Origin of the sequence: Paenibacillus phytorum (assembly GCF_013141715.1) — a bacterium.
In the GTDB taxonomy this organism is placed as follows: Bacteria; Bacillota; Bacilli; order Paenibacillales; family NBRC-103111; genus Paenibacillus_E; species Paenibacillus_E phytorum.
In genome coordinates this window covers 1-57,671 of the sequence record NZ_WHOA01000116.1, presented here as the reverse complement: position 1 = coordinate 57,671, position 57,671 = coordinate 1, and the positions used below count along the sequence as shown (strand labels likewise).

The 57,671-nt window shown below is 46.3% G+C and carries 55 protein-coding genes, 2 pseudogenes and 1 riboswitch; of the genes and pseudogenes, 28 read left to right on the top strand and 29 right to left on the bottom strand.

Annotation, left to right across the window (positions count from 1 at the left end; all coding sequences use genetic code 11):
* Positions 1-25 precede the first annotated feature (25 nt).
* A riboswitch (purine riboswitch) is annotated at positions 26-122 on the top strand.
* 61 nt (positions 123-183) lie between these two features.
* Positions 184-1,539, top strand: coding sequence for an 8-oxoguanine deaminase (locus GC098_RS17540; protein ID WP_171644414.1), 1,356 nt, complete (start codon positions 184-186; stop codon positions 1,537-1,539).
* 63 nt (positions 1,540-1,602) lie between these two features.
* Here GC098_RS17540 and GC098_RS17535 read toward each other — a convergent pair whose 3' ends face one another.
* The 3 genes from GC098_RS17535 to GC098_RS17525 form a co-directional block, all read right to left on the bottom strand.
* Positions 1,603-3,198, bottom strand: coding sequence for a copper amine oxidase N-terminal domain-containing protein (locus tag GC098_RS17535; RefSeq protein WP_171644413.1), 1,596 nt, complete (start codon positions 3,196-3,198; stop codon positions 1,603-1,605).
* A 177-nt stretch (positions 3,199-3,375) separates the two neighbouring features.
* Positions 3,376-3,753 carry a hypothetical protein gene (locus tag GC098_RS17530; protein ID WP_171644412.1) on the bottom strand — a complete coding sequence of 126 codons (378 nt, stop codon included), beginning with the start codon at positions 3,751-3,753 and terminating at the stop codon, positions 3,376-3,378.
* Positions 3,754-3,871: 118 nt separating this feature from the next.
* Positions 3,872-5,437 carry a copper amine oxidase N-terminal domain-containing protein gene (locus tag GC098_RS17525; protein ID WP_171644411.1) on the bottom strand — a complete coding sequence of 522 codons (1,566 nt, stop codon included), beginning with the start codon at positions 5,435-5,437 and terminating at the stop codon, positions 3,872-3,874.
* A 199-nt stretch (positions 5,438-5,636) separates the two neighbouring features.
* Between GC098_RS17525 and GC098_RS17520 the strand changes: the two genes are divergently transcribed.
* From GC098_RS17520 to GC098_RS17505, 4 genes and pseudogenes are all read left to right on the top strand, one after another.
* Positions 5,637-6,155, top strand: coding sequence for an NfeD family protein (locus GC098_RS17520; RefSeq protein WP_171644410.1), 519 nt, complete (start codon positions 5,637-5,639; stop codon positions 6,153-6,155).
* A gap of 37 nt (positions 6,156-6,192) precedes the next feature.
* The gene (locus GC098_RS17515; protein WP_171644409.1) at positions 6,193-7,638 is read left to right on the top strand and encodes a flotillin family protein; all 1,446 of its coding nucleotides are present in this window, start codon (positions 6,193-6,195) and stop codon (positions 7,636-7,638) included.
* A 156-nt stretch (positions 7,639-7,794) separates the two neighbouring features.
* Positions 7,795-8,268, top strand: a pseudogene (locus GC098_RS17510) (HD-GYP domain-containing protein); the annotation flags it as partial.
* A 534-nt stretch (positions 8,269-8,802) separates the two neighbouring features.
* Positions 8,803-9,330: a YfiT family bacillithiol transferase gene (locus GC098_RS17505; protein WP_171644407.1), complete on the top strand. Its 528-nt coding sequence runs from the start codon at positions 8,803-8,805 to the stop codon at positions 9,328-9,330.
* A gap of 28 nt (positions 9,331-9,358) precedes the next feature.
* On the opposite strand, the gene GC098_RS17500 is transcribed toward GC098_RS17505, so the two are convergent.
* Complete coding sequence (locus GC098_RS17500) at positions 9,359-10,672, bottom strand: hypothetical protein (RefSeq protein ID WP_171644406.1); 1,314 nt, start codon at positions 10,670-10,672, stop codon at positions 9,359-9,361.
* On the bottom strand, positions 10,659-11,225 hold the full coding sequence (locus tag GC098_RS17495; RefSeq protein ID WP_171644405.1) for an RNA polymerase sigma factor: 567 nt from the start codon (positions 11,223-11,225) through the stop codon (positions 10,659-10,661). Before GC098_RS17495 ends, GC098_RS17500 begins: the two co-directional genes overlap by 14 nt.
* A gap of 243 nt (positions 11,226-11,468) precedes the next feature.
* Between GC098_RS17495 and GC098_RS17490 the strand changes: the two genes are divergently transcribed.
* The 5 genes from GC098_RS17490 to msrC all read left to right on the top strand — a co-directional run bounded on the left by GC098_RS17490 (position 11,469) and on the right by msrC (position 16,830).
* On the top strand, positions 11,469-13,184 hold the full coding sequence (locus GC098_RS17490; protein ID WP_216625312.1) for a methyl-accepting chemotaxis protein: 1,716 nt from the start codon (positions 11,469-11,471) through the stop codon (positions 13,182-13,184).
* Positions 13,185-13,313: 129 nt separating this feature from the next.
* Entirely contained in the window at positions 13,314-13,763 is a 450-nt protein-coding gene (locus GC098_RS17485; RefSeq protein WP_171644403.1) for a hypothetical protein, read from the top strand.
* Positions 13,764-13,949: 186 nt separating this feature from the next.
* Positions 13,950-15,215 carry an S-layer homology domain-containing protein gene (locus GC098_RS17480; RefSeq protein ID WP_171644402.1) on the top strand — a complete coding sequence of 422 codons (1,266 nt, stop codon included), beginning with the start codon at positions 13,950-13,952 and terminating at the stop codon, positions 15,213-15,215.
* Between the two features lie 140 nt (positions 15,216-15,355).
* The gene (gene araD, locus GC098_RS17475; protein WP_312880179.1) at positions 15,356-16,048 is read left to right on the top strand and encodes an L-ribulose-5-phosphate 4-epimerase; all 693 of its coding nucleotides are present in this window, start codon (positions 15,356-15,358) and stop codon (positions 16,046-16,048) included.
* A gap of 290 nt (positions 16,049-16,338) precedes the next feature.
* Positions 16,339-16,830, top strand: a complete 492-nt coding sequence (gene msrC / locus GC098_RS17470; RefSeq protein ID WP_171644401.1) for a free L-methionine (R)-S-oxide reductase MsrC — start codon at positions 16,339-16,341, stop codon at positions 16,828-16,830.
* Here msrC and GC098_RS17465 read toward each other — a convergent pair.
* From GC098_RS17465 to GC098_RS17445, 5 genes are all read right to left on the bottom strand, one after another.
* The gene (locus GC098_RS17465) at positions 16,823-17,272 is read right to left on the bottom strand and encodes a PilZ domain-containing protein (protein WP_171644400.1); all 450 of its coding nucleotides are present in this window, start codon (positions 17,270-17,272) and stop codon (positions 16,823-16,825) included. The genes msrC and GC098_RS17465 overlap by 8 nt on opposite strands.
* Positions 17,273-17,365: 93 nt before the next feature.
* Positions 17,366-18,421, bottom strand: a complete 1,056-nt coding sequence (locus GC098_RS17460) for a polysaccharide deacetylase family protein (protein WP_246358671.1) — start codon at positions 18,419-18,421, stop codon at positions 17,366-17,368.
* Positions 18,422-18,671: 250 nt separating this feature from the next.
* Positions 18,672-18,944, bottom strand: coding sequence for a response regulator transcription factor (locus tag GC098_RS17455; RefSeq protein WP_171644399.1), 273 nt, complete (start codon positions 18,942-18,944; stop codon positions 18,672-18,674).
* A 108-nt stretch (positions 18,945-19,052) separates the two neighbouring features.
* The gene (locus tag GC098_RS17450) at positions 19,053-19,694 is read right to left on the bottom strand and encodes a thiamine diphosphokinase (protein WP_171644398.1); all 642 of its coding nucleotides are present in this window, start codon (positions 19,692-19,694) and stop codon (positions 19,053-19,055) included.
* A 92-nt stretch (positions 19,695-19,786) separates the two neighbouring features.
* The gene (locus GC098_RS17445; RefSeq protein ID WP_057303652.1) at positions 19,787-20,020 is read right to left on the bottom strand and encodes a hypothetical protein; all 234 of its coding nucleotides are present in this window, start codon (positions 20,018-20,020) and stop codon (positions 19,787-19,789) included.
* Positions 20,021-20,143: 123 nt separating this feature from the next.
* Between GC098_RS17445 and GC098_RS17440 the strand changes: the two genes are divergently transcribed.
* Positions 20,144-20,881 (top strand): DUF554 domain-containing protein, encoded by a 738-nt coding sequence (locus tag GC098_RS17440; protein WP_171644397.1) that lies wholly within the window; start codon positions 20,144-20,146, stop codon positions 20,879-20,881.
* On the opposite strand, the gene GC098_RS17435 is transcribed toward GC098_RS17440, so the two are convergent.
* Positions 20,878-21,579 carry a response regulator gene (locus GC098_RS17435; RefSeq protein ID WP_056833708.1) on the bottom strand — a complete coding sequence of 234 codons (702 nt, stop codon included), beginning with the start codon at positions 21,577-21,579 and terminating at the stop codon, positions 20,878-20,880. The genes GC098_RS17440 and GC098_RS17435 overlap by 4 nt on opposite strands.
* Positions 21,580-21,899: 320 nt before the next feature.
* Between GC098_RS17435 and GC098_RS17430 the strand changes: the two genes are divergently transcribed.
* Together GC098_RS17430 and GC098_RS17425 are read left to right on the top strand one after the other, a co-directional pair.
* Complete coding sequence (locus tag GC098_RS17430; RefSeq protein ID WP_171644396.1) at positions 21,900-22,811, top strand: sensor domain-containing diguanylate cyclase; 912 nt, start codon at positions 21,900-21,902, stop codon at positions 22,809-22,811.
* A 132-nt stretch (positions 22,812-22,943) separates the two neighbouring features.
* The gene (locus GC098_RS17425; RefSeq protein WP_171644395.1) at positions 22,944-24,584 is read left to right on the top strand and encodes an S-layer homology domain-containing protein; all 1,641 of its coding nucleotides are present in this window, start codon (positions 22,944-22,946) and stop codon (positions 24,582-24,584) included.
* Between the two features lie 529 nt (positions 24,585-25,113).
* On the opposite strand, the gene GC098_RS17420 is transcribed toward GC098_RS17425, so the two are convergent.
* The 5 genes from GC098_RS17420 to GC098_RS17400 all read right to left on the bottom strand — a co-directional run bounded on the left by GC098_RS17420 (position 25,114) and on the right by GC098_RS17400 (position 27,062).
* Entirely contained in the window at positions 25,114-25,566 is a 453-nt protein-coding gene (locus GC098_RS17420; RefSeq protein ID WP_171644394.1) for a spore germination protein GerPE, read from the bottom strand.
* A 3-nt stretch (positions 25,567-25,569) separates the two neighbouring features.
* Entirely contained in the window at positions 25,570-25,752 is a 183-nt protein-coding gene (locus GC098_RS17415) for a spore germination protein GerPD (protein WP_281367086.1), read from the bottom strand.
* 3 nt (positions 25,753-25,755) lie between these two features.
* On the bottom strand, positions 25,756-26,520 hold the full coding sequence (gene gerPC, locus GC098_RS17410; RefSeq protein ID WP_171644393.1) for a spore germination protein GerPC: 765 nt from the start codon (positions 26,518-26,520) through the stop codon (positions 25,756-25,758).
* A gap of 67 nt (positions 26,521-26,587) precedes the next feature.
* Positions 26,588-26,797 (bottom strand): spore germination protein GerPB, encoded by a 210-nt coding sequence (locus tag GC098_RS17405; RefSeq protein WP_171644392.1) that lies wholly within the window; start codon positions 26,795-26,797, stop codon positions 26,588-26,590.
* A gap of 40 nt (positions 26,798-26,837) precedes the next feature.
* Positions 26,838-27,062, bottom strand: a complete 225-nt coding sequence (locus GC098_RS17400) for a spore germination protein (RefSeq protein WP_171644391.1) — start codon at positions 27,060-27,062, stop codon at positions 26,838-26,840.
* Between the two features lie 130 nt (positions 27,063-27,192).
* On the opposite strand from GC098_RS17400, the gene GC098_RS17395 reads away from it, so the two are divergent.
* Positions 27,193-27,651 (top strand): Hsp20/alpha crystallin family protein, encoded by a 459-nt coding sequence (locus tag GC098_RS17395; RefSeq protein ID WP_171644390.1) that lies wholly within the window; start codon positions 27,193-27,195, stop codon positions 27,649-27,651.
* 96 nt (positions 27,652-27,747) lie between these two features.
* On the opposite strand, the gene GC098_RS17390 is transcribed toward GC098_RS17395, so the two are convergent.
* The 8 genes from GC098_RS17390 to GC098_RS17355 all read right to left on the bottom strand — a co-directional run bounded on the left by GC098_RS17390 (position 27,748) and on the right by GC098_RS17355 (position 35,722).
* Positions 27,748-28,266: a C40 family peptidase gene (locus GC098_RS17390; protein WP_171644389.1), complete on the bottom strand. Its 519-nt coding sequence runs from the start codon at positions 28,264-28,266 to the stop codon at positions 27,748-27,750.
* Between the two features lie 223 nt (positions 28,267-28,489).
* Positions 28,490-29,857: a sensor histidine kinase gene (locus tag GC098_RS17385; protein WP_171644388.1), complete on the bottom strand. Its 1,368-nt coding sequence runs from the start codon at positions 29,855-29,857 to the stop codon at positions 28,490-28,492.
* Positions 29,854-30,618, bottom strand: a complete 765-nt coding sequence (locus tag GC098_RS17380) for a response regulator transcription factor (protein WP_171644387.1) — start codon at positions 30,616-30,618, stop codon at positions 29,854-29,856. The genes GC098_RS17385 and GC098_RS17380 overlap by 4 nt, the downstream gene beginning before the upstream one ends.
* Positions 30,619-30,714: 96 nt before the next feature.
* Positions 30,715-31,617, bottom strand: a complete 903-nt coding sequence (locus tag GC098_RS17375; RefSeq protein WP_171644386.1) for a PIG-L deacetylase family protein — start codon at positions 31,615-31,617, stop codon at positions 30,715-30,717.
* 89 nt (positions 31,618-31,706) lie between these two features.
* On the bottom strand, positions 31,707-31,910 hold the full coding sequence (locus GC098_RS17370) for a hypothetical protein (RefSeq protein WP_171644385.1): 204 nt from the start codon (positions 31,908-31,910) through the stop codon (positions 31,707-31,709).
* Entirely contained in the window at positions 31,911-33,077 is a 1,167-nt protein-coding gene (locus GC098_RS17365) for a Ger(x)C family spore germination protein (RefSeq protein WP_171644384.1), read from the bottom strand.
* On the bottom strand, positions 33,074-34,600 hold the full coding sequence (locus GC098_RS17360) for a spore germination protein (protein ID WP_171644383.1): 1,527 nt from the start codon (positions 34,598-34,600) through the stop codon (positions 33,074-33,076). The genes GC098_RS17365 and GC098_RS17360 overlap by 4 nt, the downstream gene beginning before the upstream one ends.
* A 33-nt stretch (positions 34,601-34,633) precedes the next feature.
* A complete protein-coding gene (locus GC098_RS17355; protein ID WP_171644382.1) occupies positions 34,634-35,722 on the bottom strand; it encodes a GerAB/ArcD/ProY family transporter in 1,089 nt (362 codons plus the stop codon).
* Positions 35,723-35,903: 181 nt separating this feature from the next.
* On the opposite strand from GC098_RS17355, the gene GC098_RS17350 reads away from it, so the two are divergent.
* Entirely contained in the window at positions 35,904-36,227 is a 324-nt protein-coding gene (locus GC098_RS17350) for a hypothetical protein (RefSeq protein ID WP_171644381.1), read from the top strand.
* Positions 36,228-36,308: 81 nt separating this feature from the next.
* Here the strand turns inward: GC098_RS17350 and GC098_RS17345 are convergent, their stop codons facing one another.
* On the bottom strand, positions 36,309-37,274 hold the full coding sequence (locus tag GC098_RS17345; protein ID WP_171644380.1) for an aldolase catalytic domain-containing protein: 966 nt from the start codon (positions 37,272-37,274) through the stop codon (positions 36,309-36,311).
* Positions 37,275-37,483: 209 nt separating this feature from the next.
* On the opposite strand from GC098_RS17345, the pseudogene GC098_RS17340 reads away from it, so the two are divergent.
* From GC098_RS17340 to GC098_RS17320, 5 genes and pseudogenes are all read left to right on the top strand, one after another.
* Positions 37,484-38,977, top strand: a pseudogene (locus GC098_RS17340) (flavin monoamine oxidase family protein).
* Positions 38,978-39,024: 47 nt separating this feature from the next.
* On the top strand, positions 39,025-39,957 hold the full coding sequence (locus tag GC098_RS17335) for an inositol monophosphatase family protein (protein WP_171644379.1): 933 nt from the start codon (positions 39,025-39,027) through the stop codon (positions 39,955-39,957).
* Positions 39,958-40,022: 65 nt separating this feature from the next.
* Complete coding sequence (locus GC098_RS17330) at positions 40,023-40,439, top strand: hypothetical protein (protein ID WP_171644378.1); 417 nt, start codon at positions 40,023-40,025, stop codon at positions 40,437-40,439.
* A gap of 720 nt (positions 40,440-41,159) precedes the next feature.
* Positions 41,160-41,936 carry a hypothetical protein gene (locus tag GC098_RS17325; RefSeq protein WP_171644377.1) on the top strand — a complete coding sequence of 259 codons (777 nt, stop codon included), beginning with the start codon at positions 41,160-41,162 and terminating at the stop codon, positions 41,934-41,936.
* A 176-nt stretch (positions 41,937-42,112) separates the two neighbouring features.
* Positions 42,113-43,468 (top strand): dicarboxylate/amino acid:cation symporter, encoded by a 1,356-nt coding sequence (locus tag GC098_RS17320; RefSeq protein WP_171644376.1) that lies wholly within the window; start codon positions 42,113-42,115, stop codon positions 43,466-43,468.
* Between the two features lie 53 nt (positions 43,469-43,521).
* On the opposite strand, the gene GC098_RS17315 is transcribed toward GC098_RS17320, so the two are convergent.
* Positions 43,522-44,781, bottom strand: coding sequence for a BaiN/RdsA family NAD(P)/FAD-dependent oxidoreductase (locus GC098_RS17315; RefSeq protein ID WP_171644375.1), 1,260 nt, complete (start codon positions 44,779-44,781; stop codon positions 43,522-43,524).
* A 55-nt stretch (positions 44,782-44,836) separates the two neighbouring features.
* Positions 44,837-45,913, bottom strand: coding sequence for a permease (locus GC098_RS17310; RefSeq protein ID WP_171644374.1), 1,077 nt, complete (start codon positions 45,911-45,913; stop codon positions 44,837-44,839).
* A 126-nt stretch (positions 45,914-46,039) separates the two neighbouring features.
* Here GC098_RS17310 and mnmH point away from each other — a divergent pair, with 126 nt between their 5' ends.
* The gene (mnmH, locus tag GC098_RS17305) at positions 46,040-47,089 is read left to right on the top strand and encodes a tRNA 2-selenouridine(34) synthase MnmH (protein WP_171644373.1); all 1,050 of its coding nucleotides are present in this window, start codon (positions 46,040-46,042) and stop codon (positions 47,087-47,089) included.
* A 75-nt stretch (positions 47,090-47,164) separates the two neighbouring features.
* Here the strand turns inward: mnmH and GC098_RS40845 are convergent, their stop codons facing one another.
* Positions 47,165-47,293: a hypothetical protein gene (locus tag GC098_RS40845; protein ID WP_281367085.1), complete on the bottom strand. Its 129-nt coding sequence runs from the start codon at positions 47,291-47,293 to the stop codon at positions 47,165-47,167.
* A 234-nt stretch (positions 47,294-47,527) separates the two neighbouring features.
* Positions 47,528-48,424 (bottom strand): FAD:protein FMN transferase, encoded by an 897-nt coding sequence (locus GC098_RS17300; RefSeq protein ID WP_171644372.1) that lies wholly within the window; start codon positions 48,422-48,424, stop codon positions 47,528-47,530.
* 285 nt (positions 48,425-48,709) lie between these two features.
* Here GC098_RS17300 and GC098_RS17295 point away from each other — a divergent pair, with 285 nt between their 5' ends.
* The 7 genes from GC098_RS17295 (at position 48,710) to GC098_RS17265 (ending at position 57,476) form a co-directional block, all read left to right on the top strand.
* Entirely contained in the window at positions 48,710-50,881 is a 2,172-nt protein-coding gene (locus tag GC098_RS17295; RefSeq protein ID WP_171644371.1) for an ArnT family glycosyltransferase, read from the top strand.
* Positions 50,882-50,909: 28 nt separating this feature from the next.
* Complete coding sequence (locus tag GC098_RS17290; protein WP_171644370.1) at positions 50,910-51,878, top strand: glycosyltransferase family 2 protein; 969 nt, start codon at positions 50,910-50,912, stop codon at positions 51,876-51,878.
* Positions 51,875-52,279: a GtrA family protein gene (locus tag GC098_RS17285; RefSeq protein WP_171644369.1), complete on the top strand. Its 405-nt coding sequence runs from the start codon at positions 51,875-51,877 to the stop codon at positions 52,277-52,279. Before GC098_RS17290 ends, GC098_RS17285 begins: the two co-directional genes overlap by 4 nt.
* A gap of 1 nt (position 52,280) precedes the next feature.
* On the top strand, positions 52,281-53,183 hold the full coding sequence (gene galU / locus GC098_RS17280; protein ID WP_171644368.1) for a UTP--glucose-1-phosphate uridylyltransferase GalU: 903 nt from the start codon (positions 52,281-52,283) through the stop codon (positions 53,181-53,183).
* A gap of 164 nt (positions 53,184-53,347) precedes the next feature.
* Positions 53,348-54,031 (top strand): response regulator transcription factor, encoded by a 684-nt coding sequence (locus tag GC098_RS17275; RefSeq protein ID WP_171644367.1) that lies wholly within the window; start codon positions 53,348-53,350, stop codon positions 54,029-54,031.
* Positions 54,028-55,530 carry a sensor histidine kinase gene (locus GC098_RS17270; RefSeq protein ID WP_171644366.1) on the top strand — a complete coding sequence of 501 codons (1,503 nt, stop codon included), beginning with the start codon at positions 54,028-54,030 and terminating at the stop codon, positions 55,528-55,530. Before GC098_RS17275 ends, GC098_RS17270 begins: the two co-directional genes overlap by 4 nt.
* Positions 55,531-56,366: 836 nt before the next feature.
* A complete protein-coding gene (locus tag GC098_RS17265) occupies positions 56,367-57,476 on the top strand; it encodes a hypothetical protein (protein WP_171644365.1) in 1,110 nt (369 codons plus the stop codon).
* Positions 57,477-57,671 lie beyond the last annotated feature (195 nt).

Sequence of the window (57,671 nt, the reverse complement as noted above, 5' to 3'; positions counted from 1 at the left end):
TCTATACTGGGGCTAATTGTAAGCCGTAAGACACAACTTCATAGTTCGTATAACCTCGATAATTCGGTTCGGGGGCTCTACTGGGAACCTAAATCCTAACTACGAACACAATATATGCTCATATATTGTGTTTGTTGTTAGGATTTTTTTGGTTTCCTCATTTACGTTGAGGAGGAAGATGGGATGGGTTCATTGTTGATTCGTGGTGCAAAAGCAATTGTAACGGTGGATGCGGAGGATCGTGTGCTGGAACAGGCGAATATCCTGATTGAAGACAATCGGATAGTGAAGATGGGGAAGGACTTGTATGAGGCAGAACAGGTGATTGATGCGTCACAGATGTTCGTGTATCCCGGTCTCATTAACGTGCATCATCATTTATATCAAACGTTCACGCGCAATCTGCCGCAGGTGCAGAAGCTGGAGTTATTCGACTGGCTGCGTTATCTCTACGAAATTTGGAAAGGGATTACGCCAGACGCCGTGTACCATAGCTCGCTTACGGGGATTGCGGATCTGATGAAGAACGGTTGTACGACAGTTTTCGACCATCATTATGTGTTTCCACAGCAAAATAGTGCCCATTTTATAGATAAACAGTTCGAAGCCGCGGAGCGCCTTGGTATCCGTTTCGTTGCATCGAGAGGATCCATGACGCTAGGCAAGGATCAGGGAGGGCTGCCTCCCATGAGCGTTGTTCAGGATATAGATACGATTCTAGCCGATAGTGAGAGGCTAATTGATCTCTACCACGATGCCAGCGCAGGTTCAATGAGGCAGGTAGTGCTCGCTCCGTGTTCACCGTTCAGCGTATCCGCGGATATCATGCTTGAATCGGCGAAGCTCGCTAGATCCAAGGGCGTGCGGCTGCACACGCATCTAGCTGAGACGAAGAACGAGGAAGCCTACACGCTCGAGCGTTTCGGGATGAGGCCTTTGGCCTACATGGAAAGTCTCGGCTGGTTAGGCCACGATGTGTGGTATGCGCATGGTATACATTTTAACGATGATGAAATGAAGCTGCTTGCACATACCAAAACAGGAGTCGCGCATTGCCCGATTTCGAACATGAAGCTTTCGTCCGGCATAGCCAGGGTTCCCGAAATGCTTGCGATGGGGATTCCCGTTGGCTTAGCTGTTGATGGGAGCGCCTCAAACGATGGCTCGAATCTGTTAGAGGAACTGCGAGTTTCGTATCTCTTGCACAGACTTCAGTCTAGCAGTCAGGCACCGACCGGATATGATCTCTTGAAGGTAGCAACCAGAGGTGGAGCAGAAATATTAGGAAGAAGCGACATTGGTTCGCTGGAGATTGGCAAGGCAGCAGACTTGTTCATGGTGCGTGTAGATCAAATTGATGCTGTGGGGACTCTGACTGATCCAAAGTCGTGGCTAGGTACGGTAGGACTCAAACGTCCGGTTGATTATACAATTGTGAATGGAAAGGTTGTTGTCGAGAACGGCAGACTGGTCGGAACTGATGAGGAGAAATTAGCTAGAGATTGTCAGGATTCATTCGAAAGATTCATTCAGCAATGAGAAAAGCTCGCTCCACACCAGTCATATAGACCGAATGAGGGCGAGCTTTTGGCTTAGGATCAGCTATTCTCTGGTAATGGTTACACTACCTGTTTTATTATCGAAACCAACCTTACAGCCAAGCTGCTCGGCTATAAAACGAAGCGGTACGAAAGTGGAGCCATTCTTCAGGATGGGGGCGCTGTCCAATTGAACAGATGATCCGTTAACACTCGCTGTTTTACTGTTAAGTGTCAGAATAATCGTTTTGTCGTTAAGTTGGTCTTTCACTGTGATTTGATTTGAGGCTGCATTCCACTTCACTTCAGCTCCCAGTCTCTCCGAAATGAATCGAACGGGCACCATGGACACTTGATCCTCATTGATAAAAGGATGGGAGGAATCGAACTCGTAGTCGTCATCGTCCTGACTCATCAGCAAGTGAATGTCTTTTTTGGCTATTTTCAAATCTTCTCTCAGAAAGGAATAGAACTTAGAATCTTTGTTGAAATAGGTTAGGAAGGAATCGTTGTTGGCTGATACCTCGCTCAGGTTCAATACCCCGCCAGAGGTATCAATTACACTTGCTGTAACAGGCTTATTGATATTCCATATTTCACTGGTATAAGTAAATTTAAGTGCACTGACTCCAGCACTAACCTCTGTGAGGGGGAGTGTAAGCTCCGCATTTACTTTGCGAATCTGTTTATCGGTATCGATGAAGAAGTCTGTTTTAAGTATGGTTTTATCACTCAGTAATGCTTTCACTTGGGAGTCGGATACAGAAGAAAGTGTGTCCTGCATGTTTTTATCCCACTCGTTGAGAGCTTTCCGAAGAAATTGCTGAATGGTTGTGTAAACAAACTCAACAGCTAACGTCTTGTTATCAAGGTAAGCCATCATAAGGTCTGGCAATTCAGAATTTAACCCACTCTTAGAGGGGGAAGCTTTCATTTCTTCTTTAATAATAGGCACCAATGCATCATAGAGCTGACCAATCAATTCCTTCATTCCCTTTTCATCAGCAAGGATGTTCGTTAGGAATGCTTTCAGAAGGCCTACGAGCTCATTACCTTTAATCTCTATGTGGGCCTTTTGCATGGAAAGTGTTTCACTATTCACAGGCTCGGACACGGAAGATACGGCGAAATGTTCCGGATTCGGAGCATTGGTTAAGAAGAATTTGAGCAATGCAGGCCATAATTCTTCTGCTTTCTTGAGTAACTGCTGCTGCAAATTGGATGATAGTGCTGCAGATGAGCCAGCTAAGCCAGCTTGCGCCGTCATCGGATCAAAGAAAAGTGGTTTCTTAGCACCTTCGATATGTATAGTGAGTTTCGTCCCATTTACGTTGAGCTGGAAGGGGATAGACCCTTTGCTGTAGATAAGAGCACCATCTACAGAGATGTGCTGCTTATCTTGCATTTTAACGCTCTTCAGCTCTAAGTTCACATGATGCAAGACGTCAATCATCCGTTTCTCGTCAGCGGACAAGCCATCGGTGTTACCTGTGATGATGTCCATTTGAAGCGAGCCTTTGGATTCGGCGGATTGAATGCTGGCACTATTTTGAATAGCTTGCCCCAAATCTAGCCCTTGAACAGCCTGACACCCCGTTAACGCCAAAAGCATAATAACTAATGCAGTGGAAATCCACCAAGTAAATCTCTTTCTTTGCATCTACAAATCTACTCCTTAGATATAATAGCTAGTAAAAAATAGCAGTGATAGATTATACGCACAAAAAGAGGGAAAGATGCGCTTTGATTAGAAAATTTTTACAATGGCTTAATATACGCTAATAGAAAAACTCGCTTCTCAGAGGTCTTAATGACCTGATGAGAGCGAGCTTTTGTCTTAGGAAAGCAGTAAGATAACCAATAGTTCGAAGAGCACAAGCGTTATGATTTGGTTGTATTGAGCTGGCGTATAGATGGGTCTATGCTGGCCATGAGGATGCCCATGCGGATTCACTTGAAGGTATGCATGGTGTCCATCCACGTTAACCAAAACACCTTCATGCGTATGTCCTTCTAACGTTGTGACACGAATAGTACGACCGATATGAGGGTGGAGTGCACCTTGGATCGTATCTCTTTTCTGCCTTAACATGTGCTGCCAATTTGGATCTGCCTGGAAAAGAACATGAGGCCCGTGATGACCGGGATGAACAGGATGAACAGGATGAACAGGATGAACAGGATGAACAGGATGATGCGATGGATTCATATACATACGGTTTCGCTCCTTTTTCGTGCGGCTGCGCTTAGCAGCAGGCTTTTGCCTAGGTTCACTACTAGATTATTCAGCCGCCCAAAAAAGGTGTATCGCCAACTCGTGTCAATTCAACAGGTTAGTCGCGTTTAATCGTAACTACACGTGTATCGTCATTGAATGAAACTTTGCCTCCGAGCTGCTCCGCGATGAATCGAATCGGTACGAAAGTGGATCCGTTATGGAGCGTAGCCGCACTTTCCAACTCGATAGAAGCGCCGTTCACACTTGCGATCTTACTGTCTAGCTTCAGGACAATCGTCGCACCTGTTAACAAGTCCTTGATGGTTACTTGCTGAAGATTCCCGTTCCAGCCAACCTCAGCGCCAAGCTTTTCAGAAATAAATCTCACAGGCACCATCGTTTTGTTATCTGAATTAATAAAAGGCTGTGGGGTATCGGATTCAGCCCCGGAAGCACCATCATTCAACTTCAGATTGACTTCTTTTTTCGTTACTTTCAAATCATCCTTGAGCAGCTTGTAAATGAGAGACTGCTTATCAAGGTTATTCAATAAGCTGTAGATGGATGAAGCGTCCATGCCTACATTTAGCGCACCGTCAGAAATATTGATGGTATTCGCCGTGACCGGCTTATTGATATTCCACGTCTCACTTACATAAGACAGCTTGAGAGCAGCAATGCCTGAGCTCGTATTCGTAAGAGGAACATTCAACGCAAGGCTTTGCTTGCGAACTTGTTTGTCAGCGTCTGTGTAAATATCTGCTTGAAGGGCTGATTTGCTGTTAAATAAATCCTGAATCGGCAAAATGCCCGGCTCGCCCAAAGCATCCCCGGCAATCATTTTATCCAAGGACGCAGCTGTTTTCTTCAGAAAATCTTGAACAGGTGGGTAGACAAGTCCAACAGCTAACTGTTTATTACTTAAAATCTTTAGAGAAAAGTCGGTAGATCCGCCCTTGATTTGCTCCTCAATAATTGGTGAGAGGGCATCGTACAATTGGCTGATCAATTCTTTCAATCCAGCTTCATCAGCGAGAACATTACTCAGCAGCTTTTTGAGAAGGGAAGCCAGTTCCGTGCCGCTAAGCTCGATATGCGCTTTTTGCAGAGACAGGGACTCGCCATTTACTTTATCCGTGACAGGTGTGACAGATATGTTCGACGGATTAGGCGTATTAGCTAAAATAAGTCCAATAATCGCAGATTTAATATCTGCAATTTTGTTGCCGAACTGTTCTTGCACAGCTGCGGGTAACAGTTTAGTAAACGATAAATTAGAACCTCCTAAGACATCGAAAACAATCGGTTTCTTCGCGCCCTCGACACTCAAAATGAACTTGGTGCCCTCAGTTGCAAGTTTGAAAGGAATTGTGCCTTTACTGTATGTAATCGTACCATCTGCCGAAAGGTGCTGTGCATCTTGTGTTTTCACATTGGTGAGTTCGATTTTCACGTTTTGCAGAGCGGTTAGTGCCTTCTGCTCCTCAGTGGATAGCTTAGAAGTGTCGCCAGGCACAAACTCGAGCTGCAAGGTGCCTTTGGATTCTGAGGACTTCACGGCCCAGTCATTCTGAATCGCCCCAGCAAGGTCTAATCCTTGCACAGCCTGGCAGCCTGATAAAGTAAACATCAATAGAACCATTGCGGCGGAGATCCACCAAGTCAATTTCTTTTTGTGCATGTGATAATCTACTCCTTAGGTTTAATAAAAATAGTAAAAGACGTTCAATGATTATACGCGAAATAAAGCTGAAGGATTCGCTGTTATGAGTATATTTTTTTTGGGCGAAACCTTTTATTACCAAATTCGTCTATATTTATAAGGCGTACTGCGTACAAGGTAAATTTGCTAAAGCAAAACTCTTAGGAGGTAATTGTCTATGATGACGTTGTTTGCCATATGTTTCTTTGTAGGCCTTGTACTCACGGTACTTGTTACGTTTTTTGGCGGTGAGTTTCATGCGGATAACGGGGCAGCTCATGCCCATGGTGGACCGTCTTTTTTTAACTTATCTTCCATATTAGCTAGTTTGACGGTGTTTGGCGGCATGGGGTATATGCTGAATCAAGTTGGGATGACAAGTAGTTTGCTCATTCTGCTTATCGCAATCGGTGCCGGTCTCTTCGTAGGATGGCTCTTCTTCCTTCTCTACGCCAAAGTTATTTATAAGCATGACCACAGCATGAAAGAGAGCGATTTTGATCTGAGTGGTCAGTTAGGGAAGCTGTCTGTGCCGATTAATGGGAAGGGGACGGGCGAAATGATGTTTGTGATGCATGGCACTACGCGTTCCATCAGTGTTCGATCTGAGAATGGGGAGTCCATTCCGAAGGGGACGAAGGTCGTCGTTTTGCACATGAATAAAGGAATTGCGACGGTAACGAGGTTTAACCAATAATAGCTGCTGCAATTAACTACTGGGAGGTTATGCGTTTATGTTGGGAATTTTGTATACGGTTGTTGCGATTGTTGTTGTCGTTTTCATCTTACTGGCTTCCATTGTGAGAGCGTACAAGAAAGTGCCGCCGAATGAGGCGATGATTGTGTATGGTTTAGGTGGAAAAAGGGTCGTACAAGGCGGAGGGACGTTCGTCATCCCTGGTTTTCAAAGCTTTAAAACGATCTCCATGATGCTCATGAGCTTCGATGTGAAGCCGGATCAACCTATGTTTTCCCAACAGGGGATACGGCTCAAGATTGAGGCGGTGGCTCAAATCAAGATTCAAAGTGATCCAGTTGCGATCGGTACAGCCTCGGAGCAGTTCCTTGACCACACATTGTTAGAGCGGGAAATGATGATTTTGCATTCCGTAGAAGGACATCTTCGTGGGTTGGTTGGACAATTGACCGTGGAAGCCATTCTTAAGAATCCGGATGAGCTGAACAGCAAGATGAGGGAAACGTGCTCTGAGGATTTGGATAAAATGGGGCTGAGCCTCATCTCCTTTGTGCTCAAACGAGTGGCCGACGATCAAGGATACATTGAGAACCTAGGCGTACCGGAAGTGGAGCGTATCCGCAAAAGTGCTAGTATTGCCAGAGCTGAAGTGGAGCGGGATATCCAAATTCGTCAGGCAGATACGGAGAAGGAATCCGCGATTCGTCGAGCGGAAGCCCATCAGTTGAAGATTGAGGCGGAGAGCGCCGCTTCGGCGAAGGAAGCGCAGTACCGCAAAGAGCTCAGCATGAAGGAAGCCGAGTTCAAGCAGGAAACGACGAGCCGACAGGCTGAAGCGGATTTGGCTTATGAATTGAAGCAGAAGCAGATTCAACAGTCGCTCGTGACGGAACAGGTGAAAATCCGACAGATGGAAGCGGAGGCGAACAAGACAGTTCGCCAGATTGAAGTCGAGCTGAAGGAGAAAGAGCTTGAAGCGTCGGTCATTAAGCCGGCTGAAGCGGAGAAGCTAGCGGCCATTATGCGTGCCGAAGTCAATAAGCAGAGGCAAATTCTCGAAGCCGAGGCGGATGCGGAGTCGACGAGAAAACGCGGCGAAGCAACGGCCGAAGCGGAGCTCGCGAAAGGGAAAGCGAATGCGGAAGTCGTCCGCTTAGCGGGGCTTGCGGAGGCTGAAGCGTTGGAGAAGAAGGCGGAGGCTTACAAGCAGTATACGCAGGCGGCAGTTACGGTGGAGATTCTTCGCATACTGCCGGAATTAGCTGAGAAAATTGCGGCTCCGCTGAGCAATGTAGATAAAATTACGGTGATTTCACAAGATGGAACGACGTCAGGCGTGAATCGGATTACAGGCGATATTGCTAAAATGATCGCGCAAGTGCCGGAAATTACTCAGACGCTAACGGGTAAAAGCGTGACAGATCTTGCGCGTGCATTTCTAGGCAAGGATAATGAACTTATTTTGAATAAGGAATCGGAATGACGTGAATGAGTAATGTAAATGAGCAATGTAAATAAGCAAGTCCTCAGCTTCCGGGCTGAGGATTTTTTTTGTTAAAAATGGTTTAGATTTAAAGCGCAAATGGTTGAATTGCTATACAATGAGAAAAACACTAGAATTCAGTGCAATGATCGATAGCTTCTTGGACGAGCTGTAGATTTGAACGAACAGGAACTAGATCTATTGAACAAGACGGCCCTGCTGCATGATATCGGCAAAATTGGTGTGCGCGACGATGTGCTGCTGAAGGAAAGTCGGCTCACCAATGAGGAGTTCGAGCAAATCAAGCTGCATCCCGTGCTCGACGAATCGATTTTGAAGCAAATCGAGCCCGCTGAGGCTATGGCGCCTCTGCTTCCAGGCGTGCGCTCTCATCATGAGCGCTATAATGGCGGCGGGTATCCAGATGGCCTGAAGGGCCTGGATATCCCCGAGTTCGGTCGCATCATTGCGGTAGCCGATGCCTTCGATGCTATGACCTCCGATCGTCCTTATCGGAAAGGGATGCCGATCGAGAAGGCACTGGCTATTCTCGCTGAGGGAAAGGGGACCCAGTGGGATCCCGTTTCGCTCAAAGGTTCATTGATGTTTATAAGGTTTAAAAGGAGATAAAGGTCTCACAGCCGCAGGGATTGCGGGTTGTGAGGCCTTTATTTGTTGTTGGATTGTGGTGAGGAAGTTGAGTTGAAGAAGCTGGCGAGTGAGAGAGAAGGGGGTTTGGCGACTTTAGTGATGTTTTACCTCGCAAAAGTGAGAGTTGACTAGCTAGCTGGTGAGTTAGCGATGTTTTGCAGCGTTAACGTAGCCGATGGGTGGTGGAAAGAGGGCGTCCGGCGACTTTAGTGATGTTTTACATCGTTAAAGTGAGAATTGACTAGCTAGTTGGTGAGTTAGCGATGTTTTGCAGAGTTAACGTAGCTTATGGGTGGTGGAAAGAGGGCGTCCGGCGACTTTAGTGATGTTTTACATCGCTAAAGTGAGAATTGACTAGATAGTTGGTGAGTTAGCGATGTTTTGTAGCGTTAATGTAGCCGATGGGTGGTGGAGAGAGCGTATCCGACGCTTTGTAGTGCTTTACTTCAACATCGTGGGCAGCCTAGCAAAACTTCGCTATAATAGAGAAAAAGTTGCTGGAGGCTTGGTCGTATGGATGAATTGCGCTACCCTATTGGATTGTTTGAACACGAAGGTGAAATTTCACGGGAGCAGTTGCAAGAGTGGATGGCCGACATCGAGTCGACGCCAAGTAGGCTGCGTGACGCGGTTGCTGGGCTGTCTGACGAGCAGCTGGATACGCCCTATCGCCCAGGTGGGTGGACGCTGCGACAAGTCGTGCATCACGTTGCAGACAGCCATATGAACAGCTACACAAGGTTTAAGCTGGCGCTGACAGAAGAAGAGCCGACGATCAGACCTTACTATGAGGATCGCTGGGCTGAGCTTAGCGACGGCAAGTCGGCTCCGGTGGAGTTGTCGCTTACCTTGCTCGATGCATTGCACAGCCGCTGGATGATTGTTCTGCACGATATGCAGCATGAGCAGTTTGCACGTGCATTCGTACATCCAGAGTCAGGGAAGACGATTCGACTGGATTGGAACGTTGGCAATTACGCATGGCATGGTAATCATCATATTGCCCACATCACAAGCTTGCGTGATCGCAGGGGCTGGTAAACAACGAAAACCCGTTAAGTCACAGGACTTAGCGGGTTTTTCCAACTCTACCATTATCCATTTCGTCACTGATGCTCGATTCAGCCTGATCATCATTCAAATACCGGCCTACTTTATCGATCCACTCTTGTACGTAGTGATCGGTTGCCCACTGCGCCATAACGAGTTTCTCGCCCGGCTGGAGGTCCAAGGTTAGTTGTGGATCATTCCCCGGCGCCTGACCGTAAGGGTAGAACTTGAGCTTGCCGTTCTCGAAAATGACGATCATATCATTCATCGGCGATGTTAACGCATCGGTTGCTAACGGCCACGAGGACTGAATAGCGCTCCATGAGCAGCAAAGATCATCGTGATTGATGACTTTATCAGGCAGCTCGCGCGGGAAGTCGTGTAGAACGTAGCTATCAGGTGTCGTTGCACTAATTCGCGGCGTCTCAGCGACCTTGCCGACCCAGCGGCCTGGCTCACGCTGGACGGTCCAGCTTTGGCCTGTAATCTCACCAAGCAATTTGGCAGAGCTGCTCGGTACATTTGTAAGGATGCTGCTACTGCTGCCATATAAATCGGTGATCGAAACATGGTTCTTGTCCACCGGTTTGTTATAGAACTGCACAGTATGCCCTTCTTTTAATTGTGGGAGGGTACGAACCCAGATGCGTTCCGCTTGATAAGGGGCATTACCTCGCCAAGCCTCCTCCGATTCAGCGATGGAAACATATTGATTCCCAGCAAATAACAGGGTCTCCACGCGATTTAACTGTTCGTCCGCTTGATCGGGGAATACTTCTGGTTTCACAGGCTGATCAGCTAGATGAGCAGATAAATAGTGGAACTCATCTGTTTTCGTTTTATGAACCAAGGAATCGATTTTCCAAAAATTTTGCTTATAAGGCATGAGAATTCCAGTGCCCTCGGACGTCTTCTGCAGTTGGCCGCGAACCGGCGCGATAAGCATTGTTCGATAAGTACTATAACGAATGGGTCCTAAAGCATGCTGCGCCTCTGTATTGTTAGATTCACGCTCGGTCCTTAGCCCAATAAGCAGTGCGGTGCTTATTGGGGCAGGGGACGAACTAGTGGACGCCGCAGTCGTAACAGAAGCATCCATTGCAGTAGCTGCGTCACTTTGCGTATGGATTGTACGCCATGGAAAGAGCAGTAACGCTGCAGCTATTGCACCGATTCCGGCGAAACAGAGTAGGGGCTTTACCTTCGGCTTCGCTCGTTCCTTCCGCTCAATGGCTTCCTCGATCTCGCCTTGAAGCTTGGAGGTGAAGCCAGATTGCTTAAGCGGTCCTGATTCCAATTGCTTATGTAAATCATCCGGATCAGGAGTTTTCAAGCGCTTCACGCTCCTTCAAACTGATCACCTTGAGTCTGGCGTGGTGAAGTCGGGATTTAACGGTTCCCTCCGAGATGTTAAGGATGGCAGCCATTTCTTTCGTTGAGAGCTGATAATGGGCATGCAAAATTAAGATTTCTCTGTATTTTGGAGACAGAGATATCACTTTTTTCCATATATCACTAGCATATAATTTCTCCATCGCTTCTGTTTCTGCCGATTGTGTTGTGCCTGCAGATTGAATGAAGCCAACAAGTGTAACTTTGCGCCAAAATGCTTTGCGTAGGTAGTCATATGCGGTATTACGTGTAATGGTAAGGAGCCAGGTTTTGACCGAAGCTTCACCGCGGAATGTAGTAAGATTGCGATATACTTTCAAGAAAGCATCCTGCGTAATGTCATCAGCTAAATCTGAATTACGGCAAATGCTAAACGCATAATTCCATACATCATTTCCATAAGTTTCCATTATATTGCGAAGAATCACTTTCTGATCCGTTGTTTCAGATACATACTTTAAGTAATCAAATACATGGACACCGGTCGTCTCCATTCTCTCACCTCTCTGAATTAGACGTTACAAGTACAAAAAAGTTCGCATTTTAATAAAAAAAAACATGCTTTATAGGATTCGAAAGTGAACTGGCAGATGAGTCGGACTTCTACGTGTAATTTGAAAAATAGCTATAGCTCGAAATCTGGAGGAGATTTACTTCAAGGGAGAGAATCGAAGAGAGATATCTTTCTTTCAGCTGTGGAAATGAATCTACAGGACAACTCTTAAGGCGGTGAGCTCTTGGTTTCTTTTATTCATTCAATACGCTTTAAGTTTCTGATAAGTTTTGTCGCTCTGATCTTGCTGTTTATGATTTCAGCTGGACTATCCTATCGAATGGTACAATCAACTAAGCTCAGTGTAAATGAACAAACGGCCAGTATGACCAACGAAAAGATTGCCTTATCTTTAAAAAGCATGGTAGGCATTCTATACAGTAATCAAGCTGATTTGATCATTAACAACAATAAAGAGATTATTCAGGAATACCAAGAGAATACGAAGACGTTCTTTGAAATGGTAGAAAGTGTAAGCGCATCAGCAGGAACGGATGAAGAGCGCCAGTGGGCGGGGAGTGTTGTCAAGCAAAGCCAACTGTACATCGCGATGTTCGATAAGGTGGTTGCGATCTATAACAATCAAGATAAATACACAGCCCAACAGTTGAAAGCGGAGTATAAGAAAGTAGACGATGAAACCGATGAAGCCAAAAATCAAATTTACGAGTTAACAGATAAGCTTGTACTTACTTATGACAAGAAGTATGCAGAAGCGCAAAGCAATTTAGATAATCACATGTCGCAATTGGTGAAGACTTTGATCATATCTAGCGTAGCTGTTGTTGTGATTGGATTATTTCTAGCTTTTACATTAGAACGGATGATCACAAGGCCTATTACGAGAGCAGTAGGTTTCTTGCGTCGCGTAGCAAATGGCGACCTCACCACACGTCTGGATGGGAAGATGAGTAAGGATGAAACGGGGCAATTAATCGATGCTTGCAATAATATGGTGGGTCAGCTTCGCTCCCTTCTGCATGAAGCCACAGTGAATGCGGACTCGGTTCAACAATCTGGGGGTCAGCTGGGGAACCACACGCGGCTTACCATACAAGCAACAAGTGAAATCGCTCATGCGATCGATGTGGTTGCTGCGGGAAATGCGGCACAGGATCAAGGTGCATCCGAAAGCGCAAGAGCCATGGAAGAGATGGCAGTAGGGATTTCGCGTATGGCGGAATCCTCTTCTACAGTAGCGGCAGCCTCCTTAGATGCTAGGGAAGATGCGAAGCGAGGTCATGCGACCATAGCAGATTCCATTCAGCAAATGAATCGGATTGAGCAATCCGTGGAAACCTCTACACAAATTATTGATCGTGTTGGGCAAAGATCGCAGGAAATCCATCATATTGTGGATGTCATTACAGGCATTGCTTCACAGACGAATCTACTAGCGCTTAACGCATCGATTGAAGCCGCAAGAGCAGGGGAGAATGGGAGGGGCTTTGCTGTCGTGGCTACGGAAGTAAGGAAATTGGCTGAGCAAGCGATCCAATCTACTTCGCAAATCAATGATATTATTAAAGGGATACAAGAAGACGCCTTGGCTTCTGTGACTTCTATGCAGGAGGTGAAGGACGAGGTGAAGCACGGTGTGCAGCTGATTATACAGTCAGGGGACATGTTTGGAGGGATCCTTCAAGCCATCGCCAACATCTCTGAACAGGTGCAGGATCTTTCCTCTGCCACGGAAGAAATGTCCGCTGGATCCCAGGAAGTGTCTGCTTCCATTGCGGAGATGGCTCATCTAGCCAAGCAATCGTCGCAGCAATCTCAAACTATTGTGTCACATACGAAAGAGCAAATGTACGCGATGGAAGCCATTGATAAATCGGTAATTAGTCTTAGCGAAACGGCGGAATCCTTACAAAGTGTAGTTGGACGGTTTAAAGTGTAAGCACCACATGTTTATAGGTTGAAAAAGTAAACTCGTTCACGATGTGTCTTGACAATAGAAGGCCGTAACACGCAATATGAAGAAAGGACACTGGATGAAAGATCAGGTCCTTCGGAGAGGGAGAACACCATGAATTTCGTAGAGCATATAGTGGATCATTTGCGGTCTGGACAAATTAAAAATTATCCGCAGCCGATTGCTCTGAACTTGGGTTTAGTTTATACAGTTAAACTGGAAGACAGGAAGACGAATTTAATTTGGCTGCCTTTCGAATTTACAGGTCTCGCTTACATTGATATGGGGCAACTAGTGAACGTACATCCCTACTATCGAGGCGTTATTATCGAGGAAATCGAACTCTCGCGCGGAACGGATCTGCATAAGCCGCAAACGGAGGAAGCTTTCATTAAAGCTATATTTCAGAAAAGCTGGGAGATGCATCAACTGCTGCAGCAGGAAAAGTATGCGAGTTTGCAGGGGAATGCTCCAGACTTCCTGACCAAAATGTTGTACATAACAGATTGGCTGCGCTATTATAATTCAGTTATAACAGTGGGTGCTGGGAAAAAGATCGGCTAAATGAGCCGTTTTTCGTTGGAAAGTAAGGACTGTGTTTTCTACATGTGTAGAAAGCGCGGTCCTTTTTTGTACCCATCCCTATGGCTATAGTCCCATGGTGGATAGTTCTTGGCACCTTGAATCACTAGGCTTTAAGCCTGTTCTCAAAGCATTGTAGAAGGCTTATCCTAAAGACTGGTGTAAACGATGCCAAAAACTCATGGAGAAGCGGAGAGTAATAAGATGTTACAGCTCAATAAATGGCTTACAATTGCAACGGTATGTTGCGTAATGACAATAGGTGTCGTACAAGGGAAGAGTGAAGCGGCCGGTATGACGGACGTTCGAGGCCATTGGGCGGAGCAGACGATTAGTCAGATGGTGCAGCAGGGGTTGCTTGACGGCTTTCCTGATGGGACTTTTCGACCAGATGATTCTGTGACTGCTGATCAATTTGTGAAAATTGTCTTACTCGCTTTTACTGATAAGTATCCGAATGGCGAACGCAAATGGAAATCGAGCTTCATTCAAACGCTTAGTGCGAGCAACCAAAGTATTTTACAGCAGGATTATCGGGATTTCACATTCAAACCGAACACAGTCGGATATTGGGCAAAACCTTATTTGGATTTGGCTAGTGATCTTCATTTTATAAGCAAAGGTCAGTTCAGTGACTATAAAGCGATGCTAAAACGCGAAGATGTCGCCGAAATTCTGTACTATTTACTCAAGGAAACCGAGTATTTGGAAGACGAAGTGTACAGTCTCAAAGCAGCTTCACAATTCGGTGATCTTCAAAGTGCGACGGCCAGACAGCAGAAATTCATTGGCGAGGCCATGACGAAGGGAATCATGGAAGGCTACCCGAACGGGTACTTCGGCGTTGGACGAACGGTTACCCGAGCTGAAGCGCTGCAAATCATTGCTCGTTTGCAGACGAAGTCGAAGCGCATCAGTGTGAACAGCGGAAGTGAAGCGTTCATTAAAGTCGTGCCTACGAAGGATGGCAGCTACAAGAAGCTGGTATTCCCCGATCAGCGAATGCTGCAAGCCTACGATGTGATGGAGGAAGCGGGCAAGCTGCGAGGTTCGAACTACGACCTTGAAGAAACAACGCTGCGACTATTCCGAGATGCCGAGGCCAAAGGGCTGGCGATGAGCGGTGCGACCGCCGATGTGCGCAACAGCAATGAAGTATCCTTATGGTTAGATCCGCAGTTTATAACCTATGGCGTGACTGTGCACCTAGAAAACGGGACACTAGCCCGCAATACGGAGAGCATCCGGAAGTTCACGGATTTCCTTTTTGGCTATGACGCAGACATCTTCTATCGCCAGTTCACTGACGCTTGTGAACGTGCAGCGGCTAAAGGTGTTCTCGAAACCACAACGAAACAAATCGGCAGCTACTCCGTTGAAACACGGTTAGAAGCGGATGGGAAAACGATCATTTTTTCAATTATTCATTCCTAGATTTACATACAACGTGCGTACAGGCTGTACATACAAGTTGATCGATAAAAACTTTATATCACTGATATCTAGATTACATGTACGTACAAGTGTATAATATGAAATCATATGTACATTTTATCGGAAGGTGTTGATATCAGGTGCTGGAGAACTTGAAGAATGCTGTGTTGGAAGCCAATTTGGATTTGCCGAAATATCGGCTTGTCACATTTACCTGGGGCAATGTTAGCGGGATTGATCGTGAGCGAGGCCTTGTTGTGATTAAGCCTAGTGGCGTACCTTATGAGGAGTTAAGAGCGGAAGACCTCGTTGTCGTTGATCTGGAAGGGAAAATCGTTGAAGGCAAGCTGAAACCTTCCTCGGATACACCGACACATCTTGCGCTATATCGTTCTTTCCCGACCATTGGCGGTATTGTGCACACACATTCAGCTTGGGCTACAAGCTGGGCACAGGCAGGAAGAGGCATTCCGGCACTTGGTACGACACATGCAGATTATTTCTACGGGGGAGTGCCTTGCACACGTCTAATGACAGAGACTGAGATTAATGGAGCCTACGAACTGGAAACCGGAAATGTCATTATCGAGACGTTCAAGGAATTGAAATTGAATCCGGCGATGGTCCCAAGCGTGTTGGTAAATTGCCATGCACCTTTCAGTTGGGGCAAGGATCCTCATAATGCGGTTCATAATGCAGTTGTACTGGAAGAGGTAGCGAAGATTGCCTACCGTACTTACAACTTGAACCCCGCGGTAGAGTTAATGGACCAAACGTTGCTGGATCGGCACTTCCTGAGAAAGCACGGAGCGAACGCTTATTACGGGCAATAAGGATAAACGACTTCGCGTCCTTTGGGGACGTGTGAGGAGGAAGTATACAGCATAAAGAAAAGGGCAGTTGGGCACTATGCCGACTGTCCTTTTTGCTTTGAAAGCGCGGAAACCGAGCTTAAAGTCAGCAGAAACCGAGGTGAGGCTTGCGTTTGCAGGCTGAGAAGTCGATTTCCGAGCTTACAGCAACGGTGGAATCCGACTAGCCTTTTTTTTGCGTTTGGGTAGCAAGGTTATCTTTTGGTATGATAAGCAGGTAGGAATGATTTGGGGAAGAGGGATGATGAGAGATGTTTGCGAAATCAAGTTATGAGGGAACAAGAGAACATAATTATGCCTTGCTGATTCAGCAAGTTGAAGCTTTGATACATGATGAACCGAATCGCATTGCGAATTTGGCTAACGCCGCTGCGCTGCTGGGGCAGTTTCTGAGTGATGTGAATTGGGTAGGTTTTTATTTATTAGATGAGACAAGTGAGAAGAAGGAGCTCGTACTGGGGCCGTTCCAAGGACTTCCGGCTTGTGTACGGATTCCACTGGGTAAAGGTGTTTGCGGTACATCGGCTGAACGTCGGGAAACGGTACTTGTTCCAGATGTGCATGCATTTCCAGGTCACATTGCCTGCGATGCGGCATCACAATCGGAGATCGTGGTACCGATCGTTGTAGGAAACGAGCTTATCGGGGTGCTGGATATTGATAGTCCTATCAAAAGCCGATTTGATGACATCGATCAGATGTACTTGGAACAATTTGTACAGAAGCTTGCAGCTGCTATGTAATCTCATAGGTGGCAGAGAAAATATCTGCCATATCTTCATCGGAACAGAAGCTGCAGCTGGCCAGCATGTTGTTATGTTTTAAACGAGCACCTAATAAGATCAGATGACTGGTAAGCTGCTGTTCCATAATTGGATCTGCGATGCTGAATTCAATCCCGTATTCATAGAGGGATGGCTTCAGCATCGTTTTTCGTGTGAGGACACCTAATACTTTGATCTCTTGATGAAAAAGATGAAAAGTGAATTCCAGCAGCAAATTCATATCGATAGGAAGATTCAATGGTGTGTGAATGCGTATACCGCCTGAACTAATATCTCTTATCATAATTTTAGAATGTTTGGTGTCAGCTGCCTTGTTTTTGATACCAATGATTTTGAACAAGGCTGATAAAGGAATTTGAAGGTTGAGTCGGAAGCTGGAGCGCTTATTTGCTTGTGACATACTTACTGCTCCTCATGGTTGATAGGCCTATTATACTATATTGATGATTAATTTGAACTACCTTTCACTTGATGAATTTGAAAATAAAGCTGCCTAATCGTGTGCAGAGAGCTTGCGAATGAACGATTTCAGGCCTTCTTCTCCATTAATAAAAAGCCTTTTGAGCAGATAAGGGGACTGCTGGTTTGTCGCATTGCCTTGCTCTATCGTAAAAGCATAACGAAATCCATGATCCTTAAGAAGCTTCAACGTCGTTTTGTTATATTCGCCATAAGGGTAGCAATATACATCGGCTTTGGTTCCGAGCTTTTCCTCGATTTGTTTTCTGGCTTCTAAGATTTCGAAGGCTTGTTGATCCGCGGATAGCTGGGGTAGATGAGGGTGTGTCATCCCATGAGGTTGAATGTCCCAGCCAGCTTCTTGCAGTTTCTTGATCTGTTCCCAGTTCAGGTAACCTTCCTGATCGCTCATACCAGGTGATATGAAGAGGGTAGCCGGGAAGGAATATTTGGCAAGAAGAGGCATTGCTTGCTCATAATTATCGATGTATCCGTCGTCAAAAGTTAGCAGAACTGGTTTCTCTGGAGCCGCCTCGACGTCTTTTCCTTCGATAAGGCTAATAAAAGTAGTGAGAGAGACCGGGGTGTAACCATGGTCGTGAAGATACATCAGCTGCTCTTCCAGCTTGGCTGGGGAAATAACGACAACATTCCCTGGATCAATCGTGACACTGTGGTAGTTGAGAACGGGTATGCTGATTTTGGACGGCAGAGGTGTTGGTCTTGTTGAAGACTGAACTGCCCCTTTAACTGCCAAAGCAGAAGGGGAAGCGGGAATGGGGACGTAAGTATTCAAAGTAACCGTTGAGGCCGCAGGCAATTTGGGTTCCTCTTGAAGCGGAGGTTCTGGCATTATTTCTAAGCTTGGAGCGGGCTTGTCCAGGGCAAAAGTATAGTCCTCGACCGGAGCTTGGGATGGAGTTTCGACGATCTGAGCATCGACCTGATGAGGGATCAATGCCGGAGTTGGTGAGGATCCAACTAATTGGTACCCCGAGGAGTCTAGGCTGATGGATACGAGTAGGAGAAGTATAGTAAATAGACCTGCTAGCACCGAATAAAAAAGGATTCTCTTTCTTTGGTAGTTCATAGGCACACCAACCAATCTAGAGGAATAATCTATTACTCTATTTGTAAGCAAAGGTTGGGAGAAATATACCTATTTTAGCCAGTTAGAGAGATTCCCTCACAAGGATAAACGACTCCGTCGTCCTTCTCGGACGAGCGCGTTTGTCAAGGTAGATGCGAAGCAAAAGTATAAAACTTATACTTTCTTATCTACTATAAAAAACTGCTATCCAAACTGTCTCCAGTTCGAATAGCAGTATTTGGCGCGTGCGTTAAACCGCGTTGCTGATGATGGCAGCAAGAAGCTTGCGCATCGATCGAGTTCCGACTTTATCCATAATTTTATCAATATGGACTTTAACTGTTTTTTCGCTAATGTTGCAGTGATCAGCTATTTCTTTGTTACTGTAACCGTGGAGCGCGATAAGACCTATAATTTCGGATTCTCGGTTCGTAAGTAAATGTATGGCTGCAAATTGGGTTATGACGGATTGCACACTCTTATGATGAAGGTTCTTTACCGGATTCTCTTGCACATGCTGCATGCTTGAACGACCTCAATATCTTAATTAATGTATGGCGTACAGTTCATTGTACCAGAGTTATCCCCTCTAGGATTCATATGAGATTGTCTAATTATAAAATTTTTTGCTTTAATCTTTACTTTGGATAACAAGTAATAAGCCTGTTTGGAGTTCGATGAGGCCTTCCGATTCCTTAAGTACATTACTAATTCCAAGGGACTGTCCAATCTGAAGAGTCGCTTGCTGAAGCGGATATTGGAAACCATGCAGCGTAATGCCGGTTACTTCCAAACTAAGCGGCAGCAGCGATATATGTGTATAGCTCCCTCGTAATATACGAGTGGATTGGTTAATGACAATGATTTGGTTGTTGGCATCCACAATGGAACAGGAAACGCCTTGCTCTGTGCCTTTGCGCAGCAGATGAACATTGGCTAACGAATGATCAAAGCGTGTGCCTAGCGCGCCAAGGAGGACGATATGATCAGGCTGCTGATCCAGTGCCCAGTTAAAGGCCATTTCGGTGTCGGTTAAATCCTTGAAGACCGGATCGCAATCGATGAAAGTGAGACTGGAAGAGCGAATACGGCTCAACTCTTCGTCTGTGACAGAATCGAAATCACCGAGTGAAATATGCGGCGTATAGCCATGTTGAATCAGATATAGGGCACCACGGTCTGATCCTACGAGAACGTCATCTTCATGAATGTCTCCAAGTGCCCAATCTCCGAGTGTCCCTCCAGTTACAATGATAATTCGTTTTCCGTTCATGCTTGTTCCCCCAACGCTTGATATATCATCCCCTTAGTATATCATACGCAGGCAAAAACCGGGCTGCAATTCATCGCAGCCCGGTTCTATGATTAGGTTCTCGCGTCCACACGCTTGCGCATAGGGTTAAGCTCAGACTGGTCATGATCAATCACGGCTTCATCGGCGAAGCCCTTCATTTCCCAAGTCGTTCGTCCCAAAACAAGATCGGCGGGAAACTCGTCACCGCGCTTGAGCGTAACCTCTCGTCCTGCTTCATTGGCATAAATACCGTCCGTCTCAACCGTGTCGCCAGTCATGGGATCCATCGATTTGTCATTAGACATGCTGTATTCCTCCTTTCCTGTTGCTTATTCATACCATTTCCAATGATGGAGGAAATTATGAGCGGAATCATGTAGAATGAGAAGGTTGTCACAGACTAGAAGGCAGAAAGGGAATGAATCAACATGGCTTTATGGGGGACGATTGTGAATGCAATCGCCATTATTATTGGGGGATTATTAGGAATGATGCTGCCCCGCATCTCGGAAGGCATAAAAAGCACAGTTATGCAGGGCCTTGGGCTCGCCATTACTGTGCTGGGCATTACTATGGCATTAAAGTCGAATCAAATCGTACTAGTTATTATGAGCGTAGTTATTGGAGGTATCATTGGAGAACTGCTGCGAATCGAGTACAGGCTAGAGCAGCTTGGTGACTGGTTGCAGGCGCAACTTCGCAAAGGCTCTTCTGCTCATCCTACAAGCAGTATCTCGCAAGGCTTCGTGACATGTACTTTGGTTTATTGCATTGGAGCTATGGCTATTCTGGGTCCATTGGATGGCGGCCTTAGGCATAATCATGATATTTTATATACCAAATCATTGCTGGACGGGTTCTTATCCATTATCTTCGCGTCTACTCTTGGGATAGGTGTGATTTTCTCGGCGGTGTCCGTGTTCGTGATGCAAGGGGTCATCGCTCTGGCAGCGACGTTTATAGCCATGGCATTCAGCCAGGCGTCTCTAGATGCTATGATCGTCCAAATTACAGCCGTGGGTGGCGTCCTGGTGATTGGCGTTGGCCTCAACATTCTCAAAATTAAAAAAATGAATGTAGCCAACATGCTTCCGGCACTTGTCATAGCGGCGGCAGCGGTTCCTCTGCAGCATTATGTTACCGTATGGTTTAGCCGACTGTTCTAAACAGCCGAACCGTTAAATTTGTATCCGACACCACGAACCGTAATAATGTAGCGAGGCTCTGCTGGGTTAGATTCAATTTTCTTACGCAGATTACTAATATGTACAATGAGTGTTCGTGGATCGCCCATGCTATCCAGGCTCCATATAAGTTCAAACAGATGCTCGATTTTGTATACTCGATTAGGGGTCTTAGCCATTAAGGAAAGCAAATCGAATTCTTTGGCCGATAACGATATGGTCTGTCCATTCACGCGAACGATATGGCTAACCAGATCGATTTCGAGGCCAGGGAATTTCACCAACTGAGGATCATCCTGATGCTGCTCTCGAATGGAATTTCGACGTAAATGAGCTTTAACTCTAGCGACGAGCTGACTAGGGCTGAAAGGCTTCGTCATATAATCATCGCCACCCATGCTTAATCCGAGAATAATATCAATATCCTCGCTCTTGCAGGAGATGAACAGGATCGGCGTATTGCTCGTTTTGCGAAGCTGTCGGCAAACTTCTATACCATCAAGTCCTGGCAATAGAATGTCCAGAATAATAAGATCGGGCTTATGTTCCTTCACGATCTCAAATACATCGTGACCGTTATTGGCGCTGATGACTTTATAGCCTTCCCGCGCTAGGTAGAGTTGAATCAATTGGACAATTTCTTGCTCGTCATCTACGACTAAAATAGTTTCTCCTGCCATACTAGAAATCCTCCTCAGTAACGGAACAGCTTGGTAGAAAGAACGGTGTTCCCGCTCTAATATGTTACCTTCATTATAGAACGATTCTCCTAGATATTTCTATCCTTTTATTGACAGATAAAGAGATTTGGTACGATTCTTACTCCAAAGTAGGTAATTTGATCTGCCTCTACATCCCGGAAAATGTGAAAAGTGTATGAAAAGAGTCATATTTCGACTTCAATTGACGAAAAATTTGGATGAACTTAATTGAATTTTTATGTTCCCATGCTAATCTACCTAAGTCTCTATGTAGAAAGCACGAGAGGGGCTGCGGAGTAATGAGTCATAAGGCTGATGCGGATATCGCCAAACATTCATCGTTACAGAAGGATACATTCGTACGCCAATTCATCGAGCAAGCTTGGGATCTGTTTAGCATATTTGATGTTTATGGAAATTTGACGTACGCCTCCAAGAATTTTAGTGAGGTGATAGGATTTATACCTAGTGACTTTCAGCAAGTGGTGGACTTTATCGATTCGGAATATGGTATGGATTTACATAAAATGTTTATCAAAACCTTGCAAACTTGCAGCAGCAGTAAGCTAGAATTTCGAGCGAGAAGTGCAAGTAAGAATATTATCTGGTTCGAGTGCACCGCGATTCCAATTCGTAATGACGAGGGTGTTCTAGCCGAGATTTCTTTCGTTCTAACGGATATCACGCTGCGCAAAAATCAAGAGAGCCGCCTTATTGCCATGGCTTATCATGATCCTCTGACAGGTTTGCCTAACCGGCGAATGTTTAAGGAGCATCTGCAGCAAATGCTTTTGAAAGCGAATCGGACGAAGAGACCGTTTGGACTTTTATACTTAGATATAGATGATTTCAAAGTGATTAATGATACGATGGGCCATGATGTAGGAGATGCGTTCTTGCAGGATTTCACTCACCGAATCAAAGGATGTCTCCGTGAGGTTGATATGTTTGCCCGCATGGGAGGCGACGAGTTCACCATCTTATTGCCCGCGGTGGATTGTAAGGAACACGTGGAAAGCGTGGCCCAGCGTATCGTTCGGTGTTTTGAACAGCCATGGGAAATACAGGGTCAACAGTTTCGCGCAACAGTAAGTATGGGGATTACGATGTACCGCTCGAATGAGACCGATGCGACTAGCATGATGAAGGAAGTAGATATTGCTCTATACAAAGTGAAGGGCAAAGGCCGTAATCACTACCAGTTTTATTAGAAACCGTTACTCGGAGCAGAATGCTCTCAAGTAACGTTTTTTTGTTATCCCCAATATTTACTCCTAGCACATTCCTATTGTTTCTAGCAAAATAGAGAGAAGCAGCTAGATACTAGAAATGGGAGGTGGCCGATGAATAAAGCCAAAAATCGATGGAGCAAATGCTTGATTATACTAGCCGCCGCGGGGCTTTTGACAATGGCAACAAGCTCAGAACCTCGTGTTAAGGCTGAAGCTAGCTCGTCTCAAGGGAAATTTACGATGTCCTATCTCTTCTTCGGGAGTCCAAATTCCTATACCTCGCAAGTGGATAAAAGCGGTCAGACCCTCGATGTTATCTCGCCTAGTTATTTTAATATCCAGGCAGACGGTAGTTTGCAGCTATCCGATTCTCTTCAGCCTTCCTTCATAACCGACATGCATGCGAGAGGGAAGAAGGTTGTCCCTTTTCTTAGCAACGATTTCGATAGGACGCTAGGTGAGAAAGCTATTGATAATCGTGAAGCGCTTGTGAATCAAATTGTAAAGGCTATCGAGGATAATAAGTTAGATGGCATCAATTTGGATATTGAGAATGTAGATGCAGCCTACCGGGATAAATATACGGATATGGTCAAAATGCTGCGCGATAAACTCCCGAGCCGGATGGAAGTATCCGTGGCTGTTGCAGCGAACCCTACAGGGACAACGAAGAGCTGGATTGCTTTGTATGATTACAAGGCATTAGCCGCGGTAAGTGATTACTTAATGGTCATGGCTTATGATGAAAGCTATCCTGGAGATCCAACTCCGGGGCCTGTGGCAAGCCTGCCCTTTGTCGAGAAATCGATTCAATACGCAGTATCGCAGGCACCAGCTGATAAAATAGTTCTTGGTGTTCCGTTCTACGGGCGGTACTGGAATCAAGATGCTGCCGCAAACGGCTCAGGTGTATCCGATCAGACACTGATGAACCTGATTGACATGTATAAAGGAACAGTGCGTTATGATGCTGTTAGCCAATCACCGGTAGCAACGTTTACGATAAGCCCAACCGATGCTGCGTCTAGTGTGTATGGGAATAAGCTCGGCCCCGGCGACTACACCGTGTGGTTCGAGAACGAACAGTCGCTCAAAGAAAAGCTGAAACTGGTAGACAAGTACAACTTGAAGGGAACTGGAAGCTGGAGCCTGAATCAGGAATCGTCTGATACATGGGACTATTACAGTCTGTGGTCGGATGGGTTTTACTTCGCCGACATGCAGAAGCATTGGGCGCAAGCTGACGTGCTGGCCGCTGCGAACCGAGGCTGGATGCTCGGTAAAGCCGCTGACCGGTTCGCGCCGGACGCGGCGCTCACGCGAGCCGAAGCCGCGACGATTATCGTGCGCGTGCTGGGCTTGAAAGCCGAGGCGGGAGCGATAGGCGCCTCGTTCAGTGATGTCCCTGCCACCCACTGGGCGTGGCAGGATATCCAGACCGCGAAGATGAGCGGGCTGATCCAAGGGATCAGCAGCGATCGCTTCGCGCCGGATCAGATCATGACGCGGGAGCAGATGAGTGTGCTGCTGTCCCGCGCTTTGAAGTTGACTTCGCAGGCCAGCGGCGGAGCTGCTGCGAAGGGCTTCACCGACGTGCCGGCAGGAAGCTGGTCGGCGGAGGCCATCGCTGCTATGAGCAGCAATGGCCTTGTCAACGGCTACGCGGACGGCACGTTCCATCCAAGCGCGTCGCTGACGCGCGGGGAGATGGCGGCGCTGCTCAGCCGCGCCCAGCCGCTGCTCACGAAGTGAGCCGGCTCTAGCAGAGAACCGCACCCTACTCCGGCTTGCCGAGTGGGGTGCGGTTCTTTGTTTTGCTTATCCAAGCGCTTAGGTTACTGCCTTGCCTCGCCGCTAATTCTCAGTTGCAACCAGATAGCTCCTCCAGCGTAAGGACCTACAAAGAAGAAGATAGCTTCCTTCAACGTCAGGCTCGGCAATGAGCAGATGTACCTCCACTGCCAGTAGCAGCAAAGAAGCTGATACTCCTTCGCCAAGTAGCCAGCGTTTCCAGTAACACTCGCTCCCAGTAGCTAAAAACAAATTTGATTTTCAACCGTTCAGCAGCATTGTAAATGGTTATGAGCTATAGTGGATACCAATGTTGTATTTTCTACAAGATAGGCGAGATTTAGGCAGCAATTGTTGCATTTTTTACAACATCATTCTGCCGCAAATAGGGATTCATTCATCCAGCAACTTCAGCGAGCATATATGACAATTGATCCCGATGAAAGACACCTTAATGTAGAGAAAGATGGATGAATGAATCGACAGTCACCTAAGTCTGCTTGGGAGCTGCTTCGAAGAAACCGATGCCTTCTTCTTTGCCCAGTTTGACGAAGGTTGTCTTTTCTTTGGGGCCGGGTTTATCTGTGACGAATTGACGGATATTTTTGACGTGGGCTTCGGCACTGGTGATACGATTACTGCCGATCTGCAGCATAGCGGATGAGGAAACGCCTAAAATACGGATATTTTGCACACGAATAAATGAGCCTAAGTTATCCACACACATTGTGAAGGGTTCCGGTGGCTGGGGGATGGGAAAGGGTCTTTGAAAAAAGGGATAAGCCTTGAAGCTTCCCTCATTCCCATAATAGAAGGGAACTTCACGTTGGACAGCGAAGACTCTTGTTTTTAGGGCTGTGTTGATGTTATCACCAACATGCATGATACTGCTAGAGCCTAAGTCATCGATATAGACATTGCCAACGATGGATAAGCGAGCCATGGGTTATTTCTCCGCTGGAAGTGGTACGAATGGAGAAATGATGACCGATTCGGGAGGCGTGTCGAACATGGAGGACAATGAAATGACTTCTGTATCGCCAATGAGAAATACCGAGGAACTGGCTACCCCGATGATTCGCACGTCACCTACGAAAAGTTGTTTGTTTTCCACATGTAAGTTCAGCATATTTTAGCCTTCCTTCCTTGGTAAACTGGATATGTAACTCTCAATTGCACTGATTATGTCTTGTTTTGTTTTCTCAAAGATGCTAGTTGTAACGGCCTCCATTGGTTCTTTGAAACCAACACCGCGGTATTGATTGACATAATGCTGAATGCGTGTGTCTAACTGTTTACGGATATCATCGATAATGAGGGCTTTGTAATCCTCGTCCAATGGATACTGATATTTGTTTTCCAGATTGTTCATATCGGCATGAACACCATATTGCAAATATTGTTCTATCCCGCTAGAGACCTCCTGCTGAATGCCAAAACCAGAGGTACTTCCTTTCCCCGGATCTTGACCTTGATGCCCCGTCCCTTTCCCCTGCCCCTGATCTTGCCCTTGTGCTCTTTGCCCTATACCTTCCCATGTACTTATCCCTTGCCCTTGACCTTGACTTTGTCCTTGCCCCTTCCCCTGAAAAAATGAACTCGCATCAGCTCCAGCATATTTGCCCATCGAGGCACCATTCACTGAGAGGTCATCGATATTGTCAAGTAAGCTGGGGCTGATACCGATTGTTAAGGTCCCGTCTAGCTTTTCGACTTTGAGTTGATCGAATTTATATTCAATTTTATCGATGTGGACGCCCTTCTGATTTTTCAAGGCGTTAAGGTCCGTTTGCAGTTTGGTTACCGTTTGTTCAAGCGTATCGATTCGCTGTTTTTGCATTTCAATATAGGCGGAGACCTGCTGGGCCCATTGCTGCCAAGTAATACAATTATGCATCTAGGAAAGGCACCTCCTTCCGGCTTCAATCAGTTGTAACTTGTGACTCCTAATACCAATGTCTATATCAAGTTGGCGGTGGTAAAGGAACCAGAGAAACTGGGTTGATTGCGTTTGCCCCAAGCTGTGGAGCGGATTCAACGAAGCCGCCTGTATTGTAAAGATTGGATAATGATCGGATAGATCCGGCGGTGCCAATTTGCAGAACGGAGGAGTTAGCCACTGAGTCCACTTTTAAATGCTGAATCATAATGGTCTGATGGATGGTCCAGTTCATTTTGGATGAACACCTCGCTCAGGTTAATAAATGAATTGATTTAAATGATTATTCCGCTGGCATTGTTTTCGATAAGGTCGGAATCGTTGGTTACGGTGGTGCTATAGGCATTATAGATACGAGGGAAGTCCCCGGTATTAAATGAGCCTGCTCCGGCAAAAGTTTTGGAGGAGCTAGTAGGTGCGATGATAAAGGAATCGCCGAAGTGGACGACGGAGCTCGGCCCCACGCTGATGATTTTGACATTCCCTACGATAGATGGCATAGTCGATCCCCCTTGCGCTTATCACAACTATAGTATATGAGGGTATTCGCCTAGAGGTGCCCTGTTTTTCATTTGGGTGTCACATCAGGGAGTAGGCACATATACTGCTAGTGAAAATGAGGTGATGGGCTTGAGCGGGTTTAATCGCCATCCTTGGTTAAAGTGGGAGCAAGTTGAGAAGTTCCTTGGGCAGAAGCTGCCTTTCGGTGAAAAAGGGCAGACCTTTCTAGATAATATGACGTGGGCCGAGGGATATGTACAGGACATGCTGAAAAAAGCGATGCCGGGTATGGATGCCAATCTCTCTTCCCAAGAATATGCGGGCTCAGAAATCTTTGAGACGCATGAACATGTCATTATTAAAGTGAAAATTGCCAAAGATGAAAATCCAAGAGCGCTTCAGGTGTTTGTGAAATCCAATCAGATTAAGGTAACCGGCTTTCTCAGCGGCAAGAACCGAATCATTAAGCTACCGACCCTTGTGCAGCCAAGGACGGCTAGAGTGAGCTACAAACAACGTCTGCTGCAGATCAAGGTGCGCAAGCGAGGCTTAAGGGAGAACTATGTTGAAGCGTACATCCGTTACTAGCAAGCCAGGAGGGGCGGAGTACATTGATTGCATGCAGACTCCTAGGTGAAAAACAAAAACCCTCAAGCCATATGGCTGAGGGTTATCCTTGTGTGACTATAGGACGCGGCGAGCGGTCATGTAACGGGACGACCAAGTTCCGCTGTTAATGTTAGTAATACGGACTCCGCCTGCACCGTATGTTTGCAGCAGGTTGCCGTTACCCATATAAATGGCTACATGGTTAATGACGCCAGGTTTGCCTGGAATAGAGAAAAACACGAGATCGCCTGTGCGTAGGTTGCTTCTGGATACGTAGCTTCCGACATGGGATTGCTGCTTAGAGGTCCGCGGCAGGTTTACGCCAACCCGCTTGAACACGTATTGAGTGAAGGAAGAGCAGTCAAATGTTCGCGTTTGACCCGCTTTAGCACCGAATTGATAAGGTCTTCCCAAATAGTTTTTACCGATCGAAATGACTTGACTGCCGCGAGAAGTTGCTGTGATTGAGGCATCAATGGCCTCCGCTGCCCCGGCTTGATGGGGCGCGCTCACCATTCCTGCAGAAAGTCCTATGGAAACGGTCAATGCCGCTATGACTAGTTTCTTGTACCACGTTGGTTGTTGGTTTTTCATCTGGTTTGCCTCCTTAGAGTTTTCGTAAGCCTATGCTGAGTTTTCATTAGAAAACTTGATTTGCATGACTCTTCTACTGAGCTAACTTGGGCGTTCGTCCACCTAAGCCCAAGTATACCAGATGAAATTCCACCTAACATTTACCTTGTAACCCTGAGATCAGTGGTATGAAAGGTGTTAAGGTGAATTCTGAGAATATGATGAGAATCCCATTATAATGTTTTTATTGACACGTTTTTGGCAGCGTAATCAATGCGGTAGTTCCTTGACCTAAACAGCTTTTGAGCTGAATAGTCCCTTCATGCTTCTGAACGATATGCTCCGCAATAGCCAGTCCCAGACCCACTCCGCCTTGCTTGCGATTCCTTGCTTTATCCGTCCGATAGAAGCGGTCAAAAAGGTGCGGTAAGTCACTTTCCGCGATGCCAATACCTTGATCTATGACTTCGATAGTGACCCACTTGCTCTCTGTGACGCCGATTTTCAACACGACCATTTGCTGGCTGTATTTGAGTGCATTATCTAGCAAAATAATGAGAAGCTGCCTGATCTTATAGGGATCTCCGTTCATATGAAGCTCTTTCAGGTCTTGCTCGATCTGCACCTCAATCTCTCTGCTAGAGGTAACTCTAAGCGAGGCTGCGGTTTGCTGGGCAATCGGAAGGAGATCGAAGGTGCTCTTTTGTTCACAGTCTTCTCGCTCTTTATCGGTAAGAGAAAGCAGATTTTGCGTGAGAATCTTCAGCTGGGCTGATTCGGAGATGATGGCTTCGAGCGCTTCTTCACGCAGCTTGTCATCTCGGAAAGCCCATCTTCGCAATAAGCTAGCGTAGCTCTCAATGATCGTGAGCGGCGTACGCAGCTCGTGTGAGGCATCCGCAAGGAATTGCTCCTGCTTTTGAAACATTTCCTGCAGCCTATCAATCATTCTATTAAATGTTGCGCCAAGCATGATTAACTCATCATTTGTGAGCTTTTCAGGCATGGGGATGTGCCTAAATGAGCCGCTTTTTTCAATGTTTTGCATCGTGGTAACTAGCTGCTGAAGCGGACGAAAGAGCACATTCGTGTAGAAATAACCCCCAAGGAGAGCTAATATCAGCGCACCTGTGGAAGTTAATAAAAGAATAGAAATGAGCATGCGGGAGTATTCGCCCAACCTTCGCAAGTTGCGTCCAATTTCTAAAATAGCCACCTGATGACCTTCTTTGTACACAGGCATTTTCACGAATATAAAAATTCCGTCGGGCGCCGTTTCTATGATGACTGTTTCTTTGTCTACATAATCGGCAGAATAGCTGAGCAGCTTGGGGTCGGAATAGATTTGGTAAACCACCTTTGAATCGGGAGCAATATAACGTACCATTTCTTGCGGAATGAGGAGTTCTTCCATCTGCGAGTTATTCTGCCAAAACTCAGGATGATTAGGCAAATCCTTCAGAATGAGGGTGCGGGCTTTTTCTTTCAGCAGCTCGACTTCGCCCTTGGTTGTAACTCGAATGAACATATAGTAGACAAAAATGAAGCTGAAAAAAAGGATCAACATCAGTCCTGCAGAAACCCACAGTGTGATCTTCAGCTTAAGGCTCATGAGGGGGTCTGCCCGTCTTTGGGGACAGCTTCACCAGTTGAATCGTCCGCCTCTTTGCTTGAGGAAGGTTCAACTTTCAGCAAGTAGCCGATACCGCGTATCGTCTGAATGAGCTTGGAAGAGAAGGGCTTGTCCACCTTTTGCCGCAAATATCGGATATACACGTCAACCACGTTCGTATCTCCTACAAAATCATATCCCCAAACCTCCGAAATGATCTGCTCCCGCGACATCACTTCGTCCTGGTGTTGAATCAAGAAGCGCAGTAAATCAAACTCCGTAGGCGTTAATTCGATCGGTGTACCTTCTCGGGTAACGGCTCTACTCTTTAAATCCATGCTTAGATCATCCACTTTCAGCAAATGAGGCTGCTCTACTGGCTGGTCCTGCAAGCTTCTTTGGCGAAGTAGACTGCGAATACGGGCGAGCAGTTCGATCGTGGCAAAAGGCTTCGTCACATAGTCGTTAGCGCCTTGGTCAAGTCCGCTGACACGGTCCGGGACGGCATCGCGTGCCGTCAGCAGGATAATGGGAAGGGTAGAATTTACCTGCCGTATGCGGCGAAGCACCTCTAGACCGCTAAGCTCCGGCAGCATCACGTCAAGAAGGATAAGCTCCCAGTCCTCTGACTCGTTTAAGGCTGCATTTAGTCCAGAGCGTCCATCTGCTCTTGTATGTACCTCATAGCCTTCATGCTCCAGCTCCAACTGAAGCACCCTGGCAATGCGTTCTTCGTCCTCAATTAGCAATATGCGGCTCATGGCGGATAGATTTCACTCCTAACGGCTCGCTGATGGTCAGCGGTGTCGATTCGTTCTTTATTTTCTCTATTCGGTACATTTACATACATGAGGCGATCAGGACCTTTCAGGCAGCCAGAAAATTTCTTCGCATTTGATAAAAGATTGCAGAAATTCAGAATCTACAGCGATCTGCGAACGGTAAGCGAGAAGGGCGCGCCACTTGCAATAGGCCTGGGCGAGATTCAGTGGTTGGCGAACAGGGGGCGGCCACGGCAAGTAAAGAGGGATACGTTTTCCTTCGAACTCATGCGCTTGAAAGGGTTGTTCAGGTGTGATGCCTCTTGGCCAAGGCCACTGAGAATCAGGTCCACTGTGGATAACATAGGTATATACTGTACTTGGGTAATGCAGCAGTGATACAGCTTCCATCACAAATGCATTCGCGGCCTTATGGTCCAAATGACCATCCGCAGCATCCGTCACATAAATCTCAGAAGGCTGCATGATCGAGATCAGTGTCATCGTGTCACGGAGGGCGCTATCTTTGCGGTAAGGAGCTGGATAACCATAAACAAGTGAGTGAAAGTCGGGTGTCAGCATCCCATAGGTTGAACTGCGCTGTGTGAATGGCTGCTGATACGGGATGTTTCCTACAGTGTTATAAACACGATCAAGTCCTGCATCAGGGTAGCCAAGGAAGGTAAGGTCCATGGGGCTAAGTCCAATAAGCGCTGCGGCATTGTAAGCTTCGAGCTGTCGAACACGACTGAGTTCCAAATAATCCGCAGGTCCAAGCTCCTCAGGTCGTTTGTGTAATAAATAGGATGCGGCTTTCGGATAACCGTCTCCATTGGTAAAGAACACAACATGTACCCGTTTACCGGCAGCGATGGCTTGCATAATAATGCCGGCAGTTCCGAGTATTTCGTCATCGGGATGGGGAGCAAATACTAGAATATCAACAGGATAGGGCCGTAGATTCGAGGATGCCACCCAGTAACGTAAGTCATCTTTCAACGAAAATTCCTCCCATACATGGTGTCAGCAAGCTGATATCAATGTATGTAGGCAGAAGCGGAATCGTTCAAGTAACGTGATCTTCTTGTTTACTTCCAGGCTGGGAATAAAGGCTTTGTTGGAGCAGGCATCTCCAGTCCGCCAATAAAGGCGCTGCCCAATCCCCATGCAATGATCATCCATAGAAGGAAGACCCACGCGTGCTTGCGATGGCCTTTTTTGAACCAGTAAGACATTTGCTGTATGGTTACAAGGATAGACACAATCGTGAGTAGCGACCATTTTATCCACATTTAATCTGTCAACTCCTCCTCCTTTAAATAATAGGGAGCACCGAGGGCTCCCATTTGAGGAATATTCGCAGATACCTCCAAGCGAACCTCTTGCTCCGGAAAAAGTGTGTCCCAATTCTTTTCGGATTTTTTCCATATTTTTGGATACTTCTGATAAAGGGTGTGCCCTAGTCCGATGCTGTCCGTTTTATAAGTCTTTTGCAGTGTTATCAATAACTTTTGATACATGTTTGTGATTTCTTGTTCAAATGATTCATTGAGCTCATTGATATGAGTTGGATTACTGATATCTACCGTAGTTCGATTGTCCATGATATGTCCAGATGCCGAGATGACCAGCATAAACTGAGGCTGATCCTGAACTACTTTTACTTTTTTGTGGACAGTTAATTTATCGATTCGAACAGAGAGAGAACCTTTTTGATCCGAAATTCTCACCTTCACATCACCATTAGGCTCATTCCCTAATATTGTTGAAAGTGCGACGGCTTCATTGCCGTCTACGTAACCTACTAAGGCATGATTTTTGAATAAAGCAATGCTATCTAAAATAATTTTATCGTCTTTTTTGTCCTTGGAAAAAGCAGCTGCAATGGGCTCAATGCCTGGGGCAGCCGAGGATGCGAAAAAATCTCGGAGCATCGTAGGAATTTTCATTTTACGAGCGATGATTTCACGCATAGCCTCTTCCTTGGTTGCTTCCAGCGAATAGCTCGTTTCGGCCAGACTTTTAGCATCTGTATCCCGGGCGATAACGAGATATGTGCGTAATCTATTTTTAGGATTACGCGTAATATAATCCATTAAGGGAGCAAGGTTCTTGCTGGCCAACGTATCGCCAACGATGAGAATGCGCCGGTGCGATAGCAGAACATCTCTAGAAAGCTTTCGCTCCAATTGGGTAACAATCGATTCAATGTCTGTACCCGAGCTGACCACAGACATATAGGTTTTCTGCTTGGAGCCTCCACCGGCGCTGGCTTGTCCAGCGCCGATTGTTTTCGGAATAGCGACCTGTAAATAACCTTTATACCCTCCTGTGAAAGGGTCTAAATCTAAAGCGCTAAGCTGCATAATAGCGATATCATTAATCTCTTTACGATCCCAGCAGCCTGTTAAACACAAAACCATTACGATAGAGATTACGTGAATCAAGCGATTGCTCATTCTGGGATCTTCCCTTCGTTAGGCGGCTCTGATTTATTCGGACGAAGTGAAGGAGGAAAGGTGTCAAATGGCTCCCTCGCTAAACGTTGATTTTTGGGCAGGCGAACCTTGTTTTTAAATTCAGTTTGGCCGGGATCACGGCTTAGCAGCCAATGGGGCAGACGGACCAGGAAATCTTTTAATCCAATTACACTCAAAGGAGCTACTGGGGTAAGATAGGGAACACCGATAGAGCGAACACCTGTTAGATAAATAGCAAGAGCAAAAAGTCCGAGCAGAATTCCTATGAACCCCAGCGTTCCGGCTAGGATGAGGAGAAGCAAGCGCATGATGCGAATCGAGAAGGTCATGTTGTACCTTGGAATCATGAAGGAAGCTATTCCGGTTACGGAAACAACAATGACCATAGGCGTAGAGACGATGCCGGCCTGAACAACGGCTTGTCCAATGACTAAACCGCCGACGATGCTGACGGTTTGCCCCATGATCCGTGGTAGTCTGAGGATGGCTTCGCGCAGTGCCTCAAATGTAATTTCCATGATCAAAGCCTCCACCAAAGCAGGGAAGGGCGAGGCTTCGCGGGCTCCGGCAACAGACAAAAGCAGGTTTGTAGGCAGCATTTCTGGATGGAAAGTTGTGATAGCTACATACAAGGAAGGCAAGAGAAGAGCTAGCATGATGGAGATGGCACGGATAAAACGAATGAAGGTGGCACTGGTGAACGTCAAATAGTAATCTTCACTCGATTGGAATGCTGACCAGAATGTAAAGGGAGCGATCAAGACGAAGGGCGTGTTGTTGGTGAAAATGGAAACCTTGCCTTCGAGCAAAGCGCCTGCAACGACATCTGGTCTTTCGGTATATTCCATCGTTGGAAAAAGGCTAAACGGATGATCGCGTATCATTTCCTCGATATAATTACTCTCTAGGACGGCATCAATGCGGATGGCTCCTATTCGTTTAACGACCTCCTTCACGATGTTTTCTTCCGCGATACCGTCCAAATAAACAAGTCGCACTTCCGTTTGGCTAAGCGTACCTATTTGCCATGTTTTCATGCGCAATTTGTCCGTTTTCAGTCGTCTCCGCAGCAAAGCAATATTCGTCTCCAGCATTTCAGTAAAGCCTTCTCGCGGTCCACGAACAACGGATTCTGTTTCAAGCTGTTCAATGTTGCGATGCGGCATAGAAGCTTGATTCGCAAGCATCACCTTCTGCCGCCCTTGCTCCGCAATCATAACAAAGCCCGAAAGAAGCCCTTGAATCATAGCCTCAAAAATGTCGGTTTCCATCACTTCAGGTGTAAAAATGCCAGTAGAATTCGTAATTGCTGCTTGCTGTGTCAGAGGTTGTATAATTTCTCGTTCAATTCGTTTCGCATCCACTAGGCCGGAAATATACGCAACAAGCGTGAGATGGATTTGTACAAACACCAAGTCAGGATCGTAATCAAAATGAACATTGATATCTGTTTGAAGCTGTTTGGTATCAATGAGATCTGTTGCAGGAGTACTTTGATTCACGCCGAACCCTCCTTGGAAAACTCGCTTGTACGTTTAAGCGCTAGTTTTTTTGGGTATCCCAGTCACAATGAAAACAATGAGCGGAATGAGGATAAACAAGGGAAGCTCAATGATCCAAGGCACAATTTTCAACCCTACGAAAATATGGCTGGAAATGTTTTTAGCTGTGTAGATCGAGATAAACCAAATGAGCAAGGATATCGGAAAGATAACCACGCGATGGTTATCTATTTTCCATTGTGCTGCAATGGTTGTGCAAGCCGCGTAGGCATAAATGATAATTTTGAATAAACCGCCCGTGATGAAAGTAGTCACCACAAACGGATCCAGATTATCAATAAAGTCGGCGATTCGAATTAACTGAAAAGCGGTAAGCAATGGGTAAAAAGAGCGATAAAATAAATCAGGCCCTAACGTACAGACGGCAATGATGTCTAAGATAACAAAAACAGCTCCAACCAAAAGGGAAGAAAAAAGGGCTGCTTTCCGAAATTTAAGAGGTCGAACGGTTAATTTCCAGAACACGGAGAACGCAATCATTTCACCAAACGTCGTGGTTATGCCAAGTGGGAATACGGTAACACCAATACGTTTCCAATCGGACGCCACAGGGGTAAGCCACGAGAAATCAATGACATTCGAGAAGGCCAGTAAAATAAACTGGGTACATGTAAACAGGAATACGATAATAATACTAAGCTCAGCCAACCGTGCAATCCGTTCAATACCCGCGTAGCAGGCATAGGCGACCAATGCAAGTAATAACAGCATTAAGAGCGGAGTCGGTGTACTTGGCAGCAGGAATGTTTCCATTAATTCGCCAAGATCACGCAGGATTCTTCCTGCTTCGTAAATGAAGGCAAATATATAAAATGAAGTAAAAATTTTGCTGATGTAGCGGCCAAATGTTTTATGAAGCAGAGAAATGAGCGTTTCCTCAGGAAACCGCTCGTACATGCGCGTGTACATCCACACGACGCTTATTCCAATAAGCGCACTAATTAAAGCAGCAAGCCAAGCATCCTGCTTAGCGCCTCCGGCAAAGCCGAATACAACGGTTGTGCCCAGTTGAAATAAGAACATGAGACAGAAGGTTTGCCATGTCGAGAGTACTTGGACCATATAGAACCCTCCTGACGTGTTTTCCCTTATTATTTTCAGAAAGGAACAGAAATATCCTTACTTTCCTTAATTATCCGCCCAGTCTTTAGGGGAGTGCCTCGTTAGCGTTCATTAGCCTAGTCCGCGTTCATCCTTTGTGACATAAAATAACTTATAGAAGACTAATGAAGGAGTAGGACAAATGAGTATATCTCCGAAAAAGAAGTTGCGAATCAAATCCAACCAGAAAGTAGCGATTTTACTGCAAGACCACGATGCTACCGCAAGAGTCTATGTAGAGATTCAAGGGGAGCTCAAATCGCGGGAGGTTATGGTTGAGGCGCTAAAACGTTTAGAAGACGGATTGATCTACGCAGACGAGAATTGTACAGAGTTAATCGAGAGTGAGTATATTGAAGTTTTCCCTAAAAAAACCCCGTATCGCCGAGAAGAAGAGGATTTCATCTTCCTCATTGACCGTGCGTATGCAGAAGACTACGTCGTATCAGCCAAAATCATCAAATAAATATGAAAAACCCCTTATCGATAGATCTGAGGCCGAAGCCTTCGAGAACTGTCAATAAGGGGTCTTTTTCAATTAATAATATTAGTTTTTATTTACAATTGGAGCTGTCTCTACGGAAGTCAAACGGTCATAGAAATCTACAAAGTTATTTCTTTCATCTGAGCTAAGCTGAGCCATAGCCGTACGCGGATGCTCATCAAGCGCTCCCACGATCATGTAAGGAATGAGATAGCCCCAATCCCATTTTTGACGCATAGTAATCATGTGTTTCTCGATAATTTCTAGTACGGGACGAATGTCGTAACGTGCTCCTTTTAAATAGCTAAGAAGTAGTTCCGTCGTACAGTTCCCTGCTGCGCGGCCCATTCCATAAACGGAGGAATCAAGGAAAGTCACGCCTTTGGAAGCACCGGCAATTGTGTTTGCGAAAGCAAGCTGCAGGTTGTTGTGCATATGTAAGCCAAGTTCTTTCTCAGGAAGCAGACGTTGGAACTTCGTTACGAGGTAGTCAATGTCTTTATGATCCATGCTGCCGTAGGAGTCTACGATATAGACAACGTCAACGGGGCTTTTATTGATTTCTTCGAAAGCTTCAACTAATTCATTTTCCATAACGTGGGAAAGCGCCATGATGTTAATTGACGTTTCGTAGCCCATACTATTAAACTTTTGAACAAGCTCAAGGCCTTTATCAACGTCTTTGATGTAACAAGCAACGCGGATCAGATCAAGTAAGCTGTCTTCACGAGGTAAAATGTCGTTCTCATCGACACGGCCGATATCTACGAGAGCAGATAGTTTCGTATCGGTCTTTTTGGTAATAACGTCACGAAGGAAGGATTCGTTCAAGAATCTCCAAGGACCGGATGCTCCGCCTTTAAGCAGTTTTTCCGAGTTTTTATAACCAATTTCCATATATTCTACACCGGCTGCACTTAAGCCGCGATACATGTCTTTGACAAATTCCACGCTAAAATCCCAATCGTTCACCAAACCGCCGTCCCGAATCGTACAATCCAAAATCTTGTGTTGATGCTGCTTAACCATACTCGTATTGCCCCTTTCGACTGCTTATATCGCTTCTGATTTTGCTATATTATCACTTATCCTGAGGCAACTTGTCAATGAATGTCACTTAATAAACATGTGTCTGGTCCTTCGAACGTAAAGGAAACTTATCCTTCTAAGTATAGACGCGTATGCCGCCTGCATAAGATTGCGATAGTATTCGATATGCCGATGAAGGAGTGAGACGAATGCCAACCTACCTAAAACCCCACTTAACTCCGAATCAGATGCTGTCTATCGTCAGAAGCGGACTCGGCAAAACGAAAACGCCCAAAAAATGATCGTGGTTGGAGCTGGGATATCCGGTCTAGTTGCGGCGTCGTTATTGAAGGAGGCCGGACATCACGTTACCGTTCTTGAAGCGAGCGAAAGAGTTGGCGGGCGCATTCGAACGATACGGGGACCCTTTACCGAAGGGCAGTATTTTGAAGCGGGAGCTATGCGTTTTCCCGAAACATATTACCTCGTTAATGTCTACATCCATAAATTCAGCCTGCCAATCCGTGCATTTATCAATGAAACACCAAATGACCTCATTTATGTCAACGGCATTAAAACCCGTGTTCATCTATATGAACGGCACCCAGATTTATTAAATTATCCGGTAGCTCCGGGTGAAAAGGGGGGAAACAGCCCGAGAGATGTTTGATAGGGCGATACAGCCGGTTCTCGCATTCATCCGTCAGAATCCGGATAGAAATTGGCCTTTGTTCGTCAAGGAGTTCGATAAATATTCACTGTACAACTTTTTGAAATTGTACCCCTATGAGCCATGCACCACATTCTCAAGCGGAGCGATCGAAATGATGGGGGTACTTCTCGATTTGGAGAGCACAATGAACGATGCTTTCACAGGAACCATCCTGCAGAAGCTTGCCGCCTGGGGAGAGGATATCCGATTTCACGAGATTCCGGGTGGTAATGACCTGCTGCCGCGGGCATTTCTCCCACAATTGCAAGATGAGATTCAATTTGAACGAAAAATGACGAAAATTGTACAGAACAAGGACAGCGTAACCATCCACTCGATCCAGTCGAACACGATAGATCGGCACAGCGTTACTGGAGATTTTGCCATTGTGACGATTCCTTTTTCGATATTGCGCTTTGTAGAAGTGGAACCCCGCGAATCTTTTTCCTATCATAAATGGAAAGCGATTCGCGAGCTGCATTACGAAGCTTGTACCAAGATCGGACTTGAGTTTAAAAGCAAATTCTGGGAAAAGGAAGGTATCTTCGGTGGAAAAACTGTGACGGATTTGCCGATCCGATTCGTTTATTATCCAAGCTACGGAATAGGTACGCCCGGTCCTGCAGTTATTTTGGCAAGTTATACGCGAGAGGACGATGCTTTACGTTGGGGCGGTCTGACGGAAGAAGAGCGTATCCGGAATGCGCTGAACAACTTGGCAATCATCCATGGCGAAGATGTATACCGTGAATTTATTAGCGGTGTCTCCTTTGATTGGAGTAAAGATCCTCAATCTCTTGGCTGTTTCGCTATGTATACGCCTCAACAGGCGACAGAGCTAGGCCCCTACATTGCCCTCCCCGAGGGGAGGGTTCACTTTGCCGGCGATCATACGTCAGCTATGAGTGGCTGGGTTGAAGGCGCGATTGAGTCCGGTATTAGAGTAGCGTACAATGTAAATGAGCTTCCTATTAATGGATACGGATTTTAAAATTTGGCCAAGATGTAGCTCCATATGGTCTCGGGGGAGAATGCCTTATGAATCGAAACGAGTGGTCATCAGCGAAAGAGGTTGCCGTGAAAGCCGCATGGAAAGCAGGGGAGCTGGCAAGAGAACGATTCGGGGGCAAGTTGACCATTCAGCATAAGGATGATCGCGGCGATTTGGTCACCGAAGTAGATGTGCAGGCTGATCGTTTGATTGTGGAAGATATCCTGGCGGTATTTCCGAGTCATCGTATATATAGTGAAGAAGCGGGTGAAGGAGGGGCAGCCAGCGATTGGGTATGGCATGTCGATCCTCTGGATGGAACGAATAATTTCGCCTTGGGGATACCGCTTTATGGGGTTTGCATCTCTCTGAGCTATCAGGGACAAATTGTCCTAGGGGTAATCCATGATTCGGCTCTAGGGTTAAATTATGTTGCTGTTAAGGGCGAAGGTGCGTGGCAGGAGGATTTTAAGCTTGAGGCGAAGCCGAAGGGTCCGTTGGTCAAGTCAACAATTTCATGGATTCAAGGCCATGGGGTTGGCAAGGACGATCACAAAGCGTTGGGACTAAGACATCATCTAGAGTATTCGGTTAAAAGAGTGCTGCGCTTGTGGGCACCTTCTCTGACCTGGGCGATGCTCGCCAGAGGCGACTTGCATGGTGTCGTGCTGTACAACTCCGAAGGTGAGGATTTGTACGCGGGCTTGCTGCTCGCGCAGGAGGCTGGCGTGAAGGTGACAGATTTCGCGGGTAATCCGGTGGCTATGCTTGGGGGCTCGGGTGCAGGGGCTTGTAGAGGGACAAGTTCGGGTTCTAATGCGAGTGCAAGTGCGAGTGCGAAGGAAAGTACAAATGCAGGTGTAAGTACAAGCTCCGAAGTGGGGATAGAGATGGCACAGGCAGTTTACTTGGTGGCTGCTGCGCCGGAATATCATGCAGAGCTGCTGGCATTCGTGCAGGAAGCCATCAAAGTAGAATAATGTGGGAATAAAATGCAGATGATAATGGCATACTTTGCATGTTGAGGAAGAAAGGATGCTATGCGATGAAGAGCTTTGTTCCTATATTTTTTGAATTTGATAAGGAGCGGGATGCGCTCCTTGCGCTTGATACGCTGGACGAGCTCGGCTACAAGCCGGAACTCCTGGGCGGAGATATGTCCACTGTGCACATCCATCTTGATGCACAGGAGATAACGTCTGCGCTAGAAATTGCGCAATCGCACGGCGGGCGCTTAGTGGATCGCCCGCAGGCTGAGTCAGAGCCAGCGATATACAACATGGCGTACGATCTGGAGGGTTCCATCCGTATTCCGGCCCACACCGTGAATGAGGATTGGTCCGAGAGCTACGCCGAGGCGAACGTATCGCCCGTAACCGACGCAGTACCGAGCGAGGAAGAGGCGGCCTTTGATCCGTCCGCTGACGATTACAACCATTTCAGCGCCGGTATCCGGATGTGAAATGGGGTGGGGGAGGCTGCGCGGGAGCTGCGCTAGCGTGTGCGAATTCTGGCGCGAGTGAGCCGCGCGTGGCACGCGAACCCAGCGCGAAAACCGCGTGAGGCGCGCGAAAGCAGAGTCATAGCGATGGAAAACATCGCTATCTCGCGCCCGCGACCGAGCAGCCCCGCCATAAGGATGGAAATCATCCTTATGGTAAACCAGCTTCGCCGCCTACCCTCAAAAATCCCACATATCCACTCATCCGTGGACGCTCCCAAGCACTAACCCGAAACGGGTTAGTGCTTTTTTGGGGTGAATTAGGAAAGTAAGTTGTACTGTGTACAACAATTTCCTTGATTTCACCTAGGTAAGCTCAGGAATGTTGTAGGTTGTACAACAATTTAGCCTTTTTATAGGCTATAGAGCCACTTTTGGCTGGAACTGTTGTATTTTCTGCAACATTCGCGCGGGAAACCTCGATTAGCTTGCCTATTGTTGTACAACGTACAACATTCCATGGATTAGCAAGCGCTTTGGGTGCAATTTGCTTTGCATCAGCCTTGCAAACACTCTCGCCAAAGGACCGAGTATGCCGATTATTTTAGTTTATTTATTTTCATCTTCCACTCCTTCCTAGGCATCCGCCTTTTTATTGTAGATACCACAGAATTCGTAACCTTTACCATCATTTCCGCGTCTGGTGAAATAAGGAAGTAAATTTGTGGAGGAGTGATTCGGATGAGACGCATGGTAGAGATTGTTTTGGTGGCAGCAATAATAAGTGTGATGACCGGATGCATGGATGAGCAAACAAAAGGTGTCACGGGTACAAACAGCAGCAGTCCACAACCGACTTCAATGATCCCTCCTACAGCATCTCCAGCACCATCAACGCCAATCTCCCCAACACCAGCACTCACGCCAGCTCCAACTAAACAGGTGCCTCTCCCTACTTCTACTCCTAGTGTCAAACCAAGTCCAACTTCATACGCCAAAGAAGCCGACGCGAAAAAAGCCATCGAAAAACAAGCCAAAGAAACGATACAAGCGCTGAAGGAGCAGGATCTGAAAAAGCTCGCAGAGCTGATCCATCCGAAGAAAGGTGTACAATTCTCGCCGTACTCCTATATTCATGTATCGAGTGATGTCCAGGTTCTAGGCAGCGGGCTTGCAGCCCTTTGGGCAAATACCAGCACGACACACTGGGGCGATTACGACGGTTCAGGTGATCCCATTGATCTCACTTTTCCCGACTATTGGGATAAATTCGTCTATAACGAAGATTTTGCAGCCGCACCACAAATAAGTTATAACATTATTCTTGGCAAAGGGAATATGATTAATAATGTATTCAGTGTATATCCGACGACTTCAGCGATTACGGTGGAGTATCATTATCCCGGTCTAGATCCGCAGTATCAGGGGATGGATTGGACCAGTCTGCGGCTTGTTTACGAGAACTCAGGCTCTCAGTGGTATCTAGTTGCAATTGTCCATGACCAGCATACGATGTAATTCCATTTTTCAATTTTAATAAAACGTCTAAAAACCGTATTAAATCTCAGTTTTTCCGGGGTATAGTTCGGTTTTTCTGTTTTTTTTTTAAATAAATCATTGACAGGTTCCGTCGAATGTCATATTCTTATCCCATAAAACCGAGTAACATCGTAGGAATTAAGGAGATGATTCTAGTGAATAACAATTTAGTGACCGCATTTCAATCCAACTGGGTCAGCCTAGTCGTATCAATTATCATTATCGGGGTCCTCGTCTTATTGGCGAAGAAAAGAGTTAGCTTTGGTAACCGCGTTTTCATTGGTTTAGGACTTGGTTTAGTAGCAGGGGTAGCTTTTAATCAACTGGGGCTTCAATTTAAAAGTGTTAGTACGATCGGAACGATCTATGTAAATTTGATCAAAATGCTCGTTATGCCTTTAGTACTTATTCTTGTCATAAACAGTATTTCATCGTTATCAAGTCTAGGTCAGCTGCGTAAACTGGGTTTGAAAACGATCGGTTGGTTCTTGCTAACAACAGGGATCGCGGCGGTGATCGGTTTGGTTGTCGCCTTGGCGATTGATCCGGGTAACGGAATTGCACAGGCAGTACCGAAAGATTTTAAAGCAAGAGAAATTCCTACGTTTTCACAGGTTATTCTGGACTTGGTACCTTCCAATCCAATTAACGATATGGCGACTGGGAAAGTTGTACCGGTTCTGATCTTCGCGATTTTTGTTGCTGTAGCCATTGTACATGTCGGCTCGAAAAAGCCGGAAAGTGTAGCAGCCGTTAAATCGTTTATTACATCAGCAACAGCTGTGATCCACCAAGTAGTTAAGTATGTTATTCGTCTGACACCTTATGGGGTGTACGCGTTAATCGCAGCGATGGCTGCCAAATATGGTTTGGATACACTTGCTCCTCTGGCTAAAATTATCCTTACTTCTTATGTAGCTTTGATCATTCACTTCGTGTTGATCTTCGGTGGTTTGGTTCTTTTCGTGGCAAAAGTAAACCCAATCAAATTCTTCAAAAAGGCTTATCCGACAATTGCTGTCGCATTCACAACACGAAGCAGCTATGCAACGCTGCCTGTGAATTTGGAAGTAATTACGAAGCGCCTTCGCGTATCACCGCGTATTGCAAGCTTCGTGGCACCGCTTGGGGCAACGATGAACTTCAACGGCTGCGGCGGGGTTTGGCCGGCGGTTGTGGCTATTTTCGTAGCAAAGGTCTACAATCTTCCGCTTGGCGTTCCTGAATACTTGATTCTTATCTTGGTTAGTGTGGTTTCCTCCATTGGTGTGGCCGGCGTTCCAGGTCCAGCTGCGATTTCGACAACAGTTGTACTTACAGCTTTAGGCTTACCTTTGGAAGGTATGGGTCTTGTGCTTGGTGTTGAGGCGCTGATCGACATGGGTCGTACAGCGGTTAATGCTACAGGAACAACGGTTACGGCATTGCTCGTGGCTGAGTCTGAGGGAGAATTCGATCGTGCAGCATTTGATCGTGACGAAGAAGATGACCTCGATGTGGCTACAGCATAATCAATGAACAAAAGGAAGAAGGACCTGCATCTTAGGATGCGGGTCCTTCTTTTTTATGCCTGCTGAGCAGCATTTTTGCCAGCCATATAGCCAGTAGAAAATGCAGCGGTAATGTTATAACCGCCTGTATAGCCGTGAATATCGAGGATCTCACCGCAGAAATAAAGCCCGTTCACCAGCTTAGACTGCATCGTGCTCGGATCGATTTCTTTAAGCTGAACGCCGCCGCCTGTGACGAAGGCTTCCTCTATGGAGAGTGTTCCTTTGACGATAACAGGGAAGGCTTTCATCAATTTGCACAGCTCGAGCCATTTTTGCTTCGGGATGTTATCGTACGTAAGTTGATCATCTAAGCCAGATTTCTCGAGCATGATTGGGATTAATCGATCGGATAAAAGCGTCTTAAGGACGTTTTTGATCGCTTTCTTGGCGTCAGCTTTGGCGAGAGCCATGCTTTGGTTGTAAACGTCGTCCGTGCTTTGATCCGGGAAGAGGTCAACGGTTAAAAGTACTTCCTTACGCTCTGACTTGTTGAGCTCCTTCACGACGAATTGACTGCAGCGCAGCGCAATCGGCCCTGACAAACCAAAATGAGTAAATAACATATCGCCGCGATGTGAAATAATCGATTTCCCTTTGGCGTTCCATACGCTGAGTGTCACGTCCCGCAAGGAAAGTCCTTGCAGCTCACGGCTGCGGATAAAAGCTTCCTTCGAGGTTAACGGAACCTCGGTCGGAAACAGCTGCGTGATGGTGTGCCCACCAGCTTCGGCCCAAGCATAACCGTCTCCTGTCGAGCCGGTATGCGGCACAGAGCATCCGCCGGAAGCAATGATGACAGCTCTGCTGCTCATCGTTTCGCCGGACTGCAGACGAACGCCTTGGACACTGCCGTCCTTGTATAAGACCTGTTTGACCGGACTATTCGTCCGGATCTCAACACCTTGCCTGCGAACTTGGCCGATCAACGCGTCTACGACGGTTTTGGCCTTGTCGCTGATGGGAAACATTCGACCGTTGTCTTCTTCCTTCAGGCGGATGCCGAGATTTTCAAAAAAATCAATGATATCCTTGTTGCTGAAATGAGTTAAAGCACTATATAAGAAGCGCCCGTTGCCTGGAATATGCTTGATCAATTCATCCATATCTTTGTTGTTCGTTACGTTGCATCTGCCGCCGCCGGATATCCCGAGCTTACGCCCCAGCTTGTCCCCTTTATCCACCAGAAGCACCTTCGCGCCATCCACACTCGCGGCAATGCTGGCCATAAGCCCAGCGGAACCGCCGCCAATTACAATTACATCATATGTCATTCGAATAAAGCCCCTACATCGCATATTTTGACACCATCATAGCATGCAAGGCGTCTTAAAGAAATATAACACCGACTATGCCGCTTAATATACCAAGCGCTACTACTGAAACGATAACAAACAGAATGACTTTCTTAGGAAATGATTTCGAAATCATTAGCAGAGAAGGCAAACTGATGGAAGGCAGCGTAAGCAATAATGCAGCTGCGGGACCTGTCCCAAGGCCAAAGGTCATTAAAGATTGGATAATCGGTATCTCAGCCGCTGTAGGGATTACGAATAGCATACCTGCAATAGCAAAACCAATAATAAGAAGAATACTATTTCCGGCAGTTTCCCCGACTGCAGGAAATAACCAGGCTCTGCTTGCTCCTAATAAAAGTACCGCGATGATGTAGGCTGGAACAATATGAAGAATCATCGACCAAATACTTTTCAACCATCTTTTTATGAATGAGCCAGATTGTTCTTCTGTTATTTCCTCAGGTTTAACAGTTAGATTCTCTGGAAGTTTCGTTTTTCCAGCAAAAAGGTTGGCGTAATAGCTTACACCAAAGGTTAATATTAAACCAAATACAAGTCGGATTAAGGTGAACTTCCAAGACAAAACAAAGGTCATAAACACCAAGGTTGCCGGGTTAATGGTCGGGTTTCCAAGCCAAAAAGCTAGGCTTGCGCCTACGGATACATTCTTTTTACGTAATCCTACTGCAAGAGGCGCTGCGCAGCATGTGCACATCATACCTGGTATGGAGGAAAATCCTCCGATTAAAGTACTTTTGAAAGAAGTTTTACCAAGCATCTTAAGAAGCCATGTAGAGGGTAGAAGTACCTGTAACAATGAACCAAGGATAATGCCTAGTAGTGCTGCCTTCCAAACTGATTTGTAGTAAGTCAGCGCATAGTCCCATGCAGCTTGCCAAGAAGGAGCGGGGGCTGTCGGATTCTTACCAGAAATTATGGACGACCCTATAGAATGTTTAGTCGCAGCATCGAATGCTTTATGATAGTAAGGCCACCATTTCACGTAAGTTAAGCCAACAATAGCGATTATTAAAAAAATGATAACATATAGTACAACCCTTTTATTGATTGGTTCTACGTGAGGTGATGAATTACTGGTATGTGTCATTATATTCTCCAGACATTAGATTTTGACAAGTTAAATAGGTTATCATTATAACATATCCAAAAAATGAGAATGACACATATTTTTTGGATACGAGTCGCTGGCGTAATTTAAAGGAGCGAAACCCCATTGTTTCAAGATATCACCATAGAAGAGTTGCTATCCCTTAGAGACAAGAAAGAGATTGTGATGATAGACGTTCGTTCACCCTCGGAGTATCAGGACTCTACAATTCCAGGAAGCCTTAATATCCCATTATTTGATGATGTCGAACGTGCAGAAATTGGTACCAACTATAAGCAAGTTAGTGTTCAGGTCGCCAAGGATAGAGGGCTTGAAATCGTGTCGGCAAAATTGCCGGCTTTTGTAAAGACTTTTGAGCAGATTAAGGAGAAAAAGGCGGTTTTCTGTTGGCGCGGCGGAATGCGTAGTAAAACGACTGCGACAGTTCTATCGTTAATGGGCATCCGGACTTATCGCTTAACAGGAGGCTTTCGTGCCTATCGTAAATGGGTAGTCGATACACTGGAGAAGATGGATTTCAAACCTCGGGTATGTGTAATTTCTGGTAATACCGGAGCTGGAAAAACTGCTATTCTAAGGCACCTCCAGAGAGATGGATACCCGGTTTTGGACTTAGAAGCAATGGCTGGGCATCGGGGATCCATTTTCGGTCATGTCGGGCTTCAAGCAAACAATCAGAAAACATTCGAAGCACTTCTTCTCACTAACCTTCTGAAAATGGAGGATGCACCCTATATTCTGATAGAGGGAGAAAGCAAACGAATTGGAAAAGCAGTCATTCCTGAGTTCATTGTTAGCAAAAAGGATTCCGGTACACAACTTTTTATTGAAATGCCAATTGATGAACGTGCTCGTCATATTATTGAGGATTACCGACCTTGGGAAAACAAGCAAGAATTGCTTCAAGCTTATAGTCATATAAAGGATCGAATCCACACCCCGATCGCCAAAAGTATCGAAATAGCTCTTAAGGAAGAACAATTTGAGCATGCTGTTTGCCTCTTGTTAGAGCACTACTATGATCCACGCTATGAACATGCTATGAATAAATACGAACAAGAAATAATTAATATTAAAGCAAATACGATCAAAGATGCCGTTAAGGCTGTAAAGGAATATTTAATATCAGTAGAAGCAGAGTGTTTAAAGGTTTAAATGAAATGTATTTTCAATTGATGCGTTGATTGCGGATATAACGAACTGATATGCTCGAACATTTATTATGACCCTCTATGTTGTCATAACGGATGTTGGAGCTCTTTGTTGTTCGTAACGTTGCAACTGCTGCTCCCCAGATATGCCTAGCTTCCCATCCACGTTGTCCCCTTTATCCACTAAAAGCACTTTTGCGCTATACATACTCGTGGCAGCGGAACCGCCGCCAATTGCCCCTACATCGCATATTTCTCACCATCAAATATGGGTTATAACAAGAATAAAATAAAGATGCACACAGGTTGTGGATAACATGTTGATAAAACAGATTATTTTGTGAATAAATTGTAAGGGTTCTGTGGATAAGGGGCGACTGAATGTGGATAAATGGCTGAATCGGAAAAGTATTGGCTCAGGCCTGTGTTTAATCGTAATACCTCAGGACACCATGTCCTGAAAGTGATAATGGTCAATGTGCATATCCAGCCATCTTCTATGAAGAGAAGCTTCTCTTCCAAAGTAATGCAGCTCCTGCTTAGTCGAAAGCATAACAGCTTCGCAAACGGAGGTACGTTCGGCAAGCAGTGCAAGCCCTTCTTCGATGCCGAGTGTACACAGTGTTCTTGCCCACACTTGGCACTCAACCATATCTTGGCCAGTAACGGTGCACTGCACGATATCGCTGCCTGGGGTGGGCGTTGTATCCTCAAATGGACTATAAGTGGACAGGGAGCCCTCCGGCATGGCGATGGCGCCCAGTTTGGCGTTCGCGTTCCAAGGGTTTTGAATGCCAATGACCCAAGGGTCAAGATTCGTAGAGTCGCGTCCCCATACCGTGATATCCCCTCCGGCTAAGATGAGGCCTTGATCGAGCGACATGCTCTTCTGCATATATTCAGCTAGCCGTTTAATGGACCAGCTTTTTTCTATCCCTCTTAAATTGATGTTTGAATGACTGGGAAGCTTGATTGATTTCAAAGCCGGATATATTTCCCACTCTAATGAGGCAGAAGCTTTTCCAGGGCCCATTGACGTCCCTTTTTGTAGGAGAGGGTTATAGTTCCCCGCGGTTATTTTTTGATATGCCTCAGCTAGAAAAAGCACCTCTAACATCGTAGTAGAAACCATACAATTTTCACCGGCTAATGTATTCAGAAGCCTGATTTCACTGTCGGCGAGATAAGGGCTGAAACGCTTTTCCACACTTCGAAACCAATCGATAGCCAGCTTCTTAATGAGAGTACTTTCTTTCTCTTCGCAGTGGAGCAGCATCTCGATATTAGACTCCATAGTTTGTAAATGAAACGGATGCAAGTACTGTGTGATACGCTCCATAAGGTTTTCCTCATTTCTTTCGTGTCCTGAAGTTTATGAACCTATTATAGAAGCGTTAACTGAGATTCAATTGATAATTAGCTGAAAGATTACTGAAAAATCAAGCCAGGCGCTGAACTAGAAAGCTGCGATCTGGCTTATTCAGCAATGTCTCAGAATGCTTTCAAGAAACGCTCAGTGTGCATTCAGCTGGAATTCAGCAGAAGTGGGTAAAGTTGTACCTGTAAACGAGGGACACGGATGACGATCCCATCGCCGAAATGATAAAGGGGAGTGCTAGAGAAGATGAATACACCAAAAAGCAAAAAAGTCGATTATATCCTCGTAGCAATAGCATTATTAGCGGGTTTTCTGAACATGTTTAACATTTGGCAGGACCACACAGTGAATGGGTATTACACCGCGGCTGTAACAAGTATGCTGCAAAGCTTTCATAACTTTTTCTTTGCTTCCTTCGATCCGGCCGGATATGTGACGGTGGATAAGCCGCCGATGACATTTTGGATTCAGACGATAAGCGCGTATGTATTCGGGGTGCATGGTTGGAGTGTGATTTTGCCTCAAGCGTTGGCGGGTGTTGGATCAGTGCTGTTGATGTACATCCTTATTAAACCTACGTTTGGCAAAATGTCAGCCCGATTGGCCAGTCTCGCCTTTGTTTGTACCCCGATCGCCGCGGCGGTTAGCCGTACGAATAATGTGGACAGTATGCTGGTTTTCACGCTTGTACTAGCCACATGGATGCTGTTTCGCGGTATTCGCGGCAATAAGTGGGGTTGGGTTGTAGCGGCTTTTGGCATGATTGGTGTGGCTTTTAATATGAAAATGCTTCAAGCCTACATGGTCATTCCTGCTTTCTATTTGTTCTACTTATTTGCAAGTAAAGTGAATTGGAAAAGCAAGCTAAAGGTGCTTACAGGCGCTTCAGCAGCACTTATCGCCTTATCGTTATCATGGGCAGTCATCGTAGATTCGATCCCGGCGGACAAACGTCCTTATATGGGAAGCAGTCAGACGAACTCTGTGCTGGAGCTTGCCTTTGGCTATAACGGTGTATCCCGTTTGACGGGTAATCAAGGACCAGGTGGGGGCGGAGATGGCGCGAGACGGGACGGCGGTCAAATGCAGCAAGGAGACGGCGGCACACAAGACGGAACGAATGCTGCAAGTGACGATAATGTAACTCAAGATGGCAGCAGAACGGATGGTTCCGGTGTGATTCAGGACGGTCAAGGCGGTCCCGGAGGCTTCCCAGATGGCGGTGGACAGGGCGGGGCTCCAAGTGGTAAAGCCGGTGGCGGTGGTGCATTCAATACCGGAACGGCAGGGCCTCTGCGATTGTTCCAATCGGCACTTTCCGGTCAAATTAGTTGGCTCATTCCTTTCGCAGCTTTTGGCGTTCTCGCGCTATTAGTAGGGATTCGCAGAAAAAAACCGATGACTGCCAAACAGTTTGAAACTTTATTCTGGTTAGCATGGCTGCTCCCAGCAGCGGCGTTCTTCAGTGTTGCAGGCTTTTTCCATCAGTACTATTTGATTATGTTGGCCGCGCCAATCTCGGCTTTGGTGGGAGCTGGTTGGACCGAGCTTTGGAACCTTTACCGGGAGAGATCCGGTTGGAAAATGTGGCTGTTACCCGCAGCAATCGCGGTGACGACAGCCTTCGAACTGTACATTATCACGCCATATAATGGCCAAATTGGCGCTGGATGGGCAATTGGTGTAGGCGCTGCCGGAGCGGCTGCAGCGCTGATCCTTGTGCTTGCTTCTAAGAAAGAGAAGCTTGCTCATACGGCAGCTATTCTCGGATTGTTGACCTTGCTTGCAGCGCCGCTGTATTGGACTGCGACACCGCTCCTTTATGGTGGAAACAGCATGCTTCCTGAAGCTGGACCGAGTTTGAAGCAAAGCTCAGGAATGGGCGGTTCCCGCATGGGGGGATCGAGCGAAGTAAATACGAAATTGTTAGATTACGTGACCAATAACAACACAGGGGAGACATATTTGTTCGCTGTCTCTAGAGCGACAGAAGCTTCTTCTTATATTATAAAAACCGGCAAAGCGGTGATGGCGATGGGCGGATTCTCAGGCTCTGACCCGATTCTCACGGTAGATAAGCTGAAAGAAATGGTTCAAAACAAAGAAATTAAATACTTCCTGATTTCTTCTGGCGGTTTTGGTGGCGGCGGCGGTACCAGCTCGGAATTAACGACTTGGATCAAAGAGCACAGTACCGAGGTTCCGAAGAGTGAGTACCAGTCGGAGACTGCTCAAACACAGCAAGGTGAGCAAGATCAAGTCTCAACGCAAGATGGGCAAGCCCAAACTCAGCAAACAGATGGTGGCATGAGTGACAGCCGAGATGGTCAAGATGGTCGGTACGGACAAGACAGACCTATGGGTGGTGGTATGAATGGCTCCGGAACGCTCTACGAAATCAATGTTGATTCCCTATAATTCAAGCAAAAATGAAGGAGGAAACACTATGACTGAGTATGTACGATATTCTGTTGTCATTCCTGTGTTCAATGAAGAAGCTGTTATTCAAGAAACATACCAGCACTTGAAGCAAGTGATGAACCGAACCGACGCTTCATATGAGCTGGTGTTCGTCAACGATGGAAGTCGCGACAATTCAGCCGCGATCATCCAAGGCTTCAGTGCAAAAGACGAACGCGTTAAACTCATTAATTTCTCCCGGAACTTCGGTCATCAAATCGCGATTACAGCGGGTATGGATTATGCAAGTGGAGATGCGGTTGTCGTCATTGACGCCGATCTCCAAGATCCGCCCGAGCTCATTCCGGAGATGATTGCGAAGTGGAAAGAAGGCTATGACGTAGTCTACGCCAAGCGTACAGAGCGCAAGGGTGAGACCTTCTTCAAGAAGCAGACGGCGCATTTGTTCTACCGCATCTTGCAGGCGTCTACGGATATTGTCATCCCTGTGGATACAGGCGATTTCCGCCTCATGGACCGCAAGGTTTGCGACGAAATGAGCCGGTTAACGGAGAAAAACCGCTTCGTCCGCGGCCTTGTTTCCTGGGTCGGTTTTCGCCAAACAGCCGTCGAATATGTGCGAGATGAGCGCGCTGCTGGGGAAACCAAGTACCCATTAAAGAAAATGCTCAAGCTGTCCATGGACGGTATTACTTCTTTTTCGATCAAACCATTAAAGTTGGCTACCTATCTCGGAGGTGCGCTTTCTGTTTCAGGTCTAGCTTACTTAATGGTCATCATTTATCTCAAACTATTCACAGTAAGCACTGTGGCTGGCTGGAACGGAATTGCCATTATGCAGCTCTTCTTCAGCGGCTTTATCCTGATCATTCTTGGCCTAGTCGGTGAATACATTGGACGCATTTACGATGAATCCAAAGGCCGCCCTTTATATATCGTTCGCGATTGTCACGGCATGAAGAAAAAAGAACGAAGAATCAAGAGAATCGTATGAACAGACTCGTGATGCAATGGATGAAGTACGGGCTGGTTGGAGCGGTGAATACAAGCATTGATTTCGCTGTGTTTACGCTCCTCACCCTCTGGGGTTGGCCGCATCTGCTGGCACAGGGAATTTCGTTTACAAGCGGGGTGCTGAACAGCTATTTCATGAATCGGTCGTGGACCTTTCAGGCGAGCGGTGATAACAAGCACCAATTTCTTAAGTTCATAAGCCTGAGCGCCGTTTTGATGCTGATGACTTCGGGGTTGCTAATCAGTTTTGCTGAGCATCTGGGTTGGCCTCTTTGGATTAGTAAGCTCGCTGCGACAGGATCAGGTGTTGTTTTCAACTATATAGGAAGCCGCAAGTGGGTATTCACACCTTCAATAACAATGGAAAAAGGAGTGGTATAAGATGAAAATTAAAAAAGCCGTCATACCAGCAGCAGGTCTTGGTACAAGAATATTACCAGCAACGAAAGCACAGCCAAAAGAAATGCTGCCCATTGTTGATAAGCCGGCCATCCAATATATTGTCGAAGAGGCTGTACAGGCCGGAATTGAAAGCATCTTGATCGTTACAGGTCGCAATAAAAAGTCCATTGAAGACCATTTTGATAAGTCGGTCGAACTGGAGCAGACGCTTTTTGAGAAAGAGAAGTTGGAGCTGCTGAGCGAAATTCAAAGCATTTCGAACATGGCTAATATCCATTATATTCGCCAAAAGGAGCCGCTTGGGCTGGGTCATGCCATTCTTTGTGCCGAGCCTTTTATCGGGGACGAACCTTTCGCTGTACTGCTTGGGGATGACATTATGCATTCCGAGACTTCCGCTTTGCTGGAGATGATGCAGGTTTTTGAAGCAACGAACAAGCAGGTTGTCGGTGTGCAGCAAGTTCCGCAAGCTGACGTGAGCAAATACGGAATTATCGCGGCAGACGCCCAACATAATCGTACGTACCATGTTAGCGACTTGGTGGAAAAGCCTTCACCGACTAAAGCGCCATCGAACATGGCGATTATGGGCAGGTATATTTTGAAACCATCTATATTCGAAGTGCTGCAAACAATTGAACGAGGAGCGGGGAACGAGTATCAGCTGACGGACGCTCTGCGCAAGATGTGTCTGCAGGAAGGGCTGATGGCGCTTGAACTCAAGGGAGATCGCTACGATATTGGGGATAAATTCGGTTATATGAAGGCGATTGTGGAGCTGGGGCTTCAAAGAGAGGAGCTTCGCCCGCAACTGCTGGCGTATCTGGATATTCTTTTGCAAAAAGAATTGGGGAAGGAGAAGCTGCGCAAGCGAGTTGTGTAACGAATAGGCGTGGATAAAAAGTCGGGTCCGCTCAGGGTCCGGCTTATTCGTTTGGAAGTCGAACATTCAGCAACCTTTCAGCAACCGCTCAGATTGCTTTTAGGGAGGATATGGGATACTGACTGTAGAAAACGTGTACAATGAACTTCGGGGGGATTAAAACTATGCGCCAATTAAAAGGTATCAAAATTCTGCTTGTCGATGATGAGCCTCATATTCTAGAATTTCTGGAGTTAGGTTTGACGAATGAAGGGTTTGAAGTGATGACGGCACAGGACGGGATTAGTGCGATCACAGCATGCAATAAGTTTCAGCCGCATATCGCTATTCTGGATGTGATGATGCCGGGGATGGACGGATTCGAAGTTTGTCGAATGATTAAGAAGACAGAAAATGTCGCAGTTATCATGCTGACGGCTAAGGATGAAGTCGATGACAGGGTCAAGGGACTTACGCTTGGGGCCGATGATTATATGATTAAGCCGTTCAGCTTTGAGGAGTTGCTTGCCCGTATCTATGCGCGAATTCGCAATCATTTCCCGAACTTGTTCGGTGAAGTGATCATTGGACCGCTTCGCATGGATGATCGACGTAAAGAGATTAGCTTGAATGATAAGGTTTTGGAGCTATCCCCAACGGAATACGAACTGCTCAAATTTATGTCGATTAACCACGGACTTGTGTTAAGCAAATCGATGATTCTTGATAAAGTATGGGGCTATGACTTCGGTGGCGAAGAGAACATCGTCGAGGTGTACATTCGCTCCTTACGCGATAAGCTAGGCGATAAAGAACATAAGCTGATCCGCACGATTCGCGGCGCCGGGTATCGGATGGATTTAACATGAAAAGGCGGGGCCGGTTTGCCGAGCATTTTGTTACCGGTTCGCTGAAATTCCAGTTACTCTCGCGGTCTTTATTGGTGATGTCTGTGTTGTTGCTGCTGATTGGTGTATTCCAATATATTTTCATGCAGCAATTTCTGTATAAGAACAAGGCGGAAACGATTCGCAACCAGCTTGCGACGTTACCTCCCAATACGTGGCAGCGAGCAGGGGAATCTCCGGATCGCGGCCAGAATCCTTTTATGTCCAGACGAGACATTAACGGTGGTAACCGTTCGGACAATACGGGAGGAGAGTTTCCCCGAATTTTCGTTCCTGATTTATCCATTGCTTTGATCGATAGTGAAGGGACTTACAAGCAGTTGTCTTCAGAAAATGTAACATCCCCTCTGCAGCTAACGAAGGAAGAATATCAGGAAGTATTGAAATCGAAAGAGAAGCTGATCTACCGAATCGTGAAGGATAAGGATGGCAATGAACAGTTGATTGTCTTTCATCAAATTCGTGAGAGATCCCAAGGCGTACAAGGACTTATTCAGGCGAGTACGAGCACAGCACCGATCAAAGATTTGCTGCTCCGTCAGTTGTTCACCTTTCTACTATTGTCCATGACAGCATTGGTTGTAGGGCTGCTTGGATTTCTGCCCGTGTTAAGGCGGACGTTGGTGCCACTTTCTAATATGGTGGATACGGTGAAACAAATCGATTCAGGTAATCTGGGTGAGCGGTTCCCTGCGCATCAGGGGCAGGTGGAGATTGACCGGTTATCGACTTCTTTCAATAGTATGCTAGAGCGATTGGAGTTTTCTTTTGAGGCGGAAAAAGAGGCAAAAGAGCAAATGCGCCGCTTCGCTGCGGATGCCTCGCACGAGCTTCGTACACCGCTGACCTCCATTCATGGCTTTCTGGAAGTGCTGCTTCGCGGAGCGTATCAACAACCGGAGCAACTGCTGAAGGCGCTGAAGAGCATGCACGGCGAATCCGTGCGTATTAATAAGCTAGTTGAAGACCTCCTGCTGCTTGCTCGGTTAGATCGCACGCCATCTTTTCAGAAATCGGAAGGGCTGCTCGATGAGATGCTGCATGAGATGGAGCCCCAGCTTCGTCTACTGGCAGGAGACAGAAAAGTTACTTTTACACTGGAGTCCCAGATCCGTTGTCTGTATGATCCAGATAAAATTAAGCAGGTCATACTCAACTTGTTTCACAACGCAGTTCAGCATACGCATCCGTTGACCGGTGAACTAGGGCTTTCGTTAGCAAAGACAGACGCAGGTGTGGAAATAGCTGTTCATGACAATGGGCCAGGTATTGCACCTGAACATCTCCCACATTTGTTTGATCGGTTCTACCGTATCGATTCCTCAAGGGCGAGAAGGAGCGGTGGTGCAGGTTTGGGATTATCCATTACCCGTTCCATTGTGGAGCTGCATGGGGGAACGATTGAGGTTCATAGCACTGTAGGTGAAGGCAGTACATTTAAAGTGCTGCTGCTTCCATAGAATGAGAGGGGCCTTATCTCGACTTGATGTCGGGGTGGGGCTTTTTTTATAGGATGTTTTTAGCTGGAGTAATGCTCACGCAGTTAAGAATTATGGTCTTCAGAAGCTTCTATTTCTACAGAAAGAGGCTAATGGTGGGAAATAGGAGTCTCCAGTGACTCTTATTTGGAGCTGAACACGGCGTGTGTGGATTATTCCGCGCAAATAAGAGCCTTCAGAAGCTTCTATTTCGCCAAAAAGTGGCTAATGGTGGGAAATAGGAGTCTCCAGAGACTCTTATTTGGTGCTGAACACGGCGAGTGTGGATTATTCCGCGCAAATAAGAGCCCCCAGAAGCTTCTATTTCGCCAAAAGGTGGATAATGGTGGGAAATAAGAGTCTCCAGAGACTCTTATTTGGTGCCGAACACGGAGTGTGTGGATTATTCCGCGCAAATAAGAGCCTCCAGAAGCTTCTATTTTGCTAAAAGGTGGCTAATGGTGGGAAATAAGAGTCTCCAGAGACTCTTATTTGGTGCCGAACACAGCGTGTGTGGATTATTCCGCGCAAATAAGAGCCTCCAGAAGCTTCTATTTCGCTAAAAGGTGGCTAATGGTGGGGGATAAGAGTCTCCAGAGACTCTTATTTGGTTTCGGGGTAAGCGAAGTTAGCTGCTCGATGATACCAAGCCAAACTACATCTGCGAGCCGCCTTATAGGTGTTTTCCTCTTCAGCCAATCCTCAGAAATCTCTCAACCAATCTTCAGTTTACACTCAGATGAGATTCAGGTTAGGCGTCTATACTTGGTTTTGTAAGGAAGAAACAAAAAATATAAAGAAAAAGGTGGAAACAAATTATGAAAAACATCGGCAGAAAAATTCTTACAGGTTCATTGGTAGCTTCTTTTGTACTCGGAGTTGGTTTTGTTGGAGCCTTACATAATCAAGCATTTGCAGATACGGTAACAGGCACGTCAACGAGCACATCAACTCAAAATGCAGGACCAGGAGGCAAAGGTCGTGGAGATTTCGGAGATCGCGGTGGCTTCAAGGGTGTAAATGTGGTTAAAGAAACAGCGACAATCCTGGGCGTTGAGGAAAGCGTCGTACAAGACGCTTTGAAAGCGGACAAAACATTGGCTGCATTTGCAGAGGAAAAAGGACTTGCGAAAGCAGACTTTTTGCAAAAGCTAGTCGCAGCAGAGACCGCTTCGATTACAGCTGATGTAACAGCGGGCAAAATAACACAAGCGCAAGCAGACACGATTCTTAAAGGTCTAACTGATCAATTGACGAAGCGTATTGAAGCGAACGGGTTCAAAGGCGGATTCCCTGGCGGAGAAGGCGGTCGCGGTGGCATGGGCAAAGGTCACGGTGGCATGGGCAAAGGTCACGGTGGCAATCTGGTAGAGCAAACAGCAACAATTCTTAGCGTGGAGCAAAGTGTTGTGCAGGATGCGTTGAAAGCTGGCAAAACATTATCGGCTTTTGCAGTTGAAAAAGGTTTAACGGAAGCAGACTATGTAGCTAAGCTAGTTGCAGCAGAAACCACTTCTATCAACGCTGAAGTTACAGCTGGTAAACTAACGCAAGCGCAAGCAGACCAAATGTTGTCGGGCTTGTCTGACCGATTGACGAAACAAGTGCAAAGCACGCGTCCTGAGGGCGGTCGGGATGGAAGAGGCGGCGGTCATGGCGGCCCAGGTGGTGGGCTATTCGGGAACCCTGAAGTGTTGACACAAATTCTGGGCATCACGCAAGATGAGCTGAGAACAGAACTGGAAGCGGGTAAATCGATCTTGGATGTTGCTACAGCTAAAGGCATCAGTGAAGATGATCTCGTTAGCAAAATCAAAGACGGAATGACGGATTCCATTAAGAAGCATGTTGAGCAAAAAGGCACTGATCGTAAGCGTCCAGCAGGCACACCGTCTGCGAATACAACAACACCAACTGCAACGAGCTAAAAATGAATTGGAGGAAGCTGCTCGCTATGCGGGCGGCTTTTTTGCCGTGTGAGTACGCATATGATTTCTCTCCAAATAAGATAGCAAATGAGTCCGAACTCCGCGCTGTAATGATGATTTTGCTCTTCTGTCAAGAAAGTGGACACCACTTAGCTAAGCTACACTCTCGTAGTACAACTGTTCAAATTGCAATGG

What these genes read in the sequence shown, in the direction of transcription:
- GC098_RS17400 (WP_171644391.1), bottom strand. Translation starts at nt 27,062, where the DNA reads ATGCCATCTATCGTAGGGAATGTCAAAATCATCAGCGTGGGGCCGAGC.
- GC098_RS17345 (WP_171644380.1), bottom strand. Translation starts at nt 37,274, where the DNA reads ATGGTTAAGCAGCATCAACACAAGATTTTGGATTGTACGATTCGGGAC.
- msrC (WP_171644401.1), top strand. Translation starts at nt 16,339, where the DNA reads ATGTTTGCGAAATCAAGTTATGAGGGAACAAGAGAACATAATTATGCC.
- GC098_RS17335 (WP_171644379.1), top strand. Translation starts at nt 39,025, where the DNA reads ATGAATCGAAACGAGTGGTCATCAGCGAAAGAGGTTGCCGTGAAAGCC.
- GC098_RS17455 (WP_171644399.1), bottom strand. Translation starts at nt 18,944, where the DNA reads ATGCAGCATGTGCAAGAGAATCCGGTAAAGAACCTTCATCATAAGAGT.
- GC098_RS17390 (WP_171644389.1), bottom strand. Translation starts at nt 28,266, where the DNA reads ATGAAAAACCAACAACCAACGTGGTACAAGAAACTAGTCATAGCGGCA.
- GC098_RS17450 (WP_171644398.1), bottom strand. Translation starts at nt 19,694, where the DNA reads ATGAACGGAAAACGAATTATCATTGTAACTGGAGGGACACTCGGAGAT.
- gerPC (WP_171644393.1), bottom strand. Translation starts at nt 26,520, where the DNA reads ATGCATAATTGTATTACTTGGCAGCAATGGGCCCAGCAGGTCTCCGCC.
- GC098_RS40845 (WP_281367085.1), bottom strand. Translation starts at nt 47,293, where the DNA reads ATGTATAGCGCAAAAGTGCTTTTAGTGGATAAAGGGGACAACGTGGAT.
- GC098_RS17300 (WP_171644372.1), bottom strand. Translation starts at nt 48,424, where the DNA reads ATGGAGCGTATCACACAGTACTTGCATCCGTTTCATTTACAAACTATG.
- GC098_RS17405 (WP_171644392.1), bottom strand. Translation starts at nt 26,797, where the DNA reads ATGAACTGGACCATCCATCAGACCATTATGATTCAGCATTTAAAAGTG.
- GC098_RS17425 (WP_171644395.1), top strand. Translation starts at nt 22,944, where the DNA reads ATGAATAAAGCCAAAAATCGATGGAGCAAATGCTTGATTATACTAGCC.
- GC098_RS17460 (WP_246358671.1), bottom strand. Translation starts at nt 18,421, where the DNA reads ATGAACTACCAAAGAAAGAGAATCCTTTTTTATTCGGTGCTAGCAGGT.
- GC098_RS17530 (WP_171644412.1), bottom strand. Translation starts at nt 3,753, where the DNA reads ATGTATATGAATCCATCGCATCATCCTGTTCATCCTGTTCATCCTGTT.
- GC098_RS17275 (WP_171644367.1), top strand. Translation starts at nt 53,348, where the DNA reads ATGCGCCAATTAAAAGGTATCAAAATTCTGCTTGTCGATGATGAGCCT.
- GC098_RS17385 (WP_171644388.1), bottom strand. Translation starts at nt 29,857, where the DNA reads ATGAGCCTTAAGCTGAAGATCACACTGTGGGTTTCTGCAGGACTGATG.
- GC098_RS17540 (WP_171644414.1), top strand. Translation starts at nt 184, where the DNA reads ATGGGTTCATTGTTGATTCGTGGTGCAAAAGCAATTGTAACGGTGGAT.
- GC098_RS17430 (WP_171644396.1), top strand. Translation starts at nt 21,900, where the DNA reads ATGAGTCATAAGGCTGATGCGGATATCGCCAAACATTCATCGTTACAG.
- GC098_RS17370 (WP_171644385.1), bottom strand. Translation starts at nt 31,910, where the DNA reads ATGTGGATAAAATGGTCGCTACTCACGATTGTGTCTATCCTTGTAACC.
- GC098_RS17265 (WP_171644365.1), top strand. Translation starts at nt 56,367, where the DNA reads ATGAAAAACATCGGCAGAAAAATTCTTACAGGTTCATTGGTAGCTTCT.
- GC098_RS17415 (WP_281367086.1), bottom strand. Translation starts at nt 25,752, where the DNA reads ATGCTGAACTTACATGTGGAAAACAAACAACTTTTCGTAGGTGACGTG.
- GC098_RS17520 (WP_171644410.1), top strand. Translation starts at nt 5,637, where the DNA reads ATGATGACGTTGTTTGCCATATGTTTCTTTGTAGGCCTTGTACTCACG.
- GC098_RS17290 (WP_171644370.1), top strand. Translation starts at nt 50,910, where the DNA reads ATGACTGAGTATGTACGATATTCTGTTGTCATTCCTGTGTTCAATGAA.
- GC098_RS17535 (WP_171644413.1), bottom strand. Translation starts at nt 3,198, where the DNA reads ATGCAAAGAAAGAGATTTACTTGGTGGATTTCCACTGCATTAGTTATT.
- GC098_RS17485 (WP_171644403.1), top strand. Translation starts at nt 13,314, where the DNA reads ATGAATTTCGTAGAGCATATAGTGGATCATTTGCGGTCTGGACAAATT.
- GC098_RS17365 (WP_171644384.1), bottom strand. Translation starts at nt 33,077, where the DNA reads ATGAGCAATCGCTTGATTCACGTAATCTCTATCGTAATGGTTTTGTGT.
- GC098_RS17420 (WP_171644394.1), bottom strand. Translation starts at nt 25,566, where the DNA reads ATGGCTCGCTTATCCATCGTTGGCAATGTCTATATCGATGACTTAGGC.
- GC098_RS17435 (WP_056833708.1), bottom strand. Translation starts at nt 21,579, where the DNA reads ATGGCAGGAGAAACTATTTTAGTCGTAGATGACGAGCAAGAAATTGTC.
- GC098_RS17350 (WP_171644381.1), top strand. Translation starts at nt 35,904, where the DNA reads ATGAGTATATCTCCGAAAAAGAAGTTGCGAATCAAATCCAACCAGAAA.
- GC098_RS17445 (WP_057303652.1), bottom strand. Translation starts at nt 20,020, where the DNA reads ATGTCTAATGACAAATCGATGGATCCCATGACTGGCGACACGGTTGAG.
- GC098_RS17515 (WP_171644409.1), top strand. Translation starts at nt 6,193, where the DNA reads ATGTTGGGAATTTTGTATACGGTTGTTGCGATTGTTGTTGTCGTTTTC.
- GC098_RS17440 (WP_171644397.1), top strand. Translation starts at nt 20,144, where the DNA reads ATGGCTTTATGGGGGACGATTGTGAATGCAATCGCCATTATTATTGGG.
- galU (WP_171644368.1), top strand. Translation starts at nt 52,281, where the DNA reads ATGAAAATTAAAAAAGCCGTCATACCAGCAGCAGGTCTTGGTACAAGA.
- GC098_RS17355 (WP_171644382.1), bottom strand. Translation starts at nt 35,722, where the DNA reads ATGGTCCAAGTACTCTCGACATGGCAAACCTTCTGTCTCATGTTCTTA.
- GC098_RS17325 (WP_171644377.1), top strand. Translation starts at nt 41,160, where the DNA reads ATGAGACGCATGGTAGAGATTGTTTTGGTGGCAGCAATAATAAGTGTG.
- GC098_RS17525 (WP_171644411.1), bottom strand. Translation starts at nt 5,437, where the DNA reads ATGCACAAAAAGAAATTGACTTGGTGGATCTCCGCCGCAATGGTTCTA.
- GC098_RS17480 (WP_171644402.1), top strand. Translation starts at nt 13,950, where the DNA reads ATGCCAAAAACTCATGGAGAAGCGGAGAGTAATAAGATGTTACAGCTC.
- GC098_RS17505 (WP_171644407.1), top strand. Translation starts at nt 8,803, where the DNA reads ATGGATGAATTGCGCTACCCTATTGGATTGTTTGAACACGAAGGTGAA.
- GC098_RS17330 (WP_171644378.1), top strand. Translation starts at nt 40,023, where the DNA reads ATGAAGAGCTTTGTTCCTATATTTTTTGAATTTGATAAGGAGCGGGAT.
- GC098_RS17495 (WP_171644405.1), bottom strand. Translation starts at nt 11,225, where the DNA reads ATGGAGACGACCGGTGTCCATGTATTTGATTACTTAAAGTATGTATCT.
- GC098_RS17465 (WP_171644400.1), bottom strand. Translation starts at nt 17,272, where the DNA reads ATGTCACAAGCAAATAAGCGCTCCAGCTTCCGACTCAACCTTCAAATT.
- GC098_RS17285 (WP_171644369.1), top strand. Translation starts at nt 51,875, where the DNA reads ATGAACAGACTCGTGATGCAATGGATGAAGTACGGGCTGGTTGGAGCG.
- GC098_RS17380 (WP_171644387.1), bottom strand. Translation starts at nt 30,618, where the DNA reads ATGAGCCGCATATTGCTAATTGAGGACGAAGAACGCATTGCCAGGGTG.
- GC098_RS17295 (WP_171644371.1), top strand. Translation starts at nt 48,710, where the DNA reads ATGAATACACCAAAAAGCAAAAAAGTCGATTATATCCTCGTAGCAATA.
- GC098_RS17310 (WP_171644374.1), bottom strand. Translation starts at nt 45,913, where the DNA reads ATGACACATACCAGTAATTCATCACCTCACGTAGAACCAATCAATAAA.
- GC098_RS17270 (WP_171644366.1), top strand. Translation starts at nt 54,028, where the DNA reads ATGAAAAGGCGGGGCCGGTTTGCCGAGCATTTTGTTACCGGTTCGCTG.
- GC098_RS17315 (WP_171644375.1), bottom strand. Translation starts at nt 44,781, where the DNA reads ATGACATATGATGTAATTGTAATTGGCGGCGGTTCCGCTGGGCTTATG.